We start from the raw sequence: 57,671 nt of genomic DNA, 5'->3' as shown, positions 1-57,671 counted from the left end.
CCGGGCAGGTTGAAGGCGTCATCAGCAATTGCGGCTTACCCGTCGGGCCGCATAACCTGGCCTTTATTCCGACGCCCACGATCGGCACGCAGGACTGCGACCTGACGATCACCCTGTTCGACGACAAATCAGCCGTGTGGGATATCCGGAAAATTATCCATAAAGGTCTGAAGGAGCGCTATCCGGGGAGCGAATTCACCTTTCAGCCAGCCGATCTGATAGCGAAAATCCTGAATTTCGGTGCCCCCTCTCCGATTACTGTTCAGGTTAACGGGATGGATATCTACGCAAACTACGAATACGCGCGCAAATTGCAAGGCAAGCTGCGTAAAATCGCCGGCTCCTCCGACGTGGTGATCCAGCAAACCATGCGCACGCCCACCTTGTTTGTTGAAGGCCAAAGGACATATGGACTCGGTGTCGACAGGAGCGAATCCGATATTGCCCTGAATATGCTGATAACGACCAACGGAACCCAGCAGATCGACCAGAAATACTGGCTGGACCTGAAGACAGGCATGTCATACCAGATCAACATCTATCAGCCTCAACCTTTTGTCTCAAGCACCAATGAATTGAACAGGATTCCTGTCAAGCGAGAGGGCGAAACCGGCCTGGATCAGGATTATCAGCTCCTGGGCAACCTGACGCAGAAAACGCCGGTAGGCACGCCCGGCCTGGTCACCCACAGGGGCATCATGCCGTTGGTTGAAGTGTATGTATCCGCCGAAGGGCGGGGGCTGGGCGACGTGCTGGATGACGTCAAGAAAATCGTCGCGGAGATGGACGGAGAAGTACCCCGCGGCTCCGACGTCCAAATCGCCGGCCAGGCCGCGAATATGGTTACTACTTATGGCGAACTGCTTATCGGTCTCGTAGCAGCTGTCGTGCTGATCTATCTCTTGCTTGTCGTCAATTTTCAATCATGGCTGGTTCCCTTCATCATCATTACAGCCCTTCCCGGCGCTTTGGCAGGCATTGCCTGGGCCCTGTTCCTCACCCAGACGAATATTTCCGTTCCGGCCCTGACAGGCGCCATCATGGCCATGGGGACGGCTACGGCAAATTCCATACTGGTCGTGGCCTATGCGCTGGAGCGTATCGAAGCGCACGGCGACCCGCTGCTGGCCGCCATCGAGTCCGGCAAAGCCCGCATTCGACCTGTTCTGATGACTGCGGCGGCCATGATCATGGGCATGCTTCCGATGGCTTTGGGAGGCTCCACCAATGCGCCGCTCGGCCGTGCAGTCATTGGCGGCTTGATGTTTGCAACGGTATATACCCTGTTCTTTGTCCCGGCTGTGTATGCCATCATGTATTACGCACGAAGCGCTCCTAAAGACAAGGAAAGCGTTCCTGGCGACAAAGAGATTGTTCCTCAACTCGGAAATTCCTGATATGAAAAAATCAAGTCAAAAAGGTATTGTGATTCTTGCGGTAGTTCTTGGTGTTGTCTATCTGGGTTACCGAGTCATGGAATCCCGTAATCATATGGATTCTTTAACAGAAAAGGCGATGCAGAATGATGTTCGGACCGTGGCTATCGTCAAGGCCGAGCACCTGCCTGCTCAAGAAACCATCCAGCTTCCAGGTACGATCCAGGCATGGTTCCAGGCGCCGATCTATGCCCAGGTATCCGGGTATGTAAAGATGTGGCATTCGGATTGGGGGGCGAGAGTCAAGAAAGGAGATGTCCTTGCCGAAATCAACGCGCCGGCGCTCGATGCCCAATACCGGCAAGCCAAGGCGGATCTGGCGACGGAAGTGGCCCTTAATGACCTCGCCATACTTACTGCGGACCGGTGGATCGCCTTGCGCAAAAACCAGGCGGTATCCGAGCAGGCGATTTCGGTAAAGGTGGCCGAAGCAAAAGCCCAACAGGCAAGGGTCAATGCCGCTATGCAGAATGTCCGCAACTTTGAAGCATTGATCGGGTTTAAAACAATTATTGCGCCGTATGACGGCGTAGTCATCAACCGCGCCATCAATGTGGGAGACTTCATCAATAAGGAAGGCACGATCAGTACACCGCAAGGGGAGGTCCGTAATCTTTTTACTGTCGCGGACATCACCCGGTTGCGTTTGTTTGTCAGTGTGCCCGAGCGGTTCGGCGCCCTGATGCATGACGGCCTGAAAGCCAATCTCACTGTGCCCCAATTTCCCGGTCGAAAATTTGAAGCCGAGTTTTTGACTACTGCCCGCGGCTTCGATGTGAGTACACGTACGGTGGTCACCCAATTCGTGATTGAAAACGAAGAGAAGGATCTGTGGCCGGGTTCCTATGCATCAGTCAATCTGACCGTGGATGTTGAAAATAGACACCTCTCCATCCCATCCAGCGCACTGGTATTTGATGAGATGGGGACGCGAGTGGCCGTGGTGCAAGACGACAACACTGTTCACTTCAAGCCGATCAAAATACAAAGAATCCTCGACGCTACTGTCGAATTAAGCGAGGGCATCTCAACAGAGGACCGGATTATAAACAATCCCAGCGCTGCCATACTTGAAGGTGACAAGGTGACCATTGTTGCGCCTGCACCGGGATACGACATGATCAACGAGCCAAAAGAGCCGGCGCCGGAGTCATCGAAACCAGCCTCACATTCGGAAATGCCAGATCCGAGGGTAAAACAAGCGTTAAACGGATCACATGCACCATGACACTAATCATGATTGACTTGCGGCGTAAAAAAGGAACCCACATTTCACATTTCTGTCGTCTCGGGGTAAGGTTTGGCAGTTTTTTACTTCTGGCCAGCCTGGCGGCTTGCGCCAGCATTCCCTTTCCCGCATTCGATCTGTCACCCGAGTATAAAGCGCCTGAATTTGTGGTTCCGGATTCCTGGGAGGGAACGAGTTCTTTCGTCAAGGCTAAACCGTCGGATGATGCGCTCCGGCCCGACTGGTGGACACTCTATAACGATCCAATTCTAAACGGTCTTATAGAGCAGGGGATTGCAGCCAATCCAGACTTGCAGGCAACAGCTGAACGGTTCGTTCAAGCGCGCAACGCAATGATGAAGGCACGGTCTCGATATTTTCCGCAACTCGGCTTTGGGTTCGGTGGCAGCAATAACAGGCAATCCGATCATACCCTCTTTCGTGCGCCTGGAGAACCTGACAGCGATACTCAAGTCATAATGGATGGAATTGCAACCTGGGAACCGGATTTCTGGTCGAAACTTCGGAATGCAGCACAGGCCAAAATTTATCGTGCTGAAGAACGTGCGGCCGATTATGGGCTCGCACGCCTTATTCTTCAGGCGGAAATTGCATCGAATTATTTTGCACTGCGTGGATTAGATGCGCAAATTGCGATTTACAGACAGTCGATTGGCCTTTATAACTACTCACTGGATGTTGTAGAGACTCAGTTTGAAGGCGCGATCGCCTCTAATCTTGACGTAGCACGAGCCCAGTCGCTGCTGTTTGCTACCGAGTCAAAATTGGCCCTGATGCACGGTGATCGCAAGGTGGCGGAGCAGGCCATTGCAATTCTCCTTAATCTCGCTCCGGCCAGCTTTAAGATCGAGCCGGTAGATGAACTCCTTACCGCGCATTTTAGCCTTCCACAGACAATTCCATCTACTTTACTTGAGCGTCGGCCCGATATTGCCGCAATGGAGCGCCGGATGGCACAGGCCAACCGCACCATTGGAATTGCACGTGCCGCTTTCTTTCCGGATGTGGCCTTCCGGCTCGGAGGAGGACTTGAGGATTCCGGACTCAATCTGCTCAGCCTGGCTAACAGCTTCTGGGCCTATGGTTCCTCTTTTTCCATTCCGATTTTCCAGGGCGGATATCGCCGGGCTCAATTGCAGCAAACCTGGTCGGTCTATCGCGAGACAGAAAATATATATCGTTCGACAGTGTTGAATGCCTTTCGTGAGGTTGAAAATAACCTGACCCAGACCTATTGGATGGATATTGCCGCCAAACGGCAGGACGCTGCCGTCGGAGCCGCACGTACCACACAAAACCTTACCATGGACCTCTATAAGGGCGGTTTGGCCACCAGCCTTGAACTCATTTATGCCCAGCTCGGGACACTGACGGCAAGCATCGATTCTGTACAGATCAAGACTAATCTGCTGAAAGCATCGGTGGCGCTTATTCGTGCGCTTGGAGGAGGCTGGAACCGCGACCAATTGCCCGCTGACAATCAAATTCAACCCTTTGGCATATTGCAATATTCTGGTCTTGATAAGCCAACGCCAGCCGGCGGAATTGACGTCAATGCGGATCCTGTCGATAGAAACAACAAAAACAATAATTTGATGAAGCCCCTGGTTCCATGGGTTCCATTGGTGGATCCTGGCGCCAGTAACAACAAAAACAATAATTTGACACAGCCCCTGGTTCCCAATGTGGATCCTGGCAGCCTGTCGGACCTCTCATCAATTTTGCCTGTAACCCGGCATTAGCAGGTAAATTTGATCGTGAGATATGTTAAGTGGAATAGATGTTGGACTGTTAACGCATGCGGCCGATTGAGTGGTCGTCAGCAATTTCGCCTTGTGAGCGCGCCGCTTAGAAAATCAATTTCCAGCGCCTGCTGTCCGATCTTCGCATGCAGCACCTTAAGATCCGGATCGTCTCCTTCCTGCTCGCCGCCCCACCGTCAAACGCTTCCGCAGCCCACTCCGGCAGTTGCCGCTTCCATTCCGTCACCTGGTTCGGGTGAACCTCATGTTGCTGTGCAATCTCGATCAGGGTTTTATCCCTGCGCAGCGCCGCCAGCGCCCCTTTCGCCTTGAAACCCCCTAGCAGTCTGTCGGACTTGAAGAATCGAAGCGAAAATGTGACTGGGTGAGAATAGATTTTGACGATTTTGAAGGCCAATAGTTGTTCTATTGGTCGAAAAAGCGGCGAAATATAGACCTGCCAGATACTTTTGCAGCCGATTTCCTTTAAGTCCGACAGGCTGCTAGTGATTTCTCCTGCTTCTTACTTCATGATGTTTCTCCCAAAATTGAACAGTTCGAAACTACAGGCGGGCTGCTTCTGACAATCTCGGCCGGAGAGCAATATTGTAGGTAAGTGAATTTTTTTACCGAAGGTATAAGGGAAAACATATGAACCAGATAGTACTTATCGCGTTACGCAGACCTTACACCTTCGTGGTTCTTTCAATCCTGATCGTTATATTTGGAATCAAAGCGATACGGCACTCACCCATAGATATTTTTCCCACCATCAAAATTCCCGTGATCGCTGTAGTCTGGGCTTACGCCGGCATGTTGCCGCTGGATGTGTCGGGCCGTATCACTTTTTACTTCGAACGCATGTTGACCTCGACGGTGGAAGGTATCTCGGACATCGTCAGCCAGGCTTACTATGGCATCAGTATCACCAATATTTTCCTTCAGCCCCAAACCAACCTCGCTGGCGCAGAAGCGGAAGTCACAGCGATAAGCCAGACGATTGTCAAGGCGTTGCCGCCGGATATTTCGCCGCCGATGATCATGCGCCTGGAAGCATCTTCGGTACCGGTTGTCATGCTGCAGTTTACCTCGGACAAGATGACGCCGGCAGCACTCTATAATCTTGCTTACACGCAAATCAGACCCCTGATTGTAGTGATCCCGGGGGCGATTGTTCCGCATCCTTACGGTGGAAAGCCCATACAGCTTCTGGTATCCCTCGATAAAAACAAGTTACTGGATCACAATCTGTCGCCAACCGATATCCATGCGGCTTTCGATCGCCAGAATACGGTGCTGCCCGCGGGCGATATGAAGATCAAGCCTACCGACTGGATGGTCCAGACAAACGCGATGCCGCCGGATATCGATGAATTCAACAATATTCCGATAAAGAGGGAAGGAAATTCCTTCATTTTTTTGCGTGACGTCGCCGATGTTCAACTCGCGGGTCCACCGCAAACAAACTCTATAATTGTGGATGGTAAACAGGCCGTCACTATTGTCGTCATGAAAAGTGGTGATGTGTCGACCCTGGACGTGGTCGCCGACGTCAAGGCGGCCCTTCCGCTTATTAAGGAAATCGTGCCGCCCCATGTGGAGGTTGAAGTCCTCAACGATGCATCGATCTTCGTGAGGGAATCCATCGACGAGGTGATGCATGAGATACTGATCGCAGGCCTGCTTGTCGGTTTGATCGCCATGCTCTTGCTCGGCTCGTGGCGTCCCATGATAGTCATTACGACTTCAATTCCTTTGTGTATTTTAACCTCCGTCATCTGCCTACAAGCGCTGGGCGAGTCGTTGAATGTCATGACACTGGGCGGATTGGCGCTGGCGGTAGGAATTCTTGTCGACAACGCGGCAGTAATGACCGAGAACATCGATACTCACCTGAAAATGGGTAAGGAACTCGATGAAGCAATCATCGATGCGGCAAACCAAATCGTTATTCCGACGCTGCTCTCTACATTATGCATATCCATTGTCTGGTTGCCACTGTTCACGCTTTCCGGCGTATCGGGCTTTTTGTTCAAGCCAATGGCGCTGGCGGTGATATTTGCCATGCTGGCATCCTTCATCCTGTCATTTACGCTCGTGCCGACCCTGGCAAAATATATTCTGGTGCGTCCTCACGCAGAAAAACGCAAAAAGGATGGCGGCCAGAGTGAGGAAAAGCCGGAGGGGAAGTTTGCAAGGTTTCAGCGGAATCACGCAGAAAAGCACAAAAAGGATGGTGATCAGAGCGAGGAAAAGCCAGTGGGGAGGTTTGCAAGTTTTCTGCAGAGGTTGAAGCATCATTTGGGGATTTTCTCCCGTTTTCAGGAGGGATTCGAGGTTCGCTTTCTTAAATTCTGTGCCTGGTATGGCGAGCTGCTCGAATACTCAATTGCAAATCGCCGCCGGCTCGCAACGATCATGCTGTCTTTCGCGCTTGTCTCTTTTATCCTGTTCTACTTCAACGGCCGCGATTTTTTCCCCGAGGTCAGGTCAGGGATCATCCAGATGCATATGCGGGCGCCTCTCGGCACACGGATGGAAGCCACAAACCGCATCACCACTCTTGTTGCCGATGATATCAAACGAATGCTCCCCGGGCAGGTTGAAGAAATCATCAGCAATTGCGGCATACCCGTCGGGCCGCATAACATGGCGTTTATTCCGACGCCCACGATCGGGTCGCAGGACTGCGACCTGACGATCACCCTGTTCGACGATAAATCAGCAGTGTGGGATCTTCGGAAAATTCTCCATAAAGGTCTGAAAGAGCGCTATCCGGGGAGCGAATTCACCTTTCAGCCAGCCGATCTGATAGCGAAAATCCTGAATTTCGGTTCCCCTTCTCCGATTGATGTTCAGGTTAAGGGGATGGATATATACGCAAACTACGAATTCGCGCGCAAATTGCAAAACAAGCTTCGTAAAATCCCAGGTTCTTCCGATGTGGTGATCCAGCAAACCATGCGCACGCCCACCCTGTTGGTTGAAGGCCAAAGGACGTATGGACTCGATGTTGACAGGAACGAATCGGATATTGCCCTGAATATGCTGATAACGACTAACGGAACCCAGCAGATCGACCAGAAATACTGGCTGGATCTGAAGACCGGCATGTCATACCAGATCAACATCTATAATCCTCAACATCAAGTCGCAAGTATTAATGACTTGAACACCATTCCTGTCAAGACGGTGGGGGAGGCGGGCCTGGATGAGGATTATCAACTCCTGGGCAATCTGACGAAGAAATCGCCGGTAGGCACGCCCGGTCTGGTCACCCACAGGGGTGTCATGCCGTTGATTGAAGTGTATGCATCTGCCGAAGGGCGGGCGCTTGGCGGCGTGCTGGAGGACGTCAAGAAAATTGTCGACGAGATGAAGGATGAGCTTCCCCGCGGCTCCACTGTTAAAATCAGCGGCCAGGCCGAGACTATGGTCAGCACCTATGGCGAACTGCTTATCGGCCTCGTAGCGGCTGTTGTGCTGATCTATCTCATGCTTGTCATCAATTTTCAATCATGGCTGATTCCCTTCATCATCATTACAGCCCTGCCCGGCGCTTTGGCAGGCATTGCCTGGGCCCTGTTCCTGACCCAAACGAATATTTCCGTTCCGGCCCTGACAGGCGCCATCATGGCCATGGGAACGGCCACGGCAAATTCCATACTGGTCGTGTCCTATGCGCTGGAGCGCATCGAAGCGCATGGCGACCCGCTGCTAGCCGCCATTGAGGCCGGCAAAGCCCGGATTCGTCCTGTTCTCATGACTGCGGCAGCCATGATCATGGGCATGCTTCCGATGGCTTTGGGAGGATCCACCAATGCGCCGCTGGGCCGTGCGGTTATTGGCGGCTTGACGTTTGCAACGGGATATACGCTATTTTTTGTCCCCTGTATGTATGCCATTATGTATAACGCACGAAGCGTTCCTCAACATGGGAAGAGTTCCTCAACATGGAAAGCGTTCTGCCGACAAGGAAAGCGTTCCCGGCGACAAGGAAATCGTTCCTCAACTCGGAAATTCCTGATATGAAAAAATCAACTAAACTACCACCTACTGAAAGTAGGTGGGTTAGCGCAGCTTGGAAGCCAGCGGAGATGCAGCACCAGTTTCATTCATGAAATTTTCATATCGGTGTCTTCACGAACCAGGATTAGCCATGAGTGCCTGAAAACCATGACGGCCAGTGGTAGCCCACCTAGCTACGCGGCTGGTAAGAGATAAAACCCCGGTGGGCCAGCCCTCGGGGTTTTCCTCTTTTTCGGGGAAACGTCAGAAGTGACCCGCCTGTGGTTTCGAATTGTCCGGTTTTCGGGGAAACGTCATACAATAGGGCATGACCGACGACCACATGACCGACAAAAGGAGAGAAGATGGAAACGCCATTTAGGTTGGTGCCTGACAGGATTTCTAATGACACGGTAGAGATGCCAAAATGAGGTATTTGGCAGCAATGTTAATGGCAATTTTTTCCACAAGCTCTAGTGCGGAATGGGTACAGTTTGCACTTGGCACCACCGGACCTGCTTATTACGATAAGAGCAGGATAAGGGACTTGGGAAACGGTGTTATTTCTGTATGGGAAAAATTTGTGGTAACAGATGATGTTTTAAAAAAATCAATTGAAATGGACCCATCTTTTAAGGACTACCGCTACACCGTAACCAGGGGAAATATAAATTGTAATGAACATAAGTTTGCCAGGACGGCTATGTATGCCTATAGTACAAACAGAGCTCCTTTCTTTTCATATTCTTATACAGAAAAAGATATTGAATACATAGATATAGTACCGCAGAGCATGTCGGAAGAATTAATGACACTTTTATGTCCCAAGAAATAAAAGGCGCAGGTAGTTGATCGCTCACTTAATAGATCAGTGTTATGATTAATAACAATATTTCTTATTACTTGACTCTCACCTTTTGGGTGAGGCCACTACGGGGTGAACTGCACAGTTTTTGCTGCACAGGGCTGCGTTGCAACTCCTTGGAATGGAATGACCATTCCGCGTCATTTCGCCTTGCCCCGCACCCCAAAAACCGCACACTTCACCCCGTCCAACTACCGGATTTAGGATTATAAGGCGATCAAACTTCGCATCCCGCCTCATTCCAGCCTTTTTTAAGGATGAAGCTAGGGCCTGTTAACACTTATTTCGAACTCGCGTTGCTACACAAAAACGCGGATGCCGCGTTTTTGTGCGCAACCCGAAGGGACAGGACGGATTGCATCCAGCCCTTCGTTACTCGCCGCTTACGGAGGCCTGCTCCGCCGCATGGCTCATGCCTCGTGCTGGATGAAATCCGTCACCGTCGCGGGTGCAAAATAAGTGTTAACAGGCCCTAGACACCATGAACATTCGCGACCCAACTCTATTTCCTGATCTTGAAGGGGCTTTGTCTCAAATTACCGCACTTTTGCCGATCGACGGACGGTGATGAACAACTGGGGACAATCTGACCCCATAGATCAATAGATATAGGTCAACGCCTCTGTCGTCATCAAGCCCAATACCGTTTGGCTACAAACGCGCTCGCCAAGGCACCCCGATTATGCGGCGGCCGACCCCACACCGCACCAGGCCGATTCGACGAATTCTTCGATCCGCACCCATTCCAGCGTATGAATCACCTTCTCCAGCTTTGGTGTCAGCGAACTCACTTCCAATTTCAATTCAGGTATCAACTCATGCTGAACCACTCGCCACCGTTGTATGATTCCGTTTCGTTGCTTAGTATTCATGTGGGCGTATAGATGAAGTATTCAGAAACTCCATCTTGCCAGCAATGGCCGCCCATCTCTACTCCATTCGCCAGTTAATCACGCTCAAGCGGGGGGTTTTGCAAGAAACTCGGATGTAAATCAAAACGAGGAGAAACAATTGACTCTGAAAACCCTTCTTTGGATCTTGTTGATATTTGCGCTTGTGGCAATAATTCGGACTTCGAGTCGTAACGCCAAGTGGGGTTATGGTCCGAGTATAGGGATCGGATTGGTGATGTTAATCGTGCTGATTCTGGTTCTGTTGGGATACATATAGTGGCGTAAGAGAACAGATTGCGGTCAATGGACATTCGATCGAGATCGCGAAACAGCAGAATCAACAAGGTCAGACTCATAGATTTTGCGTCGATGTCCCTTTAGATTGTTGTTCAACTAATCGCAGCATGCGTGCGCCCATGAACGGGTGCTCCAGGTGCAATTGGTCAATGCGGCGCATGAGCTTCTGGACAGAAAAGTTTACCGGTCTGGGCAGATAGTACACGCTGCCCCGGCTGATGCCGGCCAATTGAGCCTGACGACTGATCGAAAGCACGTGGTTGCCGTCTATCATCGCTTTGCGCTCAGCAATCCCACCTTGTTGAGCGCGCCTTCTAAAAAATCATTCTCCAGCGTCAGCTGACCAATCTTGGCATGTAATACCTTCAGATCAACCGGCGGCTCAGTCACAGTGGTCCCACCAAATACGTCGGCCGCTCGCTCGCTAAGTTGCCGTTTCCACTCCGCAATCTGGTTGGGATGCACTTCAAACCGCTGTGCCAGCTCGGCCAGCGTCTTATCCACCAGCCATAGCCGCCAGCGCCACCTTGGCTTTGAACACTGCCGAGTGCGTTCGTCTTACTCTTTTTGTCATTTTCTACTTCATATCAAAGCCCAGCAGATTCTCCACTTATACGTTTGTTCAAATTCCCGGGGGCCAGCTCTTTGTTCTTTTTAAGGTTGCGGAAGGCTCCTAGTACTTTGGTCCATGTCGAAGGAGTTTGCATATTTTTAGATGTGCATACAGATAATTTAATTAAGCATTTGAATATATGCACCTTCTATTGTGGCATGTTCTTTGCTTATAGGCATATGAAGCAAACCATATCGAGTTGCCGTTGTATACGTAGCAACATTCAAATAAATAGACGGGAGATTCAAGATGTTAAATAAAGCGATCAGGTTCTATGCGGGAGTAGTGGCTTTTGCCTTTGGCGCTGCTATGGCGTCGTCTGCCAGCATGGCGGCCGCGACGCTTAGCGCTTCGGTGGGTGGCGTGCCTGTTGGTGCAGGCGTATATGAGAGTTTTGATAGTCTCGCAACCACAGGCGGTCTCAGCGCCAGAGGCATCGCGGTAACGTTCAGTGGCACGGGCGCCGGCACGGCCACCCTTCCGTATGTTCCGGGGCGGTATGTGGCACCCTTCATTTCGAGTGGCAATGGCGCATCATTTGGCAATCCTCAGGCTAATGGCCTGGACCAAACCCAATATCTGACTACCGGCATCGGACAGGTCACCCTGCAGTTGGATAAATATCACCAGTATTTTGGCCTGCTGTGGGGCTCGGTTGACGATTACAACACGCTGTCTTTCTATGATGGCACTACCCTGCTTTTTAAATTCACCGGTCTTGATGTTGATGGCATGGCCAATGGCAATCAGGGGGCTACTGGCACACACTATGTAAACATCAATTCCGACACCCCCTTTAATAGAGTGGTTGCCTCAAGCACAAGGTACGGATTCGAGTTCGATAATGTGGCGCTGGCCGTAAATCCTCCTGATCTGATGAGTATCTCGCCAGTTCCGGAACCGGAAACTTATGCCATGTTGTTGGCCGGACTTGCCATGGTAGGTGGAATGGCTCGTCGCAGGGCTACATAATTAAGACGATCTTACAGACTGAAGGCAGGCTGCTCTCGGATCTTGTCCAGGAACTCCAGTCCATTCCGTTTGCTGGAAAGGCTTGTCGCTCAGAACTCTTCACGGGATGTTCTTACCTTTTACTTTCCTCTCTAGCGCCGGCGTTTTTTTCTTATTGTACGTAAGTTTGAAGTGATAAACCTTCATAAGAAGTAAGCGTAATGACTGACCTATCAACGTTTGAACGTTACTATAAACTGGCTGATGACTTGATTGAGCGCTCTACAAAAGAGCAGCTTGCCGAATGCACCCGATTACTTGCCTTGAATCTTGCTCATCATCAGGCATTGTACGGAGAAATACCGCAGGATCAAATGTTAACTATTCTTGAGGGCGCCGAGCCTAGTGAAGCGCAACTCAAACTATTAATTGACGGAATGAAGAATCTTATCGGCGTATTAGCCAATAATATTAACGGATTGGATGAGCAGAAGCATTAAACCTGAATCCGGCGGTTGACCGCTCATGTATCAGGTTAGCCCTAGGACTAATGACAAATGTTTTATGCTGTTTGACTCTTGCCTTTCAGTTGAGCCTGCTACAGGGCGAATTGCACGGTTGTTACGGCGCATGGCAGCGTTGCTCGCAACACCTTACTCCTGTACCTCCGCCCCGTCCGACTGCCGGATTCGAGTTTTGATTAGTGTCGATACTGGATTTACCCAGAGATTCCCGAGGTCTGCTCGACAATAAATGCCTTGACCGCATCCGCATCGGCATTCATCACCACGTACCGTTGCGGCAGGTTTTCCAGGTTTTCATATCCCGCCGGGCGCGCTGGTTCATGCCCAATTGCCTCGATAATGCTCTCGGAAAACTTGACCGGCAGCGCGGTTTCCAGGCAAATCAGCGGCACACCCTCTTCGCGATGTTCCAACCCCACTTTCAAACCGTCAGCCGTATGAGGATCCACCAGTACGCCGTATCGCTCCTGGATTTTGCGTATCGTGGCGATGCGTGCTGCATGATTACTGGTTCCCGATACAAAGCCAAAGTCCTTTACTTTTTCCCATAAGAGTGTACCAGCGAGGTCGAAAGCACCCCCTTTATCCACCGAACGCCAGAGTTCTTTCACCTTGGCCGTATCCCGCCCGGTCAGGTCAAAAATGAAACGCTCGAAATTGGAAGCCTTGGAAATATCCATCGAGGGGCTGCTGGTATGCATCGTTTCCGCCGTGGCACGCGGACGGTAGCAGCCGGTCCGAAAAAATTCATCCAGTACCTCATTTTCATTGGTGGCAAGTATCAATTTCCTGATCGGCAACCCCATCATGCGCGCCACATGGCCCGCACAAATATTGCCAAAATTACCTGATGGCACCGCAAACGATACCTGTTCCGTGTTTGAACGGGTGGCGGCAAAATAACCCTTGAAGTAATACACGATCTGCGCTGCAATCCGCGCCCAGTTTATCGAGTTGACCGTGCCGATATGGTATTTTTGCTTGAACGCATAGTCATTGCTGACTGCCTTGACAATATCCTGGCAATCGTCGAATACGCCACGAATGGCGATATTGAAAATATTTGGATCTTGCAAGGAAAACATTTGCGCAGTCTGAAAATGACTCATCTTCCCTTGCGGCGACAGCATGAATACACGGATGCCGCGTTTGCCGCGCATGGCGTATTCCGCGCTGGGCCCGGTGTCGCCGGAAGTGGCGCCAAGGATGTTGAGATCTTCACCTGTTTTAGCCAGCGCATCCTCGAACAGATTGCCCAGCAATTGCATGGCGATATCCTTGAATGCCAGCGTAGGCCCATTGGACAACCCCAGAATGTGCAATCCCGGCTCCAGCGTTTTAAGCGGAGTAATTTCCTCACTCTGGAATAACTCAGCGGTATAGGCACGCGCAATGATGCTGCGCAAGTCAGAGGCGGGAATATCATCCGCGAAACGGGAAATTATCTCAAACGCAAGCTCCTGATAACTCAAGCCGCGCAATTCTTCCAATCCGGCCGGGCTGATTTCCGGATAGGTTTCGGGCATCGCCAGCCCTCCGTCGGGCGCCAGGCCGGCCAGGAGAATTTTGGAAAATTTTTTTGGCGGCATGCCGCCGCGAGTTGAAATGTAACGCATTTTTCACCACAAAAAGAAAAGAACAAAGAATGTTTTCCGCGCTAATATTCTTTGTTCATGCTTGGAAGCAAATTCCGGAGGTATCCGTATATTATTTACTATTCAACTCTTCGAGCCGGATGCGTGTCACTTTACCGGTCATCAATGGAAGTTTCTGGATTTTGGCGATTGCAGCATTTATATTTTTTTCTATCGCCAAATGGGTAAGCATAATGATATCCACCTGATCTTCTCCCTCGCTGGGCTCCTTCTGCACCATTGCGTCAATGGAAATGCCCAGATCGGCAAGGACGCGGGTGATATCGGCCAATGCCCCCGGTTTATCCATCACTCGCAATCGAAGATAGTATGAGGTTTCCACTTCCTCCATCGCCAGGATAGGTGTGTCCGACAGCAGGTCGGGCTGAAAAGCGAGATGAGGAACGCGGTGTTTTGGATCGGCGGTGTGCATGCGGGTAACATCCACCAGGTCCGCCACGACGGAGCTGGCGGTGGGTTCGGCACCCGCCCCCGCGCCATAATACAAGGTAGCGCCCACCGCATCGCCTTTCACCACAACAGCATTCATTACACCTTCCACATTGGCAATCAACCGCCGCGCGGGTATCAGTGTGGGATGGACGCGCAACTCGATGCCTTTGGCCGTACGCCGGGTAATGCCCAATAGCTTGATGCGGTAGCCCAATTCCTCCGCATACCGGATATCCTCACGGGTTAATCTTGTGATGCCCTCGGTATAAGCCTTGTTGAATTGCATGGGAATGCCGAAAGCGATTGCGGCCATGATAGTGAGTTTGTGCGCAGCATCGATCCCTTCGACGTCAAAAGTTGGATCAGCTTCGGCATAACCCAGTTTTTGCGCCTGCTTCAGCACAGTGTCGAACGTCAGCCCTTTATCGCGCATTTCCGACAGGATGAAATTGCTTGTGCCATTAATGATTCCGGCAATCCATTCAATGCGGTTGGCGGTCAAGCCCTCGCGCAGCGCCTTGATGATGGGGATGCCGCCCGCCACCGCCGCCTCGAACGCAACCATTACGCCCTTTTTCTGCGCGGCGGCAAAAATTTCCGTACCGTGCGAAGCCAGCAATGCCTTATTGGCGGTAATGACATGTTTGCCATTTTCGATGGCCTTCAGCGTCAGTTCCTTTGCGATGGTATAACCGCCGATCAACTCAACCACGATGTCGATGTCCGGGTTTGTTACGACTTCGTTCGCATCGGCGGTAATGATGACATCGTCACCCGCGATCCTGCGCGCTTTCTCCACATCACGATCGGCAACCATCCGGATGACGATGCCTCGCCCGGCGCGGCGGGTAATTTCTTCCTGATTACGTTTGAGTACCGTGAAAGTACCACCGCCGACCGTGCCGATACCTAATAGACCTACATTGATGGGTTTCATAATGAATGGATTAAATGAGCGGATGGGTTGATAAGCGGGTATGCGGCGGGACATCTTGTCTTCTCCCACCATGTTTCTGTCTATTTTCAGGCTTACTCACGCCCGGCACGCTTGCGATATCGCCCAAGAAAATTTGCGATGCGGCCTATCGCCTCGCTAAGATCGTCACTATTCGGCAAAAATACCACGCGAAAGTGATCCGGATATGGCCAGTTGAAACCGCTGCCCTGCACTAGCAGCACCTTCTCTTCTATCAGCAAATCCAGCACAAACTGCTGATCGTTTTCGATTGGGTACATCTCCGGGTCCAGACGCGGAAACAGATACATCGCGGCCTTCGGCTTGAAACACGTAACGCCGGGAATATCAGTCAGCAATTTCCAGGCCAGATCACGCTGGCGCATAAGCCGCCCGGTCGGCATAACCAGGTCATTAATGCTCTGATAGCCACCGAGCGCAGTCTGAATTCCGAACTGCGAGGGCACGTTCGCGCACAGGCGCATCGAGGCCAGCATGGTCAGCCCCGCAATATAATCACGGGCAAACTGTTTTTTTCCTGAAACCACTGCCCAACCGGAACGAAATCCCGCTGCCCGATAGTTCTTCGACAACCCGTTTAAGGTGATGAAAAGAACGTCATCGGCCAATGAAGCAATCGAAGTATGCGTCGCGTCGTCGTACAGTACTTTATCGTAAATTTCATCCGCGTAGATGATAAGGTGGTGCTGGCGGGCAATCTCAATGATCTCACGCAACAAATCGTCCGGATAAAGCGCACCGGTAGGATTATTGGGATTAATAATGACAATGGCGCGGGTGTTCGGCGTAATCTTGGCGCGAATATCGTCCAGATCCGGCAACCAGCCGGCTTGCTCATCGCATACATAATGCCGCGCTGTGCCGCCCGCCAAAACAACCGCCGCTGTCCATAGCGGATAGTCAGGTGATGGAATCAGCACTTCATCGCCGCTGTTCAGCAATGCCTGCATGGCCATCACGATCAACTCGGAAACGCCATTGCCGATGTAGATGTCCTCCATCCGCACATCGTGAATATGCTTCTCCTGCGTGTAATGCATAATCGCCTTGCGTGCGGCGAACAAGCCTTTGGAATCGCAATAGCCCGAAGCGGCAGACAGATTGTAGATGACATCCTGCAGAATTTCCGCAGGCGCATCAAAACCAAATAACGCCGGATTGCCGATATTGAGCTTGATTATGTGATGCCCTTCCTCCTCCATTTGCTTGGCGTGGTCGAGCACCGGACCGCGTATGTCGTAACACACATTCGCCAGTTTGCTGGATTTCAGTATAGGTTGCATGATTTGAGAAGGCTGATCCGCAAAATGGTTCACGAACTGATCCGCGAAATAGTCCTATAAAGCACCGGTAAAGATCGTCGCGATAACAGGGTTTCAGCGCCAGGTTTGCTATCTTTTATTCAGTCTCTTACGGCATCATTCCAGGAAGTCTTGAAAAATTCCCGAGTCCCGTCTAATGTTTCCGCTTTATTGCAATACAAAAAACATGTAATGTTACCCGACACGTCAATCCGTCGCAAATGGAGCCTTGCTTGAAGCTGCATCTTTCGGGATTTTCCGAACAAAATATGTTCACCGGTTATGGAACCGGATATGTCATGGTCAATCAGACGCGCTACGAGCGCAGTCTGATCATTTTGCCCGACCGTATCCTTGAAAACTGGGAAGCTGCAACCTTTGAGCAGCTTACAGCGGAGCACTTCGAACTTCTGCTCCCATTGCAGCCTGAAATGGTATTGTTCGGGACAGGAGCCACCTTGCGCTTTCCCCACCCTTCCCTGACAAAAACGCTGATCGCATCAAAAATCGGCGTGGAAGTCATGGATACCAACGCAGTCTGCCGCACTTACAACATACTGACGGCAGAAGGACGGCGTGTAGCGGCAGCGCTGCTTATTTAGCCATTCCTGAATAAGAAGCTCATCCTGGACACGCTGCCGGCGACTCAGGTATCCTCTTCAGGATTTACCGGATTTCAGGTTTATTCCTGGACAGCAGGAACGGACAACTCGTTTCGCACCCGCTCCCGCCAGCTCTCGATCCAGGCGGGCAGATCTGTGGCCAGCATGGGTCGCGACATAAAAGTCCCTTGAGCGAGATCGCATCCCGTACGGTACAGAAGATCCCAATCGTTCCGGTCTTCAACGCCTTCGGCCACGACTTCCATACCCAGTTGTCTCGCCAAGGACAAGCTCGCATCATACATTGCCCGCAATGTTTCGTCGGCCCAGGCGCGATGCACAAAACCCTGGTCGATCTTGAGTTCATCGAAGGGAATATCGCGCAACTGAGCCAAAGAAGAGTGCCCGGTGCCGAAATCATCGATTGAGAGACGGAAACGCTTCAAGCGCAATCGGGTCAGTATCTCGAGCGGAGCCCGTGTATCCAGCATCAACCGGCTTTCCGTCACTTCCAGCACCATATCCTGGGGCGCCACGCCGACCTTGGCCGTAAGTTCGGCAACGAAATTCAGAAAACTCAGCGATGCCAGATTATCCATTGATACGTTGACCGCTACCCGCAATGCCAGCCCCGCTTGCTGCCAGGCTTTGGCCTGGGTCACTGCTCCGGTGAATACCACTTGCGTCAGCTCGTCGATCAGGCCAGAGGCTTCGGCCACCCCGATGAATTGATCGGGGAATACGATGCCGTCGACAGCATGACGCCACCGGACCAGCGTCTCCACGCCCACCACTTCACCGCTCGCTACCGCCACCTTGGGCTGGTAGTAATTGACAAGCTCCCCATTGTCGATGGCGGCTCGCAACTCGTCTGGCCCGTAAGCTTTCTTCGTTATTCCGGGTCCATCCGTGGACGGAGGCGTCCATTTCTCGAGTAGCGCAGCTAACGTATCCGGCTTGACGGGCTTGTGCAGGTGACCCAGTATCTGAATTTTATGCGCCTGTACCAGTTTTTCAGCGGTCTGCAATATGCGTTCGTCCTCACCGCTCACCAGGATGAGGCTACCGGTATAGTGCCGCCCAACCAGATGCCGCACGAACTCTATTCCATCCATCTCCGGCATGTTGAGATCCAGCAATATCAGATTGGGGTGCGAATCCGTATCTCCTATTCGCTCCAGGGCGGCTCGCCCGCTATCGCAAAGCGTGACCGAAGTAAACCCCAGATTGGACAGAATACGGCTCAGCAGCTTGAGCATGAAGGATTCATCGTCAAGCACCAGAATCCTGACTGCGGATCTTTCAATCATAGTATTTTTTCCTTCGGATCGTTATTCGGAAAAATATCCGCGTAACCTTGCCGTATGGCTCAGCTTGCCTGTAATGCCGGGAGCGCACCGCGATAAGCGTGGTAAGCACCTGATTTTACCAGCAATCCGGCTGGGATGGTGTTTTGTGGATAGCCTGCATTGTCAGTTCATAGCGCAGGGAATCCGCCATTCGCATCCTCGCCTTTCTCGCCATCCCCGAGACCACCGGCCGCCGTGGCACCCTGCTTGCAATATTCCGGAAGCTCACTTAGAGGTTCCGTGCGACGAATCAATATACCTATTCACGACGGCCAATTCCGATTCGAAGCGGGGTAACAGCGCCTTCACTGCTTCAATGTCACCCGCCTTCCCCGCTTTTTCCATCTCGGCACACAGGTCGCCCAGCACCAGTGCGCCGACCGAACGAGCCGATGACTTAAGTTTGTGGGCTGCCGCGCCGGCCGTTGCCGCTTCTCCCGCCTGCGAAGCAGCACGCAAATCCGCCGCTATTCGGGCGGAACTGGCACGAAAGTCCCGCAGGAATTCGTCAATCACCGCTGGGTCGTTCCCCACAAGCGCTTCGAGAACGCTCACATCCATTGATCTATCCGCAGCCGCTGGCGTGACAGGGGCAGTGGCCACCACAGGCGCCTGGGCACCTGATTTTGGAACCGGCAACCATTTATGCAATACCGCTTTCAAGTGGGCAAGCTGCACAGGCTTGCTCAGGTAATCATCCATGCCAACGGCGCGGCAGTGCTCGGCCTCCCCCTTGAGAGCATTGGCGGTGAACGCGATGATAGGAATTCGAGTCTTGTCTTGCTCGGCGTGACGAATGGCTGCAGTCAATTGGTAGCCATCCATTTCCGGCATATGCAGATCGGTAAGCAGCAGCGCATAGTTGCCGCTCTCCCAGCGCTTCAACGCTTCCTGGCCGTCTCCGGCGATATCCGCTGCATAACCAAGCAGCGAGAGCTGCTGACGAATCACTTTCTGGTTGATTTCGTTGTCCTCAGCCACCAGGATCAACGTGCCTTCGCGCATGGCCTTCTCGCGCGATGGCGCAACCACCGCCTCGACCTTGTCAGCCTGCTGTGCTTCCGCTTCCTCATGGACCCGCCCTGCCGCGATCGCCACGGCCCGCAGAAAAGCGTCGCGATGCATGACGTCGCCATCCAGCGTAACGGTATCCACCGCTTCGGAGCGCTCATGACGGCGGCGTCCACGCCTGATTACAACGAAACGGGGCTCGATGTCGGGTTGATGATGTCCATGCTCAAGGACCACGAAGTGCGGATCGAGATCGGGCCGGGAACGGCAGGCGGCACGCAATTCCTCGACGGGTGGCACATCATGTCCGGCGTCGATGACAAGCAACCATAAACCGGATGGCAGCGTATCGATTCGTTTCCGGGCCGCCGCCAGATCCGTTACGCGCTCAACGGTTGCGCCACTGTGTTTCAGATATACCGCCAGATCGTCGCTCAATCCCTTCTCGTCGCCCAGTACCAGACAGGAAACCCCGGCCAGATCCACAACTTTGGCACTGATGGGTTTGGCTGGCAGTGGCACGAAGGATAAACGCACGGTGAAAATGGAGCCCTTGCCCAGTGCACTTTGCACTGTAATTTCTCCCCCCATCAATTGCACCAGATGATGAGAAATCGCCAATCCCAGTCCGGTGCCGCCAAACCGGCGCGTCGTGGAGGCATCCCCCTGAGTGAAAGAGGTGAAGAGCCGCCCCTGGGTCTCCTCGTTCATGCCAATGCCGTTGTCGGATATCTGAAACTCCACCGTTACCTGATCCAGGCTATGACCCGCCAATAACGCGCGTACCGACACCCGGCCCGCTTCATGCTGCCCACTGGAAAATTTAATGGCGTTGTTGGCGAGGTTGACCAGGACTTGACGCAAGCGCAGCGCATCGCCCAGAACTTCATCGGGAATCGCCGGATCAAGGAATAAGGTAAGTTCCACTCCTTTTCTTGAAGCCAGGCTTTCGAGCATGTTGCAAGCCTTCTCCACCACATTCACGACCGACATGGGTGCTTCTTCAATTTCCAGCCGGCCCGCCTCGATCTTGGAAAAATCAAGAATATCGTCAATGATTTCCAGTAGGGCAAAAGCCGATTCACGGATCAGATCGACCATTTCCATCTGATAGCCGCTGAGGCTGGTTTGCTGCAACACATCCGCCATACCGATCACACCGTTCATGGGCGTGCGTATCTCATGGCTCATGGCTGCAAGAAAAATCGATTTAGCCTGGTTGGCCTGTTCAGCATCCAGCCGGGCCTGCTCCAGATCCTTCATGATGCGGACCCTTTCGCTGATATTAACACCTGAAGGTATCAATTTGACCACCCGGCCTTCGGTGTCACGGACCGGCACAAGCATGAAATCGATCGTCATGAGACCGCCGTTGGCAATGCGCACCTCGACATCGCGACGCACTATCTCACCACCCTGCGCCCGATCAATGTCCTCACGAGTTTGTTTCTGCACTTCCGGGTTATACGAGAACCACCATGTTTCATCGAGCCGCTTGCCGATGACGTCCTGGCTCCGCAGACCGCCCACTTCCAGGGCGGTACGATTGATCTCCACAAAAACGCCGTCGGGTGTCGTTTCGCCGACAAGGGCAGCCAGATTATCCACAATGGCCCGCAAACGTTGTTCGCTTCCACGCAAAGCCTGCTCCACCTGCTTGCGCTCATGGATGTCACGCAGAATACCTGTGAAATAGCGCTTCCCCCCGACGAAATATTCGCTGACCGCGACGTATAGATCAATGGGTTCGCCATTCTTGTGCCGGCCTACAACTTCACGGCCCATGCCGATGTTATGCAGTCCCTCGACTTCAAGTGTGAGAATGTGATCGAATTCGCAGCGGCCGCGTCCGGTCCGGAAATACCGTTCGACATAGCCATCATGTGCGCTACGATGGGGTTCGGGCATAATCAGGGAAATATTCTGGCCGATCACTTCATCGCGGGTGTAACCAAAGAGTTTTTCGATAACAGGGTTGACGGAGCGGATGATGCTTTTATCGTCGATAGTAATAATGCAATCCATCATATGTTCGACGATGGAGCGCGTTTCTTCCTCCTTGCTGATCAGGGCTGCATTGGCAAGCTCCAGATCGGCGGTACGCGCCGCGACTCTATTTTCCAGCTCCTGATTGAGTTGTCGAAGATTGTTTTCAGCGCCTTCCCTTTCCCGGTTGCTGGCATTCAGACGTTCCGTCATGGTATTGAAAGTGCTGGCGAGTTGTCCGATCTCGTCCCATCCCACCACCGGCACACGCTGCTGCAGATTACCCGCGGCGATGTGCTGGGCACTATGGCTGAGATTCTTCAGCGTAGTGACAACACGCCGGCTAAACAAGATTGCGCCCAGGATGGTGGCGAAGAGCGTCAGACCGAGAATCAGCAAACTGAGCGTGCGCACCCGTTGCAGGAAAGCAAATACCTCGTCCGCATCCATCTTGACCTCGATGCCCCAGTTCATGCGAGGCAGATACCGCCACGCCGCGACCACCTCCTTGCCGCGATAATCCATTTTCAGGCCGCCTCCACGCTCACCATGCAGACCACTTTGAGTGACCACCGAGAACGGCGCATTATTCAGGGGTATCTTGAGTTCCAGCGCCGCATTGGGTGCATGTTTCAATGGAGCCATCACCAGCGCGGTACGTTCGTTCAAAAGCCGGGTTAGCACGGTTTCACCACTCGCCCCCAGCCCCACATTGTCCTGCACCACCTGAAACACGCGTTCACTGTAGATCTGTAGCGCCAGTACGCCTTCGAGTTTCCCCTCAACCACGATGGGAAATGCCATGAAAGCCGCAATCCTGCCGCGTGACGGCTCATAGTGCTCAAAGTCCGAGACGCCGTTCTGCAGCGTATCCAGCGCTTCGCGCGTCACAACACCCAGGCCGCTGTTTCGATACTTACCAGTGATCAGGCTGGTGGCGAAATCTGATTCATGGGCGTCGGTATAGACGATTAAGCCCTCGGGGGAAATCAGAAACAGATCATAATAATCCGCTTCCTCGACAAAACGTTTGAATTGCTCACGGTATCGAGCATCCAGTTGACGATAGGCCTCGGATTTCACCCCGCCCCGGGCATATACCTGGGTAAATTCGCGCATGGCCGCACGTATGGCGCTATCGGTCTGTATAACCCTGGCATCGAGAAGGCGTTCACGCAGATAGCTGTCGATCTGTTCCGCTTTCATGTCTGCGATGGCCGAAACTTGCTGAATGGCCGTTTTCTGCATCTCGATCTCGAAAGTGCGCAGCAGACTGTAACCAATAATCAGGATAGGCAGCAACGAAAAACCCATGAACCACACCGCGAAACGCTGCGTGAGGGAGGTGAATTTCACGGTTCCCACCCCGAAACAGCGCCAAGCAACTGATTCCACTCTTCGCGCGACCGGTAGGTGGGAAATGGCGCCGGCTCAAGTGGCCGCCCCGATTCCCAGACAACATCGAATTGGCCGTCATCGCGAGCTTTGGCGACGCGCGCTACCTTCCATACATGGTGTGTGATGGGATCGACTGATACCACCCCTTCGGGCGCGGGCAGGCTCTGGCGCAGGAGTGTGCGCTGCACTTGGGCCACGTCCCCGGAACCCGCCTCAAGTGCGGAGTTGATCCATATCTGCATATTGACATAAGAGGCTTCCATGGGCCCGTCGATCACGGCATGCTGACCGAAACGGTCGCGGAACCGGTTCACGAAAGCTTGATTCTTGGGTGACGGAATACTTTGAAAATAACTTCGCGCGGCATAGTGGCCCGTCATCGTCTGAAAATCCTGAGCGGTCCGTCCCACCTCGGTAACACTGAACGACAGGACGGGTATCTCATCGGGAACGATTCCGCTTTTGGCGATCGCCCGAAAGAACCCGGCATTGTCGGTGTCATTGATGGTGGTCAACACCATATCCGGCCGCTGACCCAGGATATCCGCCGCCAGCTCCCCCATATCGGTGTGACCCAAAGGCAGATATCGCTCCCCTACCACTTCCGCACCATGTGCGGCCAGCAGGTCCTTTATGAGAATGTGCACCACGCGCGAAAAGATATAATCCGATCCCACCAGATAGATTCGCTTACCGCGTTTGTTACGGTCGTTCGCCTTGCCGAGATGACTCAGTGCCCAATGCACCGCCGGCATCATCAGCTGGTTGGGCGCAGCGCCGCCATAGAGGATATTGAGCGACTGTCTCATATCCTCACGCGACTGCTCCATTCCTTCATACTGCAGGGCGTAAAAGAGCAGGTGGTCATGTTTTTCCACGACCGATTTCACCGCTTTGCGACAGGCCGATGTCCAGCAGCCAAACAGCGCCTGCACCTGCTCTTTGGTGATCAGGTGCTCCGCCTGCTCGGCGCAATAAACCGGATCGGAGCGGCAATCGACTATCACAGCCTCGATCTTCCGGCCATTGACCCCCCCCACCGCATTGGCCTCCTCAATGGCTAGCTGGAGTGCATCCACCAAGGGTTTCTCACTCGGTGCCAGGATACCCGACAGGGAGTGCAGCACCCCGATCTTGATACTCAGCTCCGCAGCCGAGTGCTGTCGCCATATCATGACGCTGGCAACCAGGAGGATGGCGAGGAAAATAAGGAGAACGCGCGTTTTATAGCTGCCCATCAAGCTTAATCTTCCCTGTACGATAAAACTCGCCCTTCAAACAACCCACAACCCAATAATCAGATAGATAATTTCAATACTACCCCTTTTTATCATAGACACAATGGCCGTCTTACGGAATAAATCCTGAAAGAAATATCTCTCTCGACGATTTCAGGACGGCGATCCGGGTCAGGGTTCGTTCAGAACCTTCAAATGGGCCGCCACACTTCGTCCCAATGCAGGTAACGCATATCCCCCTTCCAGAGCCGATACGATCCGATTGTTGGCATATTCATGCGCAATCTCCCTGATTCTTTCTGTTACCCATGCGTAATCGGCTTCCAACAGATTCAACGAAGCAAGATCATCATCTTGATGCGCGTCAAAGCCGGCGGAAATAAACAACATCTGCGGTTTGAATCTTTTGAGCGCCGGTAACCAGAATTCATTCACTGCCGCACGGAATGCATGGCCGTTGCTACCGGCTGCCAGCGGGATATTGACCATGCGCCCGGAACGGCCCGTAACACCGCCGTAAGGATAAAATGGGTGCTGAAAAATGGAAACCATCATGACTCGCGGATTGTTTCGAAAAATATCCTCGGTACCGTTACCGTGATGCACATCGAAATCCACTACCGCCACGCGTTCCAAAGCATGCGCTCGAATGGCATGGGCGACGCCCGCTGCGATATTGTTAATGAGGCAAAAACCCATTGCCCGGTTACGCTCCGCATGATGACCCGGTGGGCGAACGCAGCAAAAAGCATTCTCCGCATGCTCACCGATCACCAGGTCAGCCGCCAGAATCACCGCCCCCGCGGCACGATAAGCCGCAGCCAGGCTGTACGGATTCATTGCCGTATCCGGATCAAGATACGCGAACCCGGTGGCGGGCGCCGCGGCAGCCAATGAAGCGATATACTTTGGCGTGTGCACGCGTTTCAATTGTTCGAATGTTGCCAACGGCGCAACATGACGCTCCAGCCGATCCATCAGACCGGAAGCGGCCAGTTCATCCTCAATGGCCTTGAGCCGTGCCGGACGTTCAGGATGATAGGGTCCCATATGGTGCAGCAGGCAATCGGGATGGGAAATGAAAGCGGTACGCATACGTAATCGGTAATCTCCTGTTCTAAAAGGGGGTGGCCGCAGCTCAAAATTGAAACTACTGCCCACTCCGTGATAACCTTTGCCTCATATTACCCGGCGTATTGAGACAGAATCCGCTTTAACTTCAACAAATAAAAAAATCAGGCGTTCAATGTCTCTTTTTCGACAACTCTGGCTGGCCGTTATACTGGTTACTCTAACGAGTTTTATCGGCAGCTTTGCTGTAAGCATGCAAAGCACGCGAAGCTATCTTGAACAGCAACTTCATCGAAAAAATATCGATAGCGCCAATTCCCTCGCGCTTTCCATATCTCAACTGAGCAAAGATCCCACTACGATCGGGCTGCAGATTACGGCACTTTTCGATAGCGGCCAGTATGAGACTATTTCGATTACCTCTCCCGATGGCACAGTAGTCGCTGAACGGGCACAAGACCGGGTAGACACCACTGTTCCCGGATGGTTTGTTGATCTCTTTCCCATACAGGCCGAAGCAGGCCGTGCCCAAATTTCGGACAGCTGGATGCAGTTTGGCGTCGTCAAGGTGGTCAGTCACACTCACCTCGCCCACCAGGCGCTTTGGGAGCAAACTGAAGCACTGATAATCTGGTTTCTGATGGCAGGCGCCCTCAGCGGACTCATCGGCATGCTGATATTGCATCGCATCAAGCGGCCACTGGCCGCGATGGTCGGCCAAGCCGAGGCAATTACGGAACGGCGCTTCCTCACCATCTCCGAACCCCGCATACCAGAGCTGCGTAGTATCGCCCGCGCCATAAATGATCTGGTAAGACGCCTGCATAACAGGTTTATCGAGGAGACTTCGCGACTGGAAGCCCTGCACAAGCAAATCCATCATGATCCCGTTACCGGCCTGGCCAACCGTGACTACTTCATGAGCCATCTCCGTAGCATATTGCCTGGCGAAGAGTCCGCCCCAGGCGATGCACAAAGCGGTATCCTTTTGATCATACGCCTCAACAATCTGGCGGAAATTAACCGGAAACTTGGTCACACCGGGACTAACAATCTGCTTTGTCAGATCGGCTCGCTTCTAGGAAACGTTGCCAGCGAGACGTCGGATCGTCTGGCCGCCCGTTTGAACGGGTCGGATTTTGTGCTGATCATTCCAAATATCGATAATGCCGGTCAATTCGCAAGTCAACTGACCCTGGAACTCACTGCACTGTCGCCACAGACTGATGGTGAAATTGCCGACTTCTGCCACATCGGCGCTATCCGTTATCAACATGGCGACAAAACAGATGAGCTTCTTGCTAACGCCGATACTGCGCTGGCCACTGCCGAGAGGCAGGGTATCAATGCCTGGCACGTTATCACCGGGCAATCCGGAAATTCTCTTATGCCTGCCGCCAATATCGGTGACTGGCGCCATATCTTCAATGATGCATTGAATGAAGACCGCTTCAAGCTGGTGTTTCACCCCGTGATTGATCCGGCCGGGGCGCAACTGCATCAGGAAGCCGCTATCCGTCTCCAGGCCCAGCGTGATGGAGACTGGCTGGCCGCAAGCGATTTCATCGCCATCGCCGCTCGCCTCAATCTCACGGGACCCGTCGATCTGAATGTCATTCGCCACGCCCTCGAACCCTTGCAATCCCAAGCCGGTGAACTCGCGGTCAATCTCTCCATTGAAACCATAAGCGATTGGGGTTTCCGCAACAAACTCGCGCAGCTACTGAGCCAATATCCACAACTATGTCGACGGCTTTGGCTTGAGGTACCGGAATACGGCGCTTTCCGCGAGCTTGAAGCTTTCCGTGACTTCTGCCGTACCTTCAAGGAACTCGGCTGCCGTATTGGCATAGAGCACTTTGGCCACCATTTCCGCGAATTCCAGAAACTCACGGATCTCGGCCTCGACTATCTCAAGATCGACGCCAGCTTCGTACGCGGCATCAATCAGAAAAAGAATAATCAGAGGTTCCTGAAAGGTTTATGCGGTCTGGCCCACAGTATTGGTATCATCGTCATTGCCGTTGCCGTACAAAACGAGGCTGAACAGAAGACATTGATAAGGCTGGGCCTGGATGGCGTTACCGGGCCCGGCGTGAAGTAAATTCCTCACGGTTCCAGGCATCACCCGTCCCAATTTATCTTGATATATTTAAATACATAGCTATAACTTTCCTATACTCTACCGTTTCGCACCTCCCATCAACCATAAGGATAGATCATGGCTTCCTCACATACATGGCATTTTTTCCGGGCAGGCGGTTTCGATCAGGTGCAAATTGATAGTGGGGCAGATCTGCTGGCTTTGAAGGAACTGGATCAGAAGCTATGGGTGGCATTGAGTTGTCCGACACGCGGGATAGAGTTCGACAACAAAACGCTCGACTTGATCGACCATGATGCGGATGCACATGTGCATGCGAATGAGATCCTCTCAGCCATCGGCTGGGCAGGCGGTTTGCTGAAAAACGCCGATCTATTGGTCAAAGGTTCGGATTCCGTGGCCCTGGCCGATATAGACGATAGCAGTGAAGAAGGGCAACAGGTAATCGTCTCAGCGCAGTACATTCTCAAATGTCTGGATAAAGCTGATGCGACAGAGATTTCCCTTGCGGACATGGCCGACATCGAGAAATTTGTCGCGGGTCTGGAATTCAACGGCGATGGCGTGATTCATACCGGCCAGATCGCGGATGCGGGATTGCGTAAGACGGTTGAAGACATCATCAAGTATCGCGGCTCGGTTGCCGACTTAAGCGGGAACCCGGGCATTAATCAGGAAATCAGCGATGCCTTCTTTGCCGAAGTTACCGCCTATGCGGATTGGCAGGCGAGTGCGAACGGCGATGCCGATATCCGGTTTCTGGGCGAGAAGACGCAAGCGGCCGCCGACGCTTTTCACGCCATCCGGGACAAGGTCGGCGACTACTTTACGCGCTGCCAACTGGCCGCTTATGATGCGCGCGCAGCGGTACCATTAAGCCGTTCAGCGGAGGATTATCAGAATATCGCTGCGCAAACGTTATCGGCGCAAAACACCGATATAGCAAATTTTCCGCTGGCGACGGTGGAACCCGACAAACCTCTGCCATTAATCTCCGGTGTGAATCCCGCCTGGCAGAAACAGGTGGACGCCCTGTATGAGCAAGCCATTGTTCCATTATTTGGCAGAAAAGACAGCCTTTTCGCGGCAGAGTGGGCGGCGCTTTGCGTCAAGTTTACGGCGTTTGACGCATGGCAAAGTGCTAAACCGGCCTGTTCAGCGGAGGAACTGGGCGGGGAGCGCTTGCGCGAGATTTTCGTCAGCAAGCATAAGCAGGCAATCGATAATTTAATTGGTCAGGACAAGGCGGTGGAAACCGAGGTAAAGGCAATCCGCTCGGTGGAAAAATTGTTGCACTATAACCGTGATTTGTTCAATCTGGTCAATAATTTCGTATCGTTCCGCAGCTTCTACACCGGGCGAGATAAAGCGATATTCCAGCTGGGTACACTGTACCTGGATGGGCGCAGCTGCGACTTATGTATCAGGGTTGAGGATATAGGCAAGCATGCGGAGTTTGCCAATATGAGCGGCCTGTATCTGGCTTATTGCGATTGTGTGCGCAACGGTGGCGCAGAAAAAATGAGTATTGCCGCCGCCTTTACCGCCGGCGATTCTGATTTTCTCATGGCCGGCCGAAATGGCATTTTCTATGACCGGAAAGGCCAGGACTGGGACGCCACCATTGTGCGCATCCTCGACCATCCGATCAGCATCCGGCAGGCATTCTGGTCGCCGTATAAAAAACTGATCAAGTTCATTAGCGAGCAACTCCAAAAACTGGCCTCATCGAGGGCTGCCGCCGCGGATGAGAAGCTGATCAAGGCAGCGGTGGAGACCGGCACGCCGGTAGCAGCCGGCACGCCCCCTCCACCGCCCAAACCCCCTTTCGATGTAGGCAAATTCGCCGGGATTTTTGCCGCGATAGGACTGGCGCTGGGCGCTATCGGCGGCATTCTTGCTTCACTGGTCGGCGGAATACTGGGATTGAAATTCTGGCAGATACCCTTGGCCATATTCGGCCTGATGTTGCTGATTTCGGGACCGGCCATGATTGTAGCCTGGTTCAAGTTAAAGAAACGCAACCTGGGCCCGGTCCTGGATGCGAACGGCTGGGCGATCAACGCGCGGGCACGCATCAATATTCCCTTTGGCACGTCGTTGACCAAGCTCGCTCATTTGCCGCAAGGCGCACGACGCTCACTGACCGATCCATTCGAGGAAAAGAAACCGGTATGGCCTTATTACCTCTTGATCGCGGGTATCATTGGGGCCTTGATCGGCTTATGGTTCATGGGAATCTTTGGGACTGCTCCCATTCAGTAGCAAGGATAGACGGGCATGCACCCACGGCGCACGTTTTTTATTGTCTCTAAAAATGAATTTCACCTTCTTCGGAGAATCGCTCAATGAACGTTGATGAACTCAAGTCAGTAGCTGCTGCCATCGTCGCGCAACAAAAAGGCATTCTTGCAGCAGATGAAAGCAATCCCACCATCAAGAAACGTTTTGACTCGATCAGGCTTGAGTCGACTGAAGAGAATCGCCGGCGATACCGTGAGCTGCTCTTCACCGCCGAGGGTATCGAGCGTTATATCGGTGGCGTTATTCTCTTTGACGAAACCCTGCGTCAGAGTTCCCGCGATGGCACTCCCTTCGCCGAACTGTTGTCAAGCCGGGGAATTATCCCTGGCATCAAGGTGGATAAAGGCGCGAAAGCGCTGGCGATGTATTCCGGCGATCAGGTCACCGAGGGCCTGGACGGCTTGCGTGAGCGGCTTGCGGAGTATAAGCAATTGGGTGCGAAGTTTGCGAAATGGCGCGGGGTTATTCAAATTGACCAACATGATATCCCCTCGGCATACGCCCTGCATGCAAATGCTCACGCACTGGCTCGCTACGCTGCTCTCTGCCAGGAAGCGGGAATAGTACCCATCGTGGAGCCGGAAGTACTCATGGACGGCCCTCATGATATGGATCGCTGTGAAGTGGTCACGTCGCATATGCTCGAGATTTTGTTTGCCGAGCTTGATGCTCACCGCGTGATATTCGAGGGTATTCTGCTCAAGCCAAATATGGTGATCGCAGGGATGAAGTGTACGCACGAGTCCAACGTGCGACAGGTTGCCGATGCTACGACTCGTTGTCTACGACGCTATGTTCCATCGGCGGTTCCCGGGATCGTATTCCTGTCCGGCGGCCAAAGTGCGGAAGATGCCACCGACCACCTGAACGCCATGAATGCGATGGGATCGTATCCCTGGCCACTCAGTTTCTCCTATGGACGGGCGCTTCAGGCACCCGTTCTTGCCGCCTGGCATGGAAAAGAAAGCAATGTGGCAATGGCACAAAAGGTATTCTTCAAGCGTTGCCAATTAAACGGTTTGGCCCGAGAAGGAAAATATAACCGGGCAATGGAAATGGACAAATAACTCATCACTTGCCCGATATCAGATCCATCGGGCCCACAGGCGTGCACCAAGTTCTTTGAGACGCACGCCAATGGAACGCTGGCGCCACTTTTCAAGCCTGACAAGTCTGGAAGATTGGATATCTTTCTCGAACATCGCTTTCATTTGCTCACCAAAATCCTGCCCGAGAATCACCGCATTGATTTCCTGATTATGCTGAAAACTGAGCCAATCAAGATTGGTTGAGCCTATGGTAGACCAAACGCCGTCTATCAGTGCGGTCTTCGCATGTAGTAACGCATCTTCCCGCTCATAGATCTTCACGCCGGCGCTCAGCAGTTCATCGTAGTAGGAATGCGAAGCATAATAAACCAGATTCGAATCCGTTTTATCGGGTAGCATCAAGCGCACGTCGACATTGCGCTGAGCTGCGGCCTTCAATACAGCCAGCAATTGCGGGTCAGGGACAAAATATGCGGTTGTAATATATGCATAGGTCTCGGCGCTGTTAATCGCGGATAACAGCGTAGCATAAATGGAGCTGTAGGACTCATCCGGCGAGCTGCCGATGGCACGCACCACCTCATTACCCCTGCTGCCTATCTGCGGGAAAAAGGATTTCGACACCAGCGGCTCACCTTGCTGCTTGGCCCAGGTCGCGAGAAATAATTTCTGGAAATCGCTGACAACCGGCCCCTCAATACGTAGATGAGTATCGCGCCACGGTGGAGTATCCGTTGTGCGCGGTTTGGATCGGGTGAAGGACCCACTGGAATACACACTGCTAATATTGACGCCGCCGACAAAGGCAATCTGGCCGTCAACCACCAGCAGCTTGCGATGATCGCGGCCCACCTCCCATTTCTTGCGCAGCATCAACGGATTAATGGGGTTGAATTCCAGTACGTTGATGCCGCTGTCCATCATTGATTTGAAGAATTCTTTAGGTGTATCACCCGATCCGACGCTGTCGTATATAAAATTCACCTGTACGCCCTTCTTTTGCCTTTCCATCAATGCAGCCGCGAACCGGTGACCAATCTCATCATCCTCGATACTGTAGGTTTCCATGTTGATATGATTCTTCGCACCCTGTATCGCGGAAAACATCGATTTGTAGGTAGCAGGGCCATCAAGCAGCAGCGTTACCTTGTTGCCCGTCATCAACGGGCTTCCCATGAGTTCCTCGACTTGAGCAAGGTGCCTGTCAAAGATGTTCGTTTTGGGGCTACCGTTCTTCAGTCCTGCCAGGACTGTTTCACTCTTCCGGGCGGAAAGCGGACCCTGCGCACCATTTACATTTACCGCATGGGTTGTATGTGCCATTCTATCCGGCAATGACAGGGAACCACAGCCTGCCAGCAGTACCAGGCACAGTACCCCCGCACACTTCTGAATCATCATGAATTCCATTTCCTCGAGTTTTGATATTGCCGGTTACATTGCAGGACGCTTCACCAATTCACACTCCCTGTTTGAGAATTAATATCCATGTTTCATTTATGGAATTAAATCTGAAGATTCAGAGTAGAAAAAGCAAGAATCGTTCCAAAACAGATCAGTCAACTAGTTACCGACATGAACCTCGTGAAGTGTGAAGTTTCTCGACATACTTGGAGGCCTGCCGCAAAAAGCAAAATGGGCTGACGGGGAACGGGCTATGGATGTCCCCCACGGATCGCCGGAAGGACGGGTAATTACCTGAAGTATTTAGTCGAGCGTGGGGAAGATGGGAAATTGCTATGCGTCACGTCCGGGAGCTTCATGAGTTCTCTATGAAGCATGTTACTGTCGTGGTCGGGATAACAACCGGACTCGCGATCGTACCCGCGATACTTTGAGGTACCGAATGAGTGATTAGCGCTTCTGATATAACCCGATCAACTCGGAATGGGCGATGACATGCCCTTGCATCGCTTGTTCCAGCTTTGCCTTGGTGGGCTGATTCAAATCCGGCAATACAGTATCCAACGCATAGAGCTTATGAAAATAGCGATGGCTGCCTATCGGCGGACATGGTCCACCGTAGCCGGTGCGCTGCCAGTCATTAAGTCCTTCCAGGGTTCCTGTTGGAAGATCCCTTGCCGCAATGGCCTCGGGTAAACCGCTGGTATTGACCGGGATGTTGTAGAGCACCCAATGCACCCAGGTTCTTTTAGGTGCGGCCGGATCGGGCGCGTCCGGATCATCCATGATTAAAACCAGACTCTTCGTCCCCTCGGGTATTTCTGTCCAGAAAAGTTCGGGTGAAGTATCATGGCCCTCGCAAGTATGGCGAGTGGGAATGACTCCCAGAGGAGGAAAAGATGATGAGGTAATGGTCATGGTCATGATGGTTTTCTCCTTCTTGATGATGGGCGATCCTGTTTCAGCCGCTCCCGCCACGATACAAATGAAGGCAATCCCCAGCGAGACGGCAACAATGCCAACGCGCGACCGCCGGATGAAATAAGTCCCCGCTTCCATTCGTTACGATATGGGAATGGTTCTTCCCTTCTCGCCGCCCAGTTTCGGCAACCTGACGGTCAGGACACCATTCTTATAGCTTGCTTGCGCGTCGTTCGTATCCACATTGCGCGGCAACGGAATAGCACGTTGGAATGCCCCATAGGCACGCTCCATGACATGGTAGGTACTGTCCTGGGTAGTACGCTCGAAACGCTTCTCGCCGCGCAGATAGAGCATGCCGCCGTCAATGGTGATGTGACAGTCTTCTTTCTCCATACCGGGTAGCTCCACCCGCACCACAATCTCCTTGTCCGTTTCCTCCATTTCGCCCGCCAGTAAGCTCCAGCGCGGGAAAGCGGGACGCATGCCACCAGCGCCATGCTCGTCGGGCTCCTCACTTTTATGCCGGGTAAATTGAGTCAGCGCTTCACTGCTATGGTTGAGGAGTTCGCGCCACCCTTCTGAAATATTCTCCCAAGTACGGCTCAAGTCACGACCGATATTTTTTCCCGCCTGTTTCAAAGAATCCAGCATGGCTTACTCCGCTTGTTTTCAATTTGACATCATGATTCACAATATTTTTTACGCCACCGGGCGGCCATTTTCTTGATGGGTTCGCTACGGGGCGGATTCATAAACATGGAAGAAAAATATTTCCGGGTTTCATGACACGCCCTCATGACCTGCTTATTGACGACGCCTGGTTTCCTTTTGTCGCTGGTATTTGACCAGCTTGGCAATTGCGAGCAGCTCTTCCGACAGTAGTTCCAACAAATCATCGAGCGTAAGAATACCCACCAACCCACCGTTCTTATCTACGATCGGCAATCGCCTTACAGCCTTGCTGCGCATGTATTGAATCGCTTCGAATACCCCGATGTTTTCATTCACCGTCACCAGTTCCCGCACCATGATATCGCCTACGGTAATAACTTTCTGGTCGAGATCCGGGGCCATGATTTCCACCACGAGATCACGGTCGGTAACAATCCCGACCGGAACCTGAACGCCACCACGCTCTTCGACAACCAGGACATCACCGACATGATGCTGCCGCATGAGCTTGGCGGCCTCCAGAATGGTATCGTCACGTTTCAGGATAACAACATCGCGGTTACAGATTTCACCGACAGGCATGATGCCCTCCAATATAGTTAAATATTTCATACCGGATGGCATGACGCCTGTTCCGGTAAGCCAGCCGGAAATATGGCAATCCATCGATCCCGGTCTGGTCAGCCTGTTACCACCCTGTTTAGCGCGCCCACCTTACGCGCAGCAGATACTCTTGCGGGCTATAGTGAAACTCCAGATCGCCCTGATAAGCGTGATGTAACGCTTCACCAATGCCGCGGGCAAGATGGATGTCAGTCGTTGTTACCAGTGTCGCGTTATCTTCTTCTTCGACTGCCATGATCCGCTTAAGCGGATGTTCGGCTCGTTCGCGTTTTTCAACATTGTGTACAAGATGCATGATTTCCTCGCGATGAGCGAAAAAAAACACCCCTTGCAAGGTTAAAAACCCGGCAGGAAAATGATCATGCGTGCGATGGCAGGCGGGGCAGGTTTCCCGGTGTGCATCGGCGTTGGCGCTGCCCCATTGCCAGCGTCCTTCATGAAATACGGCCCCGCATTGAGGGCAGATGGTAGGCTCCGGCAGCTTGCGTCTTGCTTTATAGGTGTCATGCACACGCTCTTGAAAGAGGCCGTCATCACGGGAAATTTGATGGAAGCCGGGTAACTTGCCTGCGGTGCTCATTGCAATACTCCCAGAATGAAAAATATTACGTTCTACACACGGCAATCGATCATTCCAGCGCCATAACCGGAATCACAGACAGGCGTTGCTTCATCTACCGAAACACGAAAACGAATACTCGAAATCAAGTCCGCAAGCCCAAGGAATGACAAATTCATATCAGTCGCTTTATCATCCCTCCTATATAAAATCCGCTTTACTTAACTTCGATCCGTTTGGCCGTTTTCCCACTCTTCTTCGGGAGCGTCAGTACCAGCGTACCGTTCTCATACTTGGCCTCGGCTTTGGTTTCATCCACTTCGCTGCTCAGGGTAAAGCTCCGGTAAGCCGATCCCTGATGGCATTCGCGGCAAATAACTCTTTCTCCTTCCTTTTCCTCTTTTTCTCCCTTGGTCTCGGCACTGATGGAAACCAGGTTGCCGTCTATTTGTACCTTGACATCCTCTTTCTTGACCCCTGGTATTTCCGCGCGGACGGTATAAGCCGTATCGTTCTCAGTCAAATCCATCTTGATTGTGGGAGCGTTTTCCATTTCCATGGAAAATGGGCGCATTCCAAAATTCTTGAACCAGTCCTCAATATTGTAAAACGGATCGGAGCGGGTGATATCGCTGAAAAGAGGGGAACGCCGCATGATATTTGCCATGATATTTCTCCTTTATAGTAAAGTTATTCAACCGTCCCATGCTGCCCCGGTCACGCCAGGATTAGCGGTCAGAGTCTCCCACGTTATAGGGTGTGCCATCCATCCCGGGCAAGCCTTCCACTTCCGTTTTCGCCGCCAGCCAGTCTTGCGCATGAGCGCCACGGCGTTCAGTTCGATAATAAGAGGCGGTCGAAATCATCTGATAACCATTTCTTCGCTCCCTTACTTTATGCTCGCCGGATCGACGAGTTTTCGCCGCCATTGACTCAGCGGGTATCAATTTTTTTGAGGGTTCAACAAATTCGCTTTCATTTTTTTTTCTCTTCGTGCTTCCCGCATCGGGATTGCTCAATGGTTTACTTGACAAAATATGACCTCTAAAAATGAATTGAAAAACTATGCGAAGAATATGTCACCATTTAATCGCGCAACCTGATCTAACGATGAGACTCTTAATTATTAACAGCTCCTTGTGACAATCTCTGTACGCTTGCGAACATTGAGCATAGATCATTTGGAACTAGGGCCTTTATTTCTCACCCGCGTTGCTACACAAAAAACGCGGAGGCAAGGTGTGAAGCGCAGGCCCTACCTAGTAGGCATACCGGGCACAATTTACATGCTCTTGCAGATTCCTGGACAATCCGCCCCTCCCTGTTTGGGATCGCAATCATCGGTGGGATCATCCACGCAAATTCCGCCAGCGGCACATTGAATCCCCGCAATTCCACCACAGGCTTGCGGTTCAGTCTTCTTGCACTCGCCCTCGTGCTCAACGGACACGCCCGCAGCTGCCGCAGTACACGCGTTCCCGTACGTCTTGCCATCGCAACCGCATACCGGTCTGAATTCCCGGGTACAAATCGTAGGTCTGGTCTTGCATGTGCCTTGCGCATCCGGCATCTTGCATCGGCCGGTACCAAAATCGCAGTACTGTTGCGCGTCAGGACAGGTTTCTCCGGCGATTCCGCCACAAGTCAGGGCCTGCCCACCGGGGCTCGAATCAATCGGTTTGCATTGCGAAGTTAACTCCACATTAAGAAATGTGCCTGCTTTGGGATGAATGGAACGCAACTGTCTGACAAAAGCGTTAAACTTTTTTGACGTTGTGTTGAAGCCCGCCTCCGCGCATGCGAGTAAACCTCCTTCGATCGGAATGGGTCCACCCGCTCTGGGGCTATAAACAGCGAATGTATCGACGGTATTAGCGGTAATTGCCTGCCCTACAAACTTACGCACTGATCGCAAGGCGGCGTTATCGAGACCGCGCCCATCATTGGTTAAAGTAATATTAACGGCACGTTCCGCGGGATCCACAGGGGGCTGAGCAATGACCGGTGTGATGCTGAAAAGCGCTGCACCCACCAGGCAAATGTAAATTAACCTTTTCATTTTCTCTTCTCCTATCTGTAAATCGTTGGCAAATCTGCGAAGGCTAACGGCATACCTATGAAATGCCCCCTGATACCCAGGTAATATCCACTCACAACGAAAGCATCACATTCTTTTTGTAGTAAAGAAAATTCAAAAGTAAAGACGGATTTGTGGTTGGTGAAACGAGTCCAGCGACTGGCTGCATCATCCCGGCGGAAAAAACACATTGAAATAGGCGGCCAGAAACCGGTCCATGCATGATGCCTGGCCCGGTTTTATGGCGCGAATCTGCTCGTGGTTGCTACTGGATCACCATTACATTCACGGAAGTGGGCGTAGCATTGCCTGCTGCATCCTTCGTTACGACCTCGATTGTATGCGCCCCGGCCGCGACTTTACGGATATTCCAGTTGTAACCCAGCGTGCTCCCGCTTCCGGTTGCCTTCAGCACCCCATCGATATAGACGGTTTGCGTAATGCCCGCGGCGCCGCTATCGTCGGTGGCATTTATACTGATCGGCACATTGGTACCCGAAACGTTACCTGCTACCGGATTGATGATTTTTACCACCGGCGGCGTGGTATCTTTGGGAACCGTCACGGTTCCGTTGGCCACATTCACCGCTACGGCGGCTGAAGCCTTGGAGTTGCCGGCCGCGTCGAAGGCATAGGCAACCAGATTGGACATGCCGTTGGGGGTGCCGGCCGAATCCCAGGTGAAGCCAAACGGCGCCGAGGTATCAATGGCGACCGTGGTGCTGTTGACCCGCAGTTCGACACGGGTCACGCCCACGTTGTCGGTCGCGATCACATTCACGCCGACCAGCCCCGTCACCGTGGCGCCGCCCAGGGGGGCGGAGATGGAAACCACCGGGGCCTGGGTATCCGGAGCCTCGGCGGTGGCCGCGGCAGCCTGCACAGCCCGTGCGGCATTCACTCGTCCATAGCCATAATAGGCATCGCGGCCGGCAGCACCCAGGTCAACCGCCGTGGAGTAGAGCAGACTTTCGACTTGGGTATTGGGCAGCGTTGACTTGACCGCCATCATGAGCGCGACCACGCCGGCAGTAACCGGACTCGATACTGAAGTGCCGGAAACCGCCCCGTAACCCCCCCCCTTGCTCGTCGTCCAGATCCCCGTGCCAGGTGCAGCCAAGGCCACATACGTACCATAGCTCGACCAGCTGGCTTTCACGTCATTGCCATCGGTGGCCGATACCGGAATCATCGCCGTGGTGGGAGTGAAATTCTCATTGATGCCGTTGTTGCCGGCGGCCACTATCACCAGCCCTCCCTTGTCCTTCATGTATTGCGCAGCACTGACTACGGCCGGCCGGCTGGGCTGATTTGCAAAGCTGATGCTGGCAACGCGGATGCCGCGGTCGGCTGCATAGATCAAGCCATTGGCGATCATGCTGCTATAACCGCCGCCGCTGACGTCGGTAACGCGAATCGGCATGATCTTCGATTGACCCGCCACCGAGGTCACTCCTATGCCATTGTTGCCGGCCGCGGCGGCCGCGCCTGCGACTTTGGTGCCGTGGCCATAAACGTCCGAGGTATTGGAATTATTGTCGTAGAAATTCCAGCCCGGCACCAGCCGGTTGGCAAGATCGGGATGGGCGCTATCGACACCTGAATCCAGGATGGCAATCGTCACACCCGCGCCCTGAGAACTATCCCAGGCCGCGGGCGCACCGATTTTTGGCAGATGCCACGCGCTGCCATAGTAAGGATCATTCGGCACCAGTTCGGGCGAATCACGATAATCGGGTTCCGCCAACTTGAGATGCGGGTGGCGAGCCAGCCTTGCGGCGATCGCCTTTTCCGAGGCATTGCCCGGCAAGTCCACGATGTACAAGTCGCTCTGTCCGATCTTCCTGCCCTTGCCGCCATGGGCGTCGAGTATCTTTGCCAGCTCCTTTTCCGGCAGCCCGGCGCGCGGCATCACCAGAATCCGTCCTTTTGCCCATGTTTCGGAACCAGCCGATCGCGACCCCTTGTCTTCCGGAGGTGCGGCGTTGGAAACTACTGAGGCTGTCATGCAACTGCTCAATACGAACGCCGCGACACCATGCCGCGCAAGGATGCAACGCCGTGAGCCAAAAAAGCCAGAAAGAGTTAGTGTTGCGGCCCCCGCAGCCGGACCCTCTACCCCGGCAGCAGGTAATGCATGTTTGTTAATATTCACCCGTAGTTCCTCCTCGTGATAGGGAGGCGGAACCGCCTGGATAGGCCTGGAGAGAAAAACGCTCAGTAACCGGTTATGAAAATCCGAATCCGAACGTATTACTTGATTCCCGTCAATTCACAACATTGACAAAGGAAATGGCGTTATCTGGCAGTCCTGCCGTCCTGGGGCGTATGCCCGGTAGACCGTCGACTTTGCGCCCCCCGCTTTCGCGAGGTTTGCCCTTTACAGATCAAGAATTCTGGCGTTATCTTACATGAACCACGCACGTTGCCTATTAGACTGAAGTACAACTTGGGTGCAAACGAATGGGTAACAAAAAAATGGAAAGAAAATTATCAGCGAGTAAGGTGTCTCACATTGCTGCTAATTGAATTACTGAGGATTATCAAATGCGCAAGCACAAGAAACGATATTGCCTGAGGGGCAATACATAATTGCCGTTGAAGCCAACGTACGCTGCAGGAGGATCGCTCTTGATAGCCAGCAAACAACAAACCCGCCGAAGCGGGTCTGTATGTTGAAACTGGGAAAGTTAACTATTTTTTCTGTCTACGGGCTGCACCGAGTCCCAATAGACCCAAGCCAAGAAGCGTGAGTGTCGCTGGCTCAGGAATAAGGACGGGGGGGTCGCGAGGATCGCCGGGAACATTGAGTTCCGTCAGACTTGTTCCATACTGAAAGCTGACGTTCGAAATGTCAGCTATTGACAAGCCATTTACGCCAGTCAGGACAAAAACAACCGTATCTTGGATGAGAGGGTCCTTGGACAACCCACCGTTTGGATTAAAACCCGATGCGGCCGAAATAATCCCGAAATTTATGCCATCGAGTGATGCAGGCTTATCCAGATCAGTGCCGGCAAGGCCATTATTGAAATTGCCGATGTTGCCCGATAAGCCGCTGGTCAGATAGCCCGAGCTTGAGATTCCCCTGTCAGCACCACCGATAAGCGAGGCCGCCTGGTATCCAAATTCGCCGCCAACGTTCGTGAGACCAGTGCAATTGACTAAATCACAGGCACCCAGAATAGATGACCCAGCGCCCACCGTCGCAGAAACCGGCGTCAGAAGAGGATTTCCCGTGAAATTCCAAAATAGACCGGTAAGAGTACTGCCCGGCGCATCTTGCCCGCTGTTCGAGGGTGAAGTATTTTGTAAAGTGACCGTTAAATTATTGCCGACAATATCGAAAATAGCTGATGCGGTGACAGGAACACCGCCTGGACCTGTCCCCGCCCCCGTAAAGGTAATAGGGACCGCCATAGCGTCCAACGACGCAGCCGATGCTACAAGCATCCCCGCAAAGGCTACGGATAATTTTGAGTATTTCATTTTTTTTTATGACTCCTGGTAGTAAGTTACAAATAGGTTTGACCCTAATCGCATAGTAAGCAATTTACGTGCCAGATCTTTTAATTACCACAACTCATTCATTTTAATTAAATTTAATCTCTTCCTATATTGATAATTCACACTTCGGTAAAAATACTCGACAAAAAAGATCCTCAAAAAGCCTGCGTCGCTTCTTTACGCCTAAAATTGAACTACTTTGTAAACTGTTAAAAAACCGCTTTGATATTAAGGTGGGGCGCCTGCTCAAGCAGCAGCCCAAAGACAGTCACAAGCTCTACAGCCTGCATGCACCGGAAGCGGAGTGCATCGCCAAAGGCAAACACACCAGGAAGGGCTAGTGGTTGGCATGTGCAGCCTGCCGGGCAATCCCTACGATTGGCATACCTTGCACGCTGCGCTGCAGCAGATGGAAATCCTGACACAGCGCCAGCCGAAGGAAGTGTTCGTGGACCTGGGCTACCGAGGAGCCACCCCCAGCTGGTGTCAAGATCTACCACCGCAAACTCAAACGCCGCATCAGTACGCAGCTTAAGCGGGACATTCGGCGACACAGCGCCATTGAACCAGCAATCGGGCACATGAAAAATGATGGCCGGCTGCGCAGGAACTGATTGAAAGGCACAGAAGGCGACACCTTCCATGCCTTGCTCTGTGGCTGCTGCACAACCTGCGCATGATCTTGAGGAAGCTGCGGCTTCTTCTCGTCTGATTCTCGTTCGACTGCAGTGGCAAGCAGCGACTGATAACGCAGCACCCGCCGTCCTACAGTCGCCTACTCTTGAAAATCGAATTGTTCAGAGGCGACTAACCAAGGGTTATCAACGTGCAAGCACAAGAAGCGATATTGCCTGAGGGCCAATACATAATTGCCATTGCAAGCCAACGTACGCTGCAGGAGGATCGCTCCTTGATAGTCAGCAAACAACAAACCCGCCGAAGCGGGTCTGTATGGTGAAACTGGGAAATTTAATTATTTCTTCTGCCTGCGGGCTACACCGAGTCCCAATAAACCCAGGCCAAGAAGCGCGAGTGTCGCTGGTTCGGGAATAGTGACTGGGCGATCGCTGTATTCGCCAAAGGCGAAACCACTATCGGAACAGTTGGTTGAGCTTCCACAGTTCCCCGCCGTGGTGAGACTTTGCAGGTGGGCGCCCAATTGGCCGGACCCCGCATCGTTGGACTGGGCTACCGGGGCATTGGTAAACAATGCCGTGGTGAAATTACCCACATTGTTGGTCATGGTGAAGGTCAGGTTCTGACTGTTGGTGACGTCAGCTGCGTTGGGCGGACCCGCTGGATCCAGCGTTTCAAACATAAAGGTGGTCCCCCCCGCCCCCTGTACAGTTGCCGGCGAATTTACAGTCCAGCCTGTAGGATCAAAACCACTGAAGCTGTAGTCGCTTGCAAGCCCACTCATATTAAAATAGAACTCATCCAGCTTGACATCCGGGTGAGCGGGCGAATTGATGTCAATCGTCCAGAAGGCCTGGTTGGAAGTGGTATCCCCCGTAATGGTGACGTTCATAAACAGATTATCTGGGCTATCCGGCCGGATATCCCCTGTAAGCACGCCATCAATGGTGAACGGAATGGAGTGAGCCAAGGGTGCAGACAGTCCCAGGGCTAAAGCGAGTACAGAGGCGGATATATATGAAGATTTAGAAAAATGAGACTTTTTCATCGCAGACCCCCAAGTAAAAGGCTATATTAGGTATTGGTTTTCCCAACTAAATATAAGCAATTCACGTGCCAGATACGTAATCAGTTTCAAGTAATTAATTTTAATAGATTTTTTAATTTCACCTCAATTGATATTTGCATTACTGTAAAGATATCCGACAAGAAACGCAGGAAGCCTCCTTGCAGCCTAATTTGAACTACTAAGTTTTTTATTAGCGGTATTGTCTGCGTCACTAACTATCGCCAAAAATAGTTGGATTGCATTTTACTGACTTCCGAGGTCTTGGCTATCGGACTGAAGTACATCTTGTCGATTCAAGGAACGTTAATGCGAGGGCTGCTCGTGAGCTGGCAACCAGTCATTCGCGACACTCTGTAACGCTTTGTATGCCCGGGTGCCTGAACTCGCAATAATTGTACGTCAGGTATTGATTTTCCGGTTGAACAGGCTTGTCATATAGGATGGATTCGGTATCGGAATGTAAACAATTCCGACAAAAGCAGGATCGCAAATATGGGACCCTTATCCATTTTCAAGCGCCAGGGCAGCTCGGGCAGACCCAACAAAAACCGGCCCATGTGATGCCTGGGCCGGTTTTATAGCGCGAATCCGCTCGCGGTTGCTACTTGATTACCATTACATTTACGGAAGCAGACGAGGCATTGCCCGCTTTATCCTTCGCCACTGCCCGGATGGTATGCGTTCCAGCTGTGACACTATTCGTGCGGATATTCCAGTTGTAACCCAGCGTGCTCCCGCTTCCGGTTGCTTTCAGCACCCCATCGATATAGACGGTTTGCGTAATGCCCGCGGCGCCGCTATTGTCGGTGGCGTTTAAGCTGATAGCGACGTTACTGGAGATATTACCCGCCACCGGATTGATGATTTTTACCACTGGTGCTGTGGTATCTTTGGGAACCGTCACGGTTCCATTGGCCACATTCACCGCGACGGCGGCCGAAGCCTTGGAGTTGCCGGCCGCGTCGAAGGCATAGGCAACCAGATTGGACATGCCGTTGGGGGTGCCGGCCGAATTCCAGGTGAAGCCAAACGGCGCCGAGGTATCAATCGCAACCGTGGTGCTGTTGACCCGCAGTTCGACGCGGGTCACGCCCACGTTGTCGGTCGCGATCACATTCACGCCGACCAGCCCCGTCACCGTGGCGCCGCCCAGGGGGGCGGAAATGGAAACCGCCGGAACCTGGGTGTCTGCCGTTTGGGTAGCACCCACGGCGGCCTTTATCGCCCGTGCGGCATCCACTCGTCCATAGCCATAATAGGCATCGCGGCCGGCAGCACCCAGGTCAATCGCCGTGGAGTACAGCAGACTCTCGACCTGGGTATTGGGCAGCGTTGGCTTGGCCGCCATCATGAGCGCAACCACGCCGGCAGTAACCGGACTCGATACTGAAGTGCCGGAGACCGCCCCGTAACCCCCCCCCTTGCTCGTCGTCCAGATCCCCGTGCCAGGTGCAGCCAAGGCCACAAAAGTACCATAGCTCGACCAGCTGGCTCTCACGTCATTACCATCGGTGGCCGATACCGGAATCATCGCCGTGGTGGGAGTGAAATTCTCATTGATGCCGTTGTTGCCGGCGGCCACTATCACCAGTCCCCCCTTGCTCTTCATGTATTGCGCAGCACTGACTACGGTCGCCCGGCTGGGCTGATTTGCAAAGCTGATGCTGGCAACGCGGATGCCGCGGTCGGCTGCATAGATCAAGCCATTGGCGATCATGCTGGTATAACCGCTGCCGCTAACGTCGGTAACGCGAATCGGCATGATCTTCGATTGACCCGCCACCGAGGTCACTCCTATACCATTGTTGCCGGCCGCGGCGGCCGCGCCTGCGACTTTGGTGCCGTGGCCATAAACGTCCGAGGTATTGGAATTATTGTCGTAGAAATTCCAGCCCGGCACCAGCCGGTTGGCAAGATCGGGATGGGCGCTATCGACACCTGAATCCAGGATGGCAATCGTCACACCCGTGCCCTGAGAACTATCCCAGGCTGCGGGCGCACCGATTTTTGGCAGATGCCACGCGCTGCCATAGTAAGGATCATTCGGCACCAGTTCGGGCGAATCACGATAATCGGGTTCCGCCAACTTGAGATGCGGGTGGCGAGCCAGCCTTGCAGCGATCGCCTTTTCCGAGGCATTGCCCGGCAAGTCCACGATGTACAAGTCGCTCTGCCCGATCTTCCTGCCCTTGCCGCCATGGGCGTCGAGTATCTTTGCCAGCTCCTTTTCCGGCAGCCCGGCGCGCGGCATCACCAGAATCCGTCCTTTTGCCCATGTTTCGGAACCAGCCGATCGCGACCCCTTGTCTTCCGGGGGTGCGGCGTTGGAAACCATCGAGGCTGTCATGCAACTGCTCAACACGAATGCCGCGACACCGTTCCGCCCAAGGATGCAACGCCGTGAGCCAAAAAAGCCAGAAAGAGTTAGTGTTGCGGCCCCCGCAGCCGGGCCCTCTATCCCGGCAGCAGGTAATGCACGTTTGTTAATATTCATCTCTGATTCCCTCTTCTCATTATTTCTGATTTTGAAAAATTCCACATGGGAATACCCTATGGAAGCACAACCGGCATAAAGCCCATTTCTTCTCGCCGCTTTTTTTGCCGTCTGTAATGACGATGTGAAAGCCGGTTGAATCCACTCGCCCCCTGATCCATTAGTCGATGGATGCAATGGAGCCCTGCTCGAAGACGGATAAACAGGCGGCTGACCCAGGGGATCGCTTCCTTGGTCAGCCGAGGCCCTACGCGCAACCTTTAACTATGACTGGACAGAATGGCCCTGAATGGACTTTTATGATGTCTTGATACTGATCCGGATCAAAAAATTCGGATCAGTCAAAGAACAGCTTGAATGTCGTGCACTCCCAGGAAACTATCTTGTATCGTCATCTTTTGAATCCTTCTTTTTTACTTTTGTTTTGTTACGGTTTCTGTATTTCTTATCTGTGATCGCTCCTTTGCACTTTAGCAAATGATCGGGCAATGCGATTGAAGCATTTATCATGCCAGAATTTATAATTCATATGGAACAATAAGTTAACACAAATCCTGGGGGAGAATAGAAAAAATTATGTAGCCTTCCAGCAACACAATATTGATGAGTTAATATAACCGATTGAAAAAATTGAATATGGCATGTCGTCAAATTGCGACAAACAGATATGCCATGACAGGTCCGTGAATACCGCCTTCCGCCGGAGTGATGCTATTAATATTTGTTCCGGGGTGGCTTACTGCGGAGTGATGCGAATGAATGTCCCTGTCACACTCGCCATGCCCGGTTCGGGCAGGGCTTCGATCCGTCCGCCATCGAAACGGACTTGCTGCGATTGCATTGCCGCCACCCAGTTAAGCCAGTCGGCGAACGGCACGGCGCTGAACCCTACCTGAACCTGATTCGCGTCCGTCGCGTCGAGGCTGACCAGTGCATGGGATAACCCCGCGGCATTAATCCGGGTTTGCATCAGCGTGCGCAAATCATCGGGTGATGCTGCCAGGGGTGGGGCTGCGCGCAGGCTTTCATGCTCGGACGCCTGTTGTTCGAGGCGGACTGACTGTGCCCGAAGCACCGGAACACTCGCACGCAGTTGGGTACGCGCCCGGTCCGCCTCCACTACCAGCCATAGATACAGGGTTATACTCAGAAAAATGGCCAGCAAAGCAATGGACATACGCTCACGCGGCGCACGCGATTCCCAGAGTTTAAGAATCCTTGCTCTCATGATGCCCTTAGATTGATGACAACGACTCCGGTCCCCGCTTCAGCGGGAACCGGGGGAACATCCACGCTCAGGCCATTTTCCCGCAAGCGTGCAACAATATGGCGCATTGCCGCTTCGTCGATGGCAGCGAGTTCCAGCGTCATCCGCGCATCCTCATAGGTAATGGCGCGCAAGCTGCCCGGAGCCGATTCCTTCAAACTCACCGCGGCCATTTCGATCATCGGCAGAAAATCGCCACTATCGGGTACGCCGGAAGCATGACGGGCCTCAGCGAGTTTACGGCGCATTTGCAGGACCGGGTCCACTACCGCGACCGCGTCGGGAAAGGTAGCACGAAACCGCGACTCCATTTGCTGACGCAATGCCCGCTGCTCACTGGCAAGCAATGTCCAGTCGGCGGCAAGCGCAATGGCATGGAGTGCCAGCGCACTCCCCACGATCCAGGCCGCCGGCCGCAGGCGCGCCGTCAATCCCGAAAAAATGCGCCCACGCTTGCGCTCCTGCAACAGGTTGACGCTGGCATCCGTGAGCCCCTTCCGCCAGTCCCAGTCTCCCCCGAGGCGGATGGTAACGCCGAGTTCACGCTGCCAGGCATCGATATCCGGCGCTAACATGCGTTCTCCAGCCGATTCGTCCGCTGGTGCCATTGTGTAAAGTACGATGGATACCGGTCTGGCCCTACGCTTCTCCGCGTCTTCCAGCATAAGCCGTAAAAATAGCGGAGGCAACGCCTGGCTACCGCAATCGGTCGCCGCACCTTCGAACTCGCCGGTGCGCACAAATCCTTCGCGGCCATCCCAGGCAAGACTCCATTCACCGGCTATCCACGGCAACAACAGTGTTTCACAGTACATCCCATCAACCCGCACACCCGCCGCGTCAAGCGCATCGAGCCAGTATTGCAGCTGTTTCCGGTCGACAACCGCAAGTACGTCGTCATCTCCCGTGAAACCGATCCAGCTTACCTGGTTGGCATCCGGCTCGCGCAGGGTTTCCTCTTCAACTGCAAAAGCCAGTATGGCGCTTGCGCGGCGCTTGGCCGCAGGGGGTAAACGGGCACGCGTAAGCAAAACCTGGGCGGCGGGTATGATCAACTGCACGCGCCCAGTGCGCCCATGCCTGGCGCATTGCAGCAGATCGGCAAGCTGTCCTTCGAGCGGACCCGCACCGGTGATGAGCGCGCGATCCTCATCCATACAGACCCAATCACATCTCAGCGATTCATCCGGAAGCCGGCAATAAATTCTAAGCAGGTTCATAGGTACTTGCGCCAGATGATGATGGGCCATCCAGCATCCACACGGGCAAGCAATACCATGCCTTGCGCCTGCGCCTCACCTCTCGTTACGCGCAGCGTCGCCATGAAATAATCGCTGCTTATGCTGACGTCGCTATCCTCCGCCACGGCACCCTCGGGGAGCCGGTTAAGAAAATCGGCATCATCGCGAAAATAGGCACGCTGGCGCTGCTCGACCAGCGTGCGCGCACCGTTGATCCCGAGGCCTTCTATCACAGCGGCCAGAACCTCCGGTGGCGCGGTATTCACGTTGATAGGGGTAAAGCGCGGCAGTGCCGTCACAAACGGGCGCAGGCGTGCGCGTACCGCGCTGTCAAAACCACGGACCAGCGCAAGCTCGGTCACGTCGGTTAGCGGCCGGTTGGAAGCAAGGTAAGGCGGATTCAACCCGAGATAGTATTCATCTTCCGTGCCCCCTTGCGGCTGGGGCGCGCTGTCGGCATCCATCCAGTCGACAAGCGCATCGGCGAGCGCCGCCGGCAGACTTAAAAACGCCAGCAGGCGCTTGAAGCGGACGAGATGTGTGGCGCTAATTTTCCCATCCTGCACCAGGTTATTGAGATTGAACATGCCCTGCTGGTCATCAATATGGCCAGCAAGCTCGCCTTTTTCGATGGGCATCACCGGCATTCGCAGAGCCCATGCTTCCCCCAGATGGTCGACATTGCTTAAGCGGCGATCATCGCTCAGTACGGCGCGCACCCAATCCACGCCGGCTTGCACCATGACCTGTGCCTGAACGTGCTCGTTCGTGAGCTGATTCTGCCGCATCCAGATACTCTGTGGGATGATAATCGCGGTTGCCGCCATGGTGGCAAGCGCAACAACACTCATGGCCAGCACGACCGCGACACCACGTTGCGCCGCTCTCATGGCATCAGTGGAAAATACGTTCGATTTCCTCGCCCGAGGCGAGCACGATACGCACACGCACGGCTTGGGGAATCGAAGAAATTGCGGCAATCGGCGAACCCGCCATCATGTCTGGCCAGATATTCATCCATAGTCGATCTGCATTGAGATATTGTAATTCGAGTGTGGCGACTCCGGCTAATACGGGATAGCGTTCCGGTTGCACGCCGGGCGCGGCATCGAGACCGGGCCATAGCCAAAGCTCGATTTCCTGTTTTTCGTTAAGCATGTAGCCGATCCGCCGCGCAGTATCCATGCCGTCGGTCGAGGCAAAGCGGCTGAATTCCAGATGCGGGGATGATACGCCTTCAGGCGTTGCCAGAAGCCTTCCATTCCACGCTGGTGCGGCTCCGGATGCAACCCGTACCGGACGTGGTGCCGCAAGTTGCATGTCACGCTCGAAGCGCATGAAGAAAGATGTGACACGCCGCCACTTCTCGGTCTCCTGCTGGACATATTCCCGCGCATCAAGTACCGCACCCAGTCCTCGATAGGACATTAGCGCCAGCAGGGAGAGGATAATCAAGGCGGTCAGCAGTTCGATCAATGTAAATCCATGGGACATCGAACCGGAAACGGATTTCATCCTAAATCCGGCAGTTGGACAGGGTGGACCAAGACGGTGAAGATCAGGTTTGGAAAATAATCTTTGTGGGTCATGACGTTAGATTAACGAATGAGCCGTCAACTGCCGGATTTAGGTTCATTGAACTATCCCCGGCGGCTGCGCCAGAAATCCCGTAAGCTGCGCAAGCAGGTAGGATTCCTGGGGGACCGCGAATACGAAAATATTGACCCTGCGAAAGGCCGGGTTGGACGTCTCACTGACTTCCTCACGCCAGATGAAATGAGTATTCCCCTGGCGTGCCGTACCCTGGTATGTGCCCGACGGCAGCCAATCCCCTCGCGCACGTTGCTCCGCCAGCAGATTTTCCGCAACCCAACTGGCGAACAGGCGGGAACGCAATTCGCCGACATTGCTGGTACCCTGTCCCGTGGCACGCAACGCCGCCATGAGCGCGACCGCGATAATCGCCAATGCGGCTAGGACTTCGATCAGCGTGAACCCGGTCTCGTTATTGCGGCGCATTTTTGCTATTTGCTTTGTCTGGTCCCGGCAACACACGCACCTCTCCGACCGGAGAACCGGCAACAGTACAATACTCCGCGCCAAGCGCCAGTTTTATGACGTAAGCCATGGTTGAACCCTGGGGACTGAATTCCAGCCGCATGGCGTCGTGTGCGCGCATGGTCTCGATTAGCAGGCTGGCAATCGTCATACCTTGTGGCAGTGTTCGCGCACGCAACAACTCATCGCCGCGAATTTCCAGCCATCCGGCATTCTCGCGATACCGCCAGAACCGATAACCCGAACCATCAGCGGTCCATGCAATGGGTTTGCCCGAGATGCGTGCCTCGATTCCGGCGAGATCAAGAAGCTGTGCCAGCCGCTCCGCCTCGACGCGAAGTAGCGCGCGTTCGTCCGGCCGTACGATGACGGTGACCAGACCGGCAAAAAGACCCATGATCACCAGCGCGACAAGCACCTCGATAAGCGTGAAACCCCGGCTTCCCTTTGCTGTGATCGTGGTGATCACGATTCTCGCCCACCCTGGAAATCTGGGAATCTTTGAATGAATCCCCCTTGCCTCCCTCGCTTTTTGGGAATCCCGTGGCGCAAAACTACCCTCCCCCAGCGGACAAACTCGTTGACTTATTCAGCGATTCCCTAAAGATTCCAGGAGCCGATATCAGCGTCATTGCCTTCTCCACCCGCAACGCCATCCGCACCAAAACTGAAAACATCAATCTCTCCATGTACACCGGGGTTCAGATACTGGTAGGGACTGCCCCACGGATCTTTGGGAAGACGCTCCACATAACCTCCCGCCTTCCAGTTGGGTGGTATCGGCGGAACGGCCGGTTTTGTCACCAGCGCCTGCAACCCCTGCTCGGTCTTGGGGTAGCGTTGATTGTCGAGACGGTAAAGCTTGAGCATCTGCATCAGGCTGGCAACGTCCTGTTTCGCAGCGATTATGCGCGCTTCATCAGGCCGGCTGATGATTTTTGGCACCACCATGACGGCGAGAATTCCGAGAATAACCACTACCACCATCACTTCGAGCAACGTAAAACCACGTTGCTTTTTAATCACGGTCTGCATCGACAGATTACCTTTACCAATTAAACGGAAAAAACAACATTCTGCATTATTTTTTCGTGTGCAGGGAACGGAATACCACCATAAAACGGGACTAGGAAACCCCTTTTTGTCGATTCCGGGTTGCCATGATGAATGCCTCGCAATTTTTGCGATCTGTTAAATTCAGTTGTTTCATGGCAATGGTCCGGCATCGATAATGCTCATATTCTACAGGTGTGAAGACTGTTCAGGGTTTCCTTAAGACAGATCTTAAAGAGCTTTAGTCTGGTCCCGGCATGCATCGGCCAAGGAATCTGGAGTAACCCCAAGCGGGCGTCCACGGAGGACTTATTCAGAGGTTCCCAAGTAATACACAGCCGAGTTTCTTTGTATCCTTCGCATCCTGATTCGTCTAGCTACCAGATAGCAGTACAGAGGCAAGGCTTTGCAGTGACTTTACAGGTGAAACTCCTCACATGTGGTGGTTCCATTTTTAATTTTAGAAGGAAACAATCCATTATGTTATTACCATCATTAACAGGTAAGCGCCTCATCAGGCATCTACTTATTGCAACCATAGCAGCCGTCGCTTCACCGGGAATCAGTCTGGCCGGTGGCAACGAAGTAAATTTTTCACTGACGGACAATCCCGGACGCTGGTTTGATACCGGCAATACGATTGCCGGCACGCGCTCGCTCGTGGTGGCGGCGCCCGGCGTGGAAGTAAAATTTTCAGGGGATTCGAATACGGTGCATACCAGGACCAGTGTGATTTTCCCGACCGGGGCCGTGGGTATGCCATTTAACACTTCGCCAAGAAAGGGTGGAGACAGTGTGATCTTGAAAACCCCCGGTTTGTATGTCTTTACGTGCAGTATCCACCCTTATATGTTTGGTGCCGTCATTGTCGATGATCCAAAGACAACCGGGCTGGATCTGGGAAACTCGATCAGTCTGATCAACGGCATTACGGTTCCCAGCAGCAGTGACTTGGCCACGCGTCTTCTGCGGACATTCTTTATTGCGACCAATCCGGGAAACTGGCAGAACTATGCGTCCAGTGCTCGCTGGCACGTAACCTACCCGAACGTCGATGTGCGTGTGGACAGTGGTGTAGTTAATCTCCCGACTGTGCTCAATGCCCGCTATGGGAATGACGTAACACTGGAGCCCCTTGGAAATCCAGGGGTGCCGGCAGTCGGTGAGATATGGGTGGCAACCCAGTTTGAAATGACTTCCGGAAAATCAAAACCAGGAACCATTTCCGCTTTGGACGGCACTAGCTGGCAAGTCACACGGAAGGTGGCGCTGCCGTCGATCAATATGAATAATGCGCACAACATGTGGGCCGACCGGGATCAAAATATCATTTACGCGACCCAGTGGTTCGACAGCAAAATGGCAGTATACAATCGCAAAACAGGCGCGTTAATTCGCAATGTGTCAGTGGGCGAAGCACCGGCGCATGTCATGACCCGTACGGATACCGATCAGCTCCATGTCACCAACAACGGCGATACCCGGACGGATTCGGTCATGGAGCTTGCACCCCTTGCGACCGGTGTGGAGCGGCGTATCGATATCGGACGAGGAAATGCTCATGCGCACTGGATGAGCCATGACGGGAAAAACATGGTTACCCCGAACGTGTTCACGGGCGATACGACTCAGTATAGCTTCAGTTCCAACTCGATCGAATCCATTCTGCCGGCAAGTACCCCCTTTGGTCATCCCATAGCCACGGGCATGATGCCGGATGCCAGCAAATACTATGTAGCCAATCTACTCGACAGCACCATGACAGTGATCAACATGAATACGCATGCCGTGATCAAGCGTATCAACCTGATCGCCAACTATAACCCCGTGACGGGCGCGATTTCCGGTCCCGCAGGAGCGCTGCCGATTCAAACACCAGTCTCTCCGAATGGGAAAAACATGGTTACCGCCAATATGCTCACCGGAACCATTACGGTGATCGATACACGGCCCGGCTTGACAACGACCGATACGGTGGTTGCAATGCTGGCGTGTGATCCGGGTTGCCACGGCGTGCAATATGGCGCCAAGCAAGGGGGCGGATACTACGCCTATGTTACGAGCAAATTCTCCAACAGGTTGCTTGTTGTTGACCCCGATCCAAATGGAGATGGCAATCCGTCCGATGCATCGATCGCAGGAAAAGTGGGGCTCTTCGCTTCCGCTGGCACCCAGAGCGATGCCACTGTTAGCGGTAACCGGGGGATGGGGGGTCAGGGTATCCTGCCTATTCCGATAGTCTACAATGGCTGGGTTCAGAACTTGCCCGCCTCCTGGAAAAGCCAGTTAACGGCGGCTCAGCAAAACCCTGCCCAGTAGCGAATTGGCAGCGGTACGAGGCATCATTTTACAGCCTGTTGCTCCGGGGAAGGAATACTACTAATTTCGTCATGCCGGGCCTGAGCCGGAATCCAGCCCACATCAGCAAGGACGCGCTTTGAACGACACTGGATACCGGCTTCCACCGGCATGACGACTGTAATGTTTACTCGCCGGTAAATGGCCGGTCAGCCGCCAGGTTCAGGTTTATTTCGTCAAGCCGGAAAGGCGTGAACAAGGTACAATTACCCCCGCTGATACAGCGCCGGGAATTGGCCCTCTTAAAGGTGCCTTATTCAATGTTTGCATTCTCCGCGATGGTTTATAATTTCCTTGTCGTGGAGAAATATGAAAGTCATTTCCCAACCAGACTCTCAGCCAAAGCCATTCGGCTTTACGTACAAGTCTTATAAATCATCAATTCAGATTTATCCGCTAGAAAATTGGATGACTCACCGAATACAAACACTTTCGGTGTTCCAATAGCAATCCGGAACAATATTAGGATGCGGGCAGTTCCCATCGATCGATCAGGCTTCGCACAGACAGTTATTGTGTCTTTGGCGACGCTTGCCGCATTGGCAATACTTGGGTTGGTTTTTGCATACTGGATCTGGGCGTGGTTCGCAACGCGCCCCGTCCCGGTAACTCCGATATCTTCCGAAACGGGGGGCAACATAGCGGTTGCCAATGACCTGTTCGGTGTTGCGCAGCGTGAACAGAATTTCGCCGCCCCATCCGGGATCTCGGTAAAACTACTTGGCGTTGTCGCTGCCTCTGCCGGTAGGCGTGGATATGCGATCGTGCAGCTTGATTCAAAAGAGATTCTCGCGGTGTTGGAAGGCGAGGACTTCGTCCCCGGTGTCCGGCTCACGGAGGTTCATCCGAATCAAATTATCCTGGAACGCAATGGATTGCTCGAAACCCTCGCATGGCCGGGAAAAAGCTCATCCACGGATTCCCCTATGTCATCAGAAATCACTTCCCCTGCAGAATCTCTCACTCCATAAATTAACGAATGATACACGGCATGATCGACGCGGCCGCAAAGGGTAAAAACATGAAGTATCGCGGGTTAAGCGCAGCGTTCTTATGGACAGTCATATCGGTTTCAATCGGTCAGGCCTGGTCTGCCGACACAGCAATCACCGAGCCGCTACGGGGGAGGGGGACAGAACCTGATCGAGTCATGAACCCCGGGGCTGCTATTCCGGAAACGAATGCCTTACGCACTAACAAGTTTGCGGCTCCCCCAGACCCGGATGTCGTTACGCTCAACTTCGTCAACGCCGAGATTGAAGGCGTGGTGAAAGCGGTGAGCGAGATAAGCCGGAAGAACTTCATGCTTGATCCGCGCGTCAAGGGCACAATCAATATTGTTTCAGCAAAGCCGATGCCCAGATCGCTGGTATACGATGTATTCCTGTCCGCATTGCGGCTGCATGGTTATGCGGCGATTGAGGATTATGGCGTCATCAAAATTGTTCCCGAGAGCGATGCCAAGCTTTACCAGACCCCCACTCTAGGTCCGAACGATAAGCGCCCTGCCGCCGGCGACCGGATCCAGACACAGGTATTCACGCTGGAGCACGAATCGGCGATACAAATGGTTCCGGTACTGCGCCCACTGATCGCCCCCAACAACAGCATTACCGCCAACCAGAACAGCAATACGCTGATTATCACCGATTACGCAAGCAACCTTCAGCGCCTGGAAAAAATCATCCACGCGGTCGATCAGCCTAGCGGGACCGATCCGATTTCCATATCGCTTCAGCATGCTTCGGCCATTGATGTCGCGCAAACGGTTAATCGCCTGTTTGCGGAAGCAGCGCAAACGCAAATCTCGGCAGAGTCTGGAGGGGGGCAAATCCAACGCTTTATGGTTGTCGCGGATGCACGGTCGAACACGCTGCTGGCACGTTCGGGAGATCCGGCGGCACTTAACCGGCTGCGTCAATTGGTGGCAATACTGGATCAACCCACCAGCGCGGGCGGCAATATACATGTCGTTTTTCTGAAAAATGCCGACGCGGTGAAACTTGCCGAAACCTTGCGGGCGATCTATCACCACACCACGCCATCGCCATCAGCCTCACCATCCGGGGGTACGGGCCAAACAACCGGCACGGCTTTTGGAACGTCTTCTCTTGGCGGTTCCACCGGCACCACTAATCCCTCTTCCGGTTTCTCCGGGGGAACAGTTTCCGCCGTTTCGACGATGACGCCAGCCCCGATGCAAACACAAACCACCGGCTCTTCCATGATGCAAAGCATCATTCAGGCGGATGCGGCCACCAACTCGATCATTATTACCGCGCCCGACGCGATTTATAACAATTTGCGCGCGGTAATAGAAAAGCTCGATGTGCGCCGTGTGCAAGTATATATCGAAGCGCTGATTGCCGAGATTACCGCCGACCGAGCCGCGGAATTCGGGATTCAGTGGCAGAATATAATCGACAGCAGCCAGAGCGGCACGCAGGTGGTTGGCGGCACCAGTTTTAATGCGGGAGTCGGCAGTGGCGGGAATATTCTCAATATTGCTCAGAATCCGCTTTCCGCGGGGCCTGGGCTGACCATCGGGATTATGAAAGGTCTTGTTACCGCCATCCCCGGCATCGGGCCCGTAATCAACCTGCATGCGCTTATCCGCGCACTGGAAACGGATGTCAACGCCAATATTCTCTCCACCCCGACATTGCTCACGCTGAATAACGAAGAAGCCAGGATTGTCATCGGTCAAAACGTACCGATTCTCACTGGTCAGTTTATTCCGCCCGTGGGCGGCGCTGCAACATCGCCGTTTCAGACCGTCACTCGCCAGGACGTCGGGTTATCACTGAGAATCAAGCCGCTCATCTCCGAAGGCGGTACTGTTCGCGTGCAGATTTTTCAGGAGGTATCCAGCGTCGTTCCCGGCACGATCAATGCAACCAATGGACTGATTACGAACAAACGCTCTATCGAGTCGACAGTGCTGGTCGACGATGGTCAGATTATCGTGCTCGGCGGTTTGATACAGGAAACCGTTAACGACGCGGTTGAAAGACTTCCGCTGGTTGGAGAAATTCCATGGGTCGGCCATCTATTCAGCTACAACAAGCGCTCGCGCAATAAAACCAATCTGATGGTATTCCTGCGTCCGACACTGATTCGCGATAGCGAGAACGCCGAGTTGCCTACTAATACGCAATATGACCGTGTCCTGAGCGATCAGAACAAGGCCAAACCGAAATTTCATCCTATCCTTCCGGACCTGGAATCACCTAGTCTGCCGCCGCGTCCGCCGCAAGCCCCCGCAGACCTGGAATCACCCAGCCTGCCGCCGCATCCACCGAAAGCTTCCGCGATCCCTGATGAGATCGACATCCCTGACGGCACCGGACCCGGTGTAAAACGATGAATACTTCACCCCATGACTTTCTCGGATAGAGTCCCCTATGCGTTTGTCAAGACCAGCGGCGTCGTCGTGACTTCCATCGATAATGGTCTGGCGGAAGTAGCTGTCCGCAGCGGCGCACAAATCAGCGCATTGGCGGAATTGCGCCGTGTTCTTGGCGTCCCCTTGCATGCGCGTCGTATTGGTACCGTAGAGTTTGACGAGCTTGTTTCCACCCTCTATAACGGTGCGGCAGCTGGTACCGCCGCGCTTGCCGGTGATCTGGCGCAGGATATAGACCTCTCCAGGTTATTGCAGGAATTGCCAAAAGTCGAAGATCTGCTCGAAAGCCAGGATGATGCACCGGTTATCCGTCTCATTAATGCGCTGTTTACGCAGGCGCTACGCAATACCGCCTCGGATATTCACATTGAACCCTATGAAACCCGTTCGGTGGTGCGATTACGCATCGACGGTACGCTCCGGGATCTGATCGAACCGGCGCGCGCGCTGCACGCTGCCCTCGTCTCACGCATCAAGATCATGGCGCACCTTGATATTGCGGAGAAGCGCCTGCCGCAAGACGGGCGGATTACGTTACGAATGGCCGGCAGACCGATTGACGTACGCGTATCCACGATTCCCACCGTCCATGGCGAACGCGTGGTGCTGCGTTTGCTTGATAAGCAAGCCGGACGGCTTGACCTGTCGCGGCTCGGCATGGATGATGCCACACTGGCGCATATGGACAGGCTTATCCAGGAGCCCCACGGTATTATCCTGGTGACCGGCCCCACCGGCTCAGGCAAGACAACCACGCTTTATGCCGCGCTCTCACGGCTTGATTCGGCCACACTCAATATCATGACTGTTGAGGATCCCATCGAGTATGATCTTGATGGCATCAGTCAAACGCAGATAAATACCCGCATTGAAATGAGTTTTGCGCGGGCTTTACGCACCATTTTGCGCCAGGACCCCGATGTCATCATGATCGGAGAAATCCGGGATCTTGAAACCGCGCAGATCGCGGTGCAGGCCAGCCTTACCGGTCATCTGGTATTCGCTACCCTGCACACCAACGATGCGGTAAGCGCGGTCACCCGGCTCGTGGATATGGGTGTAGAACCCTTTCTGCTCGCGTCCAGCCTGATTGGAGTGGGTGCCCAGCGTCTGGTACGCCGGCTTTGCCTGGAATGCCGCGAACCCTTCGCCGGCGATGTGGCGCAGCTGCAATCCCTCGGATTCGATTCGGCAACCAACATTTTTTATAAAGCACAAGGATGTACTGCCTGCAATCACTCCGGCTATCGGGGTCGTACGGGTATTTA

The 57,671-nt window shown here is 53.3% G+C and carries 42 protein-coding genes, 4 pseudogenes and 1 riboswitch (2 of these 47 cut by a window edge); of the genes and pseudogenes, 17 read left to right on the top strand and 29 right to left on the bottom strand.

The genetic code is table 11. The annotated features are described in order from the left end of the window. The 3 genes in view from BLO43_RS12255 to BLO43_RS12245 are tightly spaced (at most 1 nt apart) and all read left to right on the top strand, a layout consistent with a single transcriptional unit that may run on beyond the window. Positions 1-1,397, top strand: the final stretch of a protein-coding gene (locus BLO43_RS12255; RefSeq protein ID WP_090907291.1) for an efflux RND transporter permease subunit. It extends 1,888 nt beyond the left edge of the window; only the last 1,397 of its 3,285 coding nucleotides appear in the window; its start codon lies off the left edge, out of view; the stop codon is at positions 1,395-1,397. Position 1,398: 1 nt separating this feature from the next. Further along, positions 1,399-2,664, top strand: a complete 1,266-nt coding sequence (locus BLO43_RS12250; protein WP_074633174.1) for an efflux RND transporter periplasmic adaptor subunit — start codon at positions 1,399-1,401, stop codon at positions 2,662-2,664. Next, positions 2,661-4,427 (top strand): efflux transporter outer membrane subunit, encoded by a 1,767-nt coding sequence (locus tag BLO43_RS12245; protein WP_217628066.1) that lies wholly within the window; start codon positions 2,661-2,663, stop codon positions 4,425-4,427. Before BLO43_RS12250 ends, BLO43_RS12245 begins: the two co-directional genes overlap by 4 nt. A 110-nt stretch (positions 4,428-4,537) precedes the next feature. On the opposite strand, the pseudogene BLO43_RS12240 reads toward BLO43_RS12245, so the two are convergent. Beyond that, positions 4,538-4,773: pseudogene (locus BLO43_RS12240) on the bottom strand (transposase); the annotation flags it as partial. A gap of 305 nt (positions 4,774-5,078) precedes the next feature. Between BLO43_RS12240 and BLO43_RS12235 the strand changes: the two are divergent. Then, on the top strand, positions 5,079-8,459 hold the full coding sequence (locus tag BLO43_RS12235) for an efflux RND transporter permease subunit (protein ID WP_090907289.1): 3,381 nt from the start codon (positions 5,079-5,081) through the stop codon (positions 8,457-8,459). Positions 8,460-8,880: 421 nt separating this feature from the next. Next, a complete protein-coding gene (locus tag BLO43_RS12230; RefSeq protein WP_368086143.1) occupies positions 8,881-9,270 on the top strand; it encodes a surface-adhesin E family protein in 390 nt (129 codons plus the stop codon). A gap of 676 nt (positions 9,271-9,946) precedes the next feature. Here the strand turns inward: BLO43_RS12230 and BLO43_RS16925 are convergent. Then, positions 9,947-10,172, bottom strand: a pseudogene (locus BLO43_RS16925) (IS5/IS1182 family transposase); the annotation flags it as partial. 139 nt (positions 10,173-10,311) lie between these two features. Between BLO43_RS16925 and BLO43_RS12225 the strand changes: the two are divergent. Then, positions 10,312-10,470, top strand: a complete 159-nt coding sequence (locus BLO43_RS12225) for a DUF3309 family protein (protein ID WP_074634309.1) — start codon at positions 10,312-10,314, stop codon at positions 10,468-10,470. Positions 10,471-10,590: 120 nt separating this feature from the next. Here BLO43_RS12225 and BLO43_RS17105 read toward each other — a convergent pair. Further along, positions 10,591-11,064, bottom strand: a pseudogene (locus BLO43_RS17105) (transposase); the annotation flags it as partial. Between the two features lie 288 nt (positions 11,065-11,352). Here BLO43_RS17105 and BLO43_RS12210 point away from each other — a divergent pair. Both BLO43_RS12210 and BLO43_RS12205 read left to right on the top strand, forming a co-directional pair. Then, positions 11,353-12,075, top strand: a complete 723-nt coding sequence (locus BLO43_RS12210; RefSeq protein WP_090907285.1) for an Npun_F0296 family exosortase-dependent surface protein — start codon at positions 11,353-11,355, stop codon at positions 12,073-12,075. Between the two features lie 200 nt (positions 12,076-12,275). Continuing rightward, positions 12,276-12,554 (top strand): hypothetical protein, encoded by a 279-nt coding sequence (locus BLO43_RS12205; protein ID WP_090907284.1) that lies wholly within the window; start codon positions 12,276-12,278, stop codon positions 12,552-12,554. Positions 12,555-12,772: 218 nt separating this feature from the next. On the opposite strand, the gene thrC is transcribed toward BLO43_RS12205, so the two are convergent. The 3 genes from thrC to BLO43_RS12190 form a co-directional block, all read right to left on the bottom strand. Further along, on the bottom strand, positions 12,773-14,194 hold the full coding sequence (thrC, locus tag BLO43_RS12200) for a threonine synthase (RefSeq protein ID WP_090907283.1): 1,422 nt from the start codon (positions 14,192-14,194) through the stop codon (positions 12,773-12,775). Positions 14,195-14,285: 91 nt separating this feature from the next. After that, positions 14,286-15,602, bottom strand: a complete 1,317-nt coding sequence (locus tag BLO43_RS12195) for a homoserine dehydrogenase (protein ID WP_090907307.1) — start codon at positions 15,600-15,602, stop codon at positions 14,286-14,288. Between the two features lie 92 nt (positions 15,603-15,694). Then, on the bottom strand, positions 15,695-16,924 hold the full coding sequence (locus BLO43_RS12190) for a pyridoxal phosphate-dependent aminotransferase (RefSeq protein ID WP_090907306.1): 1,230 nt from the start codon (positions 16,922-16,924) through the stop codon (positions 15,695-15,697). Between the two features lie 251 nt (positions 16,925-17,175). Between BLO43_RS12190 and BLO43_RS12185 the strand changes: the two genes are divergently transcribed. Further along, positions 17,176-17,544, top strand: a complete 369-nt coding sequence (locus BLO43_RS12185) for an Mth938-like domain-containing protein (protein WP_090907282.1) — start codon at positions 17,176-17,178, stop codon at positions 17,542-17,544. Positions 17,545-17,624: 80 nt separating this feature from the next. On the opposite strand, the gene BLO43_RS12180 is transcribed toward BLO43_RS12185, so the two are convergent. The 4 genes from BLO43_RS12180 to BLO43_RS12165 all read right to left on the bottom strand — a co-directional run bounded on the left by BLO43_RS12180 (position 17,625) and on the right by BLO43_RS12165 (position 25,621). Next, on the bottom strand, positions 17,625-18,854 hold the full coding sequence (locus BLO43_RS12180) for an EAL domain-containing response regulator (RefSeq protein ID WP_090907281.1): 1,230 nt from the start codon (positions 18,852-18,854) through the stop codon (positions 17,625-17,627). 264 nt (positions 18,855-19,118) lie between these two features. Continuing rightward, on the bottom strand, positions 19,119-23,255 hold the full coding sequence (locus tag BLO43_RS12175; protein ID WP_090907280.1) for a PAS domain S-box protein: 4,137 nt from the start codon (positions 23,253-23,255) through the stop codon (positions 19,119-19,121). Continuing rightward, entirely contained in the window at positions 23,243-24,526 is a 1,284-nt protein-coding gene (locus tag BLO43_RS12170; RefSeq protein ID WP_090907279.1) for an ABC transporter substrate-binding protein, read from the bottom strand. Before BLO43_RS12170 ends, BLO43_RS12175 begins: the two co-directional genes overlap by 13 nt. Positions 24,527-24,697: 171 nt before the next feature. Then, positions 24,698-25,621, bottom strand: a complete 924-nt coding sequence (locus BLO43_RS12165; RefSeq protein WP_090907278.1) for a histone deacetylase family protein — start codon at positions 25,619-25,621, stop codon at positions 24,698-24,700. Positions 25,622-25,772: 151 nt separating this feature from the next. On the opposite strand from BLO43_RS12165, the gene BLO43_RS12160 reads away from it, so the two are divergent. The 3 genes from BLO43_RS12160 to BLO43_RS12150 all read left to right on the top strand — a co-directional run bounded on the left by BLO43_RS12160 (position 25,773) and on the right by BLO43_RS12150 (position 31,072). Continuing rightward, positions 25,773-27,701 carry a bifunctional diguanylate cyclase/phosphodiesterase gene (locus tag BLO43_RS12160; protein ID WP_090907277.1) on the top strand — a complete coding sequence of 643 codons (1,929 nt, stop codon included), beginning with the start codon at positions 25,773-25,775 and terminating at the stop codon, positions 27,699-27,701. Between the two features lie 117 nt (positions 27,702-27,818). Beyond that, positions 27,819-29,966, top strand: coding sequence for a hypothetical protein (locus BLO43_RS12155; protein ID WP_090907276.1), 2,148 nt, complete (start codon positions 27,819-27,821; stop codon positions 29,964-29,966). Positions 29,967-30,049: 83 nt separating this feature from the next. After that, complete coding sequence (locus tag BLO43_RS12150; RefSeq protein WP_090907275.1) at positions 30,050-31,072, top strand: class I fructose-bisphosphate aldolase; 1,023 nt, start codon at positions 30,050-30,052, stop codon at positions 31,070-31,072. Between the two features lie 18 nt (positions 31,073-31,090). Here BLO43_RS12150 and cls read toward each other — a convergent pair whose 3' ends face one another. The 10 genes from cls to BLO43_RS12100 form a co-directional block, all read right to left on the bottom strand. After that, entirely contained in the window at positions 31,091-32,455 is a 1,365-nt protein-coding gene (gene cls, locus BLO43_RS12145) for a cardiolipin synthase (protein WP_090907305.1), read from the bottom strand. Positions 32,456-32,908: 453 nt separating this feature from the next. Further along, positions 32,909-33,382: a YbhB/YbcL family Raf kinase inhibitor-like protein gene (locus BLO43_RS12140; RefSeq protein WP_090907304.1), complete on the bottom strand. Its 474-nt coding sequence runs from the start codon at positions 33,380-33,382 to the stop codon at positions 32,909-32,911. Positions 33,383-33,520: 138 nt separating this feature from the next. Then, positions 33,521-34,033 carry an Hsp20/alpha crystallin family protein gene (locus tag BLO43_RS12135; RefSeq protein ID WP_090907274.1) on the bottom strand — a complete coding sequence of 171 codons (513 nt, stop codon included), beginning with the start codon at positions 34,031-34,033 and terminating at the stop codon, positions 33,521-33,523. A 153-nt stretch (positions 34,034-34,186) separates the two neighbouring features. After that, positions 34,187-34,636, bottom strand: a complete 450-nt coding sequence (locus BLO43_RS12130; protein WP_090907303.1) for a CBS domain-containing protein — start codon at positions 34,634-34,636, stop codon at positions 34,187-34,189. Positions 34,637-34,754: 118 nt separating this feature from the next. Then, positions 34,755-35,258 (bottom strand): BCAM0308 family protein, encoded by a 504-nt coding sequence (locus BLO43_RS12125; RefSeq protein ID WP_090907273.1) that lies wholly within the window; start codon positions 35,256-35,258, stop codon positions 34,755-34,757. Positions 35,259-35,454: 196 nt separating this feature from the next. Then, positions 35,455-35,904, bottom strand: a complete 450-nt coding sequence (locus BLO43_RS12120) for an Hsp20/alpha crystallin family protein (protein WP_090907272.1) — start codon at positions 35,902-35,904, stop codon at positions 35,455-35,457. Between the two features lie 61 nt (positions 35,905-35,965). Beyond that, complete coding sequence (locus tag BLO43_RS12115; RefSeq protein WP_139149273.1) at positions 35,966-36,166, bottom strand: hypothetical protein; 201 nt, start codon at positions 36,164-36,166, stop codon at positions 35,966-35,968. A 353-nt stretch (positions 36,167-36,519) separates the two neighbouring features. After that, the gene (locus tag BLO43_RS12110; protein WP_090907270.1) at positions 36,520-37,296 is read right to left on the bottom strand and encodes a Kazal-type serine protease inhibitor family protein; all 777 of its coding nucleotides are present in this window, start codon (positions 37,294-37,296) and stop codon (positions 36,520-36,522) included. Between the two features lie 283 nt (positions 37,297-37,579). Then, entirely contained in the window at positions 37,580-39,469 is a 1,890-nt protein-coding gene (locus BLO43_RS12105) for a S8 family serine peptidase (RefSeq protein WP_090907269.1), read from the bottom strand. 146 nt (positions 39,470-39,615) lie between these two features. Then, positions 39,616-39,702: riboswitch (cyclic di-GMP riboswitch) on the bottom strand. 306 nt (positions 39,703-40,008) lie between these two features. Next, entirely contained in the window at positions 40,009-40,803 is a 795-nt protein-coding gene (locus tag BLO43_RS12100; protein WP_139149272.1) for an XDD4 family exosortase-dependent surface protein, read from the bottom strand. Between the two features lie 242 nt (positions 40,804-41,045). Between BLO43_RS12100 and BLO43_RS12095 the strand changes: the two are divergent. Continuing rightward, a pseudogene (locus tag BLO43_RS12095) lies at positions 41,046-41,547 on the top strand (IS5/IS1182 family transposase); the annotation flags it as partial. A gap of 247 nt (positions 41,548-41,794) precedes the next feature. On the opposite strand, the gene BLO43_RS12090 reads toward BLO43_RS12095, so the two are convergent. The 9 genes from BLO43_RS12090 to gspG form a co-directional block, all read right to left on the bottom strand. Next, positions 41,795-42,505, bottom strand: a complete 711-nt coding sequence (locus BLO43_RS12090; RefSeq protein ID WP_090907268.1) for a PEP-CTERM sorting domain-containing protein — start codon at positions 42,503-42,505, stop codon at positions 41,795-41,797. Positions 42,506-43,127: 622 nt separating this feature from the next. Next, positions 43,128-45,020, bottom strand: a complete 1,893-nt coding sequence (locus BLO43_RS12085) for a S8 family serine peptidase (RefSeq protein ID WP_090907267.1) — start codon at positions 45,018-45,020, stop codon at positions 43,128-43,130. A 736-nt stretch (positions 45,021-45,756) separates the two neighbouring features. Next, positions 45,757-46,248, bottom strand: coding sequence for a type II secretion system protein M (locus BLO43_RS12080; RefSeq protein WP_090907266.1), 492 nt, complete (start codon positions 46,246-46,248; stop codon positions 45,757-45,759). After that, positions 46,245-47,537, bottom strand: coding sequence for a type II secretion system protein GspL (gspL, locus tag BLO43_RS12075; protein ID WP_090907265.1), 1,293 nt, complete (start codon positions 47,535-47,537; stop codon positions 46,245-46,247). The genes BLO43_RS12080 and gspL overlap by 4 nt, the downstream gene beginning before the upstream one ends. After that, complete coding sequence (gene gspK / locus BLO43_RS12070; protein WP_090907264.1) at positions 47,504-48,418, bottom strand: type II secretion system minor pseudopilin GspK; 915 nt, start codon at positions 48,416-48,418, stop codon at positions 47,504-47,506. The genes gspL and gspK overlap by 34 nt, the downstream gene beginning before the upstream one ends. A gap of 4 nt (positions 48,419-48,422) precedes the next feature. Next, a complete protein-coding gene (gene gspJ / locus BLO43_RS12065) occupies positions 48,423-49,043 on the bottom strand; it encodes a type II secretion system minor pseudopilin GspJ (protein ID WP_090907263.1) in 621 nt (206 codons plus the stop codon). A gap of 117 nt (positions 49,044-49,160) precedes the next feature. Beyond that, positions 49,161-49,547, bottom strand: a complete 387-nt coding sequence (gspI, locus tag BLO43_RS12060) for a type II secretion system minor pseudopilin GspI (RefSeq protein WP_074633269.1) — start codon at positions 49,545-49,547, stop codon at positions 49,161-49,163. Continuing rightward, positions 49,534-50,055, bottom strand: a complete 522-nt coding sequence (locus BLO43_RS12055) for a GspH/FimT family pseudopilin (RefSeq protein ID WP_090907262.1) — start codon at positions 50,053-50,055, stop codon at positions 49,534-49,536. The genes gspI and BLO43_RS12055 overlap by 14 nt, the downstream gene beginning before the upstream one ends. Before the next feature lie 131 nt (positions 50,056-50,186). Beyond that, a complete protein-coding gene (gene gspG / locus BLO43_RS12050; protein ID WP_074633275.1) occupies positions 50,187-50,621 on the bottom strand; it encodes a type II secretion system major pseudopilin GspG in 435 nt (144 codons plus the stop codon). 498 nt (positions 50,622-51,119) lie between these two features. On the opposite strand from gspG, the gene BLO43_RS12045 reads away from it, so the two are divergent. From BLO43_RS12045 to gspE, 4 genes are all read left to right on the top strand, one after another. Then, entirely contained in the window at positions 51,120-52,958 is a 1,839-nt protein-coding gene (locus BLO43_RS12045; protein WP_090907261.1) for a copper oxidase, read from the top strand. A 506-nt stretch (positions 52,959-53,464) separates the two neighbouring features. Beyond that, entirely contained in the window at positions 53,465-53,968 is a 504-nt protein-coding gene (locus tag BLO43_RS12040) for a type II secretion system protein N (RefSeq protein WP_090907260.1), read from the top strand. 20 nt (positions 53,969-53,988) lie between these two features. Then, positions 53,989-56,364 carry a type II secretion system secretin GspD gene (gene gspD, locus BLO43_RS12035; protein ID WP_254773454.1) on the top strand — a complete coding sequence of 792 codons (2,376 nt, stop codon included), beginning with the start codon at positions 53,989-53,991 and terminating at the stop codon, positions 56,362-56,364. Positions 56,365-56,376: 12 nt separating this feature from the next. Further along, positions 56,377-57,671, top strand: partial view of a type II secretion system ATPase GspE gene (gene gspE / locus BLO43_RS12030; RefSeq protein ID WP_090907259.1) — the 5' portion only. Its footprint extends 178 nt past the window's final position; 1,295 of the gene's 1,473 nt are visible here — the first part of the coding sequence; the start codon lies at positions 56,377-56,379; the stop codon falls past the right edge of the window.

It is taken from the genome of Nitrosospira sp. Nsp13 (assembly GCF_900101945.1).
Lineage (GTDB): Bacteria > Pseudomonadota > Gammaproteobacteria > Burkholderiales > Nitrosomonadaceae > Nitrosospira > Nitrosospira multiformis_D.
Note: the sequence above shows the minus strand (reverse complement) of the source record. Positions and strands in the feature narration are given on the sequence as shown.

What these genes read in the sequence shown, in the direction of transcription:
- BLO43_RS12205 (WP_090907284.1), top strand. Translation starts at nt 12,276, where the DNA reads ATGACTGACCTATCAACGTTTGAACGTTACTATAAACTGGCTGATGAC.
- BLO43_RS12090 (WP_090907268.1), bottom strand. Translation starts at nt 42,505, where the DNA reads ATGAAAAAGTCTCATTTTTCTAAATCTTCATATATATCCGCCTCTGTA.
- BLO43_RS12140 (WP_090907304.1), bottom strand. Translation starts at nt 33,382, where the DNA reads ATGACCATGACCATTACCTCATCATCTTTTCCTCCTCTGGGAGTCATT.
- BLO43_RS12235 (WP_090907289.1), top strand. Translation starts at nt 5,079, where the DNA reads ATGAACCAGATAGTACTTATCGCGTTACGCAGACCTTACACCTTCGTG.
- gspK (WP_090907264.1), bottom strand. Translation starts at nt 48,418, where the DNA reads ATGAGAGCGGCGCAACGTGGTGTCGCGGTCGTGCTGGCCATGAGTGTT.
- gspL (WP_090907265.1), bottom strand. Translation starts at nt 47,537, where the DNA reads ATGGCCCATCATCATCTGGCGCAAGTACCTATGAACCTGCTTAGAATT.
- BLO43_RS12100 (WP_139149272.1), bottom strand. Translation starts at nt 40,803, where the DNA reads ATGAAATACTCAAAATTATCCGTAGCCTTTGCGGGGATGCTTGTAGCA.
- BLO43_RS12170 (WP_090907279.1), bottom strand. Translation starts at nt 24,526, where the DNA reads ATGGGCAGCTATAAAACGCGCGTTCTCCTTATTTTCCTCGCCATCCTC.
- BLO43_RS12165 (WP_090907278.1), bottom strand. Translation starts at nt 25,621, where the DNA reads ATGCGTACCGCTTTCATTTCCCATCCCGATTGCCTGCTGCACCATATG.
- BLO43_RS12135 (WP_090907274.1), bottom strand. Translation starts at nt 34,033, where the DNA reads ATGCTGGATTCTTTGAAACAGGCGGGAAAAAATATCGGTCGTGACTTG.
- BLO43_RS12230 (WP_368086143.1), top strand. Translation starts at nt 8,881, where the DNA reads ATGTTAATGGCAATTTTTTCCACAAGCTCTAGTGCGGAATGGGTACAG.
- BLO43_RS12130 (WP_090907303.1), bottom strand. Translation starts at nt 34,636, where the DNA reads ATGCCTGTCGGTGAAATCTGTAACCGCGATGTTGTTATCCTGAAACGT.
- BLO43_RS12190 (WP_090907306.1), bottom strand. Translation starts at nt 16,924, where the DNA reads ATGCAACCTATACTGAAATCCAGCAAACTGGCGAATGTGTGTTACGAC.
- BLO43_RS12115 (WP_139149273.1), bottom strand. Translation starts at nt 36,166, where the DNA reads ATGGCGGCGAAAACTCGTCGATCCGGCGAGCATAAAGTAAGGGAGCGA.
- BLO43_RS12085 (WP_090907267.1), bottom strand. Translation starts at nt 45,020, where the DNA reads ATGAATATTAACAAACGTGCATTACCTGCTGCCGGGATAGAGGGCCCG.
- BLO43_RS12210 (WP_090907285.1), top strand. Translation starts at nt 11,353, where the DNA reads ATGTTAAATAAAGCGATCAGGTTCTATGCGGGAGTAGTGGCTTTTGCC.
- BLO43_RS12110 (WP_090907270.1), bottom strand. Translation starts at nt 37,296, where the DNA reads ATGAAAAGGTTAATTTACATTTGCCTGGTGGGTGCAGCGCTTTTCAGC.
- BLO43_RS12245 (WP_217628066.1), top strand. Translation starts at nt 2,661, where the DNA reads ATGACACTAATCATGATTGACTTGCGGCGTAAAAAAGGAACCCACATT.
- gspJ (WP_090907263.1), bottom strand. Translation starts at nt 49,043, where the DNA reads ATGAAATCCGTTTCCGGTTCGATGTCCCATGGATTTACATTGATCGAA.
- BLO43_RS12180 (WP_090907281.1), bottom strand. Translation starts at nt 18,854, where the DNA reads ATGATTGAAAGATCCGCAGTCAGGATTCTGGTGCTTGACGATGAATCC.
- thrC (WP_090907283.1), bottom strand. Translation starts at nt 14,194, where the DNA reads ATGCGTTACATTTCAACTCGCGGCGGCATGCCGCCAAAAAAATTTTCC.
- BLO43_RS12195 (WP_090907307.1), bottom strand. Translation starts at nt 15,602, where the DNA reads ATGAAACCCATCAATGTAGGTCTATTAGGTATCGGCACGGTCGGCGGT.
- BLO43_RS12125 (WP_090907273.1), bottom strand. Translation starts at nt 35,258, where the DNA reads ATGAGCACCGCAGGCAAGTTACCCGGCTTCCATCAAATTTCCCGTGAT.
- gspG (WP_074633275.1), bottom strand. Translation starts at nt 50,621, where the DNA reads ATGCAGACCGTGATTAAAAAGCAACGTGGTTTTACGTTGCTCGAAGTG.
- cls (WP_090907305.1), bottom strand. Translation starts at nt 32,455, where the DNA reads ATGATGATTCAGAAGTGTGCGGGGGTACTGTGCCTGGTACTGCTGGCA.
- BLO43_RS12080 (WP_090907266.1), bottom strand. Translation starts at nt 46,248, where the DNA reads ATGAGAGCAAGGATTCTTAAACTCTGGGAATCGCGTGCGCCGCGTGAG.
- BLO43_RS12150 (WP_090907275.1), top strand. Translation starts at nt 30,050, where the DNA reads ATGAACGTTGATGAACTCAAGTCAGTAGCTGCTGCCATCGTCGCGCAA.
- BLO43_RS12155 (WP_090907276.1), top strand. Translation starts at nt 27,819, where the DNA reads ATGGCTTCCTCACATACATGGCATTTTTTCCGGGCAGGCGGTTTCGAT.
- BLO43_RS12045 (WP_090907261.1), top strand. Translation starts at nt 51,120, where the DNA reads ATGTTATTACCATCATTAACAGGTAAGCGCCTCATCAGGCATCTACTT.
- gspI (WP_074633269.1), bottom strand. Translation starts at nt 49,547, where the DNA reads ATGCGCCGCAATAACGAGACCGGGTTCACGCTGATCGAAGTCCTAGCC.
- BLO43_RS12040 (WP_090907260.1), top strand. Translation starts at nt 53,465, where the DNA reads ATGCGGGCAGTTCCCATCGATCGATCAGGCTTCGCACAGACAGTTATT.
- gspD (WP_254773454.1), top strand. Translation starts at nt 53,989, where the DNA reads ATGATCGACGCGGCCGCAAAGGGTAAAAACATGAAGTATCGCGGGTTA.
- BLO43_RS12250 (WP_074633174.1), top strand. Translation starts at nt 1,399, where the DNA reads ATGAAAAAATCAAGTCAAAAAGGTATTGTGATTCTTGCGGTAGTTCTT.
- BLO43_RS12160 (WP_090907277.1), top strand. Translation starts at nt 25,773, where the DNA reads ATGTCTCTTTTTCGACAACTCTGGCTGGCCGTTATACTGGTTACTCTA.
- BLO43_RS12120 (WP_090907272.1), bottom strand. Translation starts at nt 35,904, where the DNA reads ATGGCAAATATCATGCGGCGTTCCCCTCTTTTCAGCGATATCACCCGC.